This window comes from Legionella sp. D16C41, from assembly GCF_048541585.1.
In the GTDB taxonomy this organism is placed as follows: domain Bacteria; phylum Pseudomonadota; class Gammaproteobacteria; order Legionellales; family Legionellaceae; genus Legionella_C.
In genome coordinates this window covers 2,458,497-2,516,167 of record NZ_CP183303.1, presented here as the reverse complement: position 1 = coordinate 2,516,167, position 57,671 = coordinate 2,458,497, and the positions used below count along the sequence as shown (strand labels likewise).

Below are 57,671 nucleotides of genomic sequence, written 5' to 3'. Positions count from 1 at the left end.
ACTACAGAGTGCATGATTGCTGACTTACCTAAGAAAGGTGATGCTGGCGCTATGGACGCTGGTGCAATGGGTGGCATGGGCGGCATGGGTGGAATGGGCGGCATGATGTAAGCCTTTTCCCTAGCTATAAAAAACCCGCTGCGGCGGGTTTTTTATTAAGGTTCATTTCTAAGCGCCATTTCCCGCACTCAAATTTAACTTTTCACCAAGATTTTAATTCGTAGCTAAGAGTCCGTTTCTAATTCTATTGCAGGTTTGTAATAAAATTAACTTCCTCTTCATAACTGCAAGAGGTCTAATGTTAAAGCGGCTTTTTTTCTAAGATAGAATGGAAAGGATGTAGTGGATTTACACATAATAAAATATAAATCAATGGTGCTTTATTAGGCGCAATTGGTAGCGTTAAATCAATCCCCTAATAAGTTCAACTAAACAATCGGCCATATTTCTTTAATTCTTTTGTTTTACTTAAGGATAATTGCCAATCATTTAAAGCACGTAACTGAATTTTTTCATTAATATAGTAATTAATTTTATTTTACTCTTTTTACATTGAGGTAGAAGTCCTTTAGCAATAATTATTTCGGCGAGTAATTCCTATGCGACGTTAGATCTAGTCGTTTTTTAGTTTTTGTTAGAGCAGGAAATAAACTAAATTGAGTAAGTGCTGACCTATTAGGTTGTTTTTCCTGTATTGATGATGAGATATTAGTTAGGTCTTTTGACGAATCTATAGTTAATTGATTAAATGTTTGTAAAAGATGAGTATAATAATTGGTTAATTTAGACCATTTAACTCGTCCAGAAACTTGTTTTAAATTGGAAAGAACACTGTTTATTTCTTGAAGTTTATTTAGATAAGAAGCTTTATTACTAAAATTTTTTAGCTGATCTAATTCTTTTGCTAATTTTTGATATTTTAATTCTAATGATTTTTCTGTTAAAACTTGTCGTTGCCGCAATTGTTGCAAATACGGACGGCCAATTTGTAGGACTACTTGAATAAGGCTTTCTAATTCAGTTGGTAATTTAGCCTTGCTAAATTGGCCTGGGCCTTTAACTTCATTCCAACTAGGTTGACACGCTAACCTATCCTTAGCATTTAAAAAGAGATGTAAGCGAAAAGATTTGCCAGCAGCATTAGCCCATATTGTTGTAAAATGGCTAGGTCCTAAAGTCGGATTCCTTTCATCTATTTCTTCATAAATACTGAGATGAGTCTCTTTAAGCTGCCATTTTTCAATTATTTTTATATTCTGAGAGGGAAGATGAATATAGTAATAGTTTTTATTATCACGAGTTATTTTTTTAACAGGTTTTATTTTATTTAATTTAAAGTGAGGTGAGATTCTTATTTTATAGTCAAGTGTGTTATATAAATTATTTATATGCATTATTATTTCAAAATAAAGTCATAGTGAGCGATTATTATAAATAAAGATTGAATTTTGGCAATATAGAAGCTTAATATTTGAAAATATAGCGATAGTTAATTAAGTTTTTTGACTTTTATATTTAGTTTAAAGCAGTTCCTAGCGCGTAGAGGAGCCGTTTCTGATTGAAAAAAATTTAATTTTAATTTTTTTAATGAAAAGTTATATAAAAAATTTTATTAAAATTAGTAAATTTTTTTATATTTTTGTATCTAATGCTTATAATTAAATATAGGTTGGACTAATTTATATATAGGTTATGGCAGAAAATTTAATTAAAGAAAGTATTGAGGAAGACCAGGTAAGTTTAGATCGTTTAAAATCAATTGAGGAGTTAATTAAAGTTACACCTTTTAAAGTTGAGAATTATAGTTTTTTACGCGAAGGCGGTGGAGCTAATATCTGCTTTGAAGATGGAACTAGCAAGCGTGTCCCCAAGGGAGTAGCTATCATTTATAATCTATTGAAAAGTAAAGATAAATCGGCACAGGAACAGCTAAGTCTGATAAAGACAGTAGCAGAAAATGTTCATACAGCTGCCCCTGGTAATCAGCAGTTTTATCAAACTATTATTGAGCATAAAGAATCATAGGTCAGCAAAGATAATACTTTAGTCAGTATTACAATGCGGTTACCAAGCTAGTTGATTTTTCTTGCTCCCAATATTTAAGTGGTGATAAATTTGGCTTAGCCATTGCTTGAATAGGTAAGTAAAATGTTTGTTCTAAGAGAAATTGACCACTTAAAGCAGCATGAGAAACTTGATCGGTAAATACTAACCAAGTACTTTGCGCCGCAAAATTAATCTGCTTTTTTTCCACTGTTTGTTGATAATTGTCATCTAACTTCATACGATCGTGAAGTTGTAGTTGATAATGATCATAGGCTGAACGTAAAGTTTTCGTTACTTTAATAAGTCTTAATAACTTTGCCAAAGATCTTCTATAATCAGGAATCTGAGCAGAAAAGCGTTGGATAACCTTATCAAAGGGCTCACCTAAATGCCAAATACGCGGTTCACCAAAGGGATTTATGTTACAAAAAACTCGTAAAATCCGCAGGCCATTTACCGGCGTTGCCGCAAAGGAATCAACGTGTAATCTCGTATCGTCTTTACGCTTTGAGCTTGAACGACCTTGTATTTGAGCGGGTCTATAGCTGGTTCTTCCCCACTGTAGGTGTTGTTGATATTGTGGTAAAAGGGTGTTGACTAAAACCCTTGCAAAACTAGCATACTGTTGCATAAATTCTTTCAATTCTTGTTGTAGCTTAATTGCTTGTATGCCTTCTTTCTTGACGCCTCCTAGATGCTTTGTTCGGTAATCAAAGCTAATATTTTTTCGTCTCCCATCTAAGATGGTTTCGGTTAAAAAATTATTTATTTGTGGGAAATCAAAAAAATAATTAGGGAAATAAAGAACTTGCCCAGATTCAATGGCATTTAAGCTTGTATACTTAATATCATTACTAAGCTGATTTAAATCTGTAATAGGAACATTAAAAAGTTGTTCATCCATTAAATATCTCATTAATTTAGAGGCATAGGCAAACTATTATACTTAAATATTAATAGCTTTGGGATGATCAATTAGTATTGTTTCTTATATAACGATATATAAATTTTTGTAGTGCTTCTAAGGAATTGGATTAATAGATAGCTATTTTAAGATTAACCACATAGAAACATAATTAATAATTATACTTTCCACCTTCTCACATTATATTTAAGCCGCTGCCCTCATTAAATAAATTATTTTATAGTATATATTAAACAATTAAATTAACTATGATACAATATTAAAAAATATTATTCATATTGATTAAAATATGTTATCAATGCTTGATTTTAATATATACGATATACAAGATGATGGTTCTTATACTACTCCTGATCATATCGTTTGTATTGGGGATTTTGCATTCACTAGATGCAATAAGTTAGTAAATATAACTATTTCTCGTAAGGTTCTTTGGATTGGTTGTTTTGCATTCTCTGGATGCAATAATTTAGAAAGTTTAGTTATCCTTGACGGGCTTGGTACGATTAGCGGATATGCATTTAGCAAATGCAGTAAATTAAAAACTATAATACTTCCTATTAGCCTTATTTCAATCGGTGAGTTTGCTTTTTATGATTGCGAAAGCTTAGAGAATTTAACTCTCTCTTCTGGCCTCACTTCAATCGGTCAGGAAGCATTTAACAAATGTCCTAATTTAAAAAAAATAACATTACCTACTAGTATTACCTCGATTGGTAATAGAGCATTTGATCCCGCTATTGAGTTCATTATTGTCGATAGTGATAATAAAGATGAAGTAGAGCGCATCACGCAGTTATTACCTAAGGATTGTCAAAATAAAGTAATAACTAGAGGTTTTGCTAATACCATTATGGAGATTCAAAAAAAGCATTTAGCTCAGTTCGATTACCAAACACCTCAATTTAATCCGTTCTACCAAGGTTTTTTTAATTCAACGCCAGATTCAAGGACAGCGTCATGTTGGACGAAACTACCTACTGACCTACTTAGATATATGAATAGATTCTTGCATGATAAAAGTGACTATTATAAAGAGGCCGAAAAATTAATTGAAAATCAACCGTGGCCTAGAACAAATAAGGAGCTTAAAGACTATGAGGTGTGTCTTAAAAAAATAATAGATGAACAGGTTGATAAAGCAATTAAATTTATTAAAGCCAACTTAAACGATATAGAGAAAAAAGACTCTAATATTAATTTTTCTTCTCTTAGATAGATTAGGGGCTAATAACCACCCTTTAATTTACCTAAGCGCTAAAATTAGCTCAGTTCTAATTAATAAGATTATTATCCTTATAAAAAATATTAATAGTTACGATATAATTAATTGATTTTAAATTATCATTTATTTGCTTTATGCTTAAATAACCTTCTTGCAAAACTGCCATTGCGGGTCAATTACAAATCAAGAGGTGATAAAAATAGTTAATAATTTTTATCCATATTCGCTTATTTAAGCTTTTTAGTTATACCAGGCTTAGTATGGGCAGGTTTGCAAGATATCTACTTATTGCTTTTTATTATTAAGGAGATTTGCGATGAACGAAGTTAAAAATCAACTCTCTATACTGTTGGCCGATACCTATGCGCTGTATTTAAAAACTCAAAATTATCATTGGCATGTTAAAGGAGCACAATTTAAAGCATTACATGAATTATTTGAAACTCAATATCAAGAGCTTGCAGAAGCGGTAGATGAAGTGGCAGAACGCCTTTTGATTTTAGGTCACAAAGCGCCCGCAACTTTTAATGAATTTAATAAGTTAAAACGCATCCAAGATGGGAATTCGAGCCTTTCTGCTAATGACATGGTAAAAGAATTAGCTAATGACCATAGCACCTTAATTAAAGATTTAAATAAATCCATTAAATTAGCTCAAGATGAAGCTGATGAGGGAACTATCACTTTATTAAGTGATCGAATTGCTGCACATGAAAAAGCACGGTGGATGCTAAGTGCATCTAGTGATGTTTAATTTTTGATCACGCCTTGCGTTTAATATAGGTTGGCCCGTGGCTTAACAAAGGCTATGTGAATGTTGGGTCAAGGCCCAATGGCGCTGCCCTAAGATTCTAGCCTACGTCCACGCGATTCAGAGTTTTAGTCTTCGATTGAAACGCCTGGATCCCTCGGACGAGCCGAGGGACGTAGATTGAGGCAAAAAGCCTTAAGAAGGACCAATGGCGCTGCCTTAAGGTTCTAGCCTACGTCCCGTGGCTTGTCCACGGGATCCAGAGTTCTAGCCCTCGACTGAGACGCCTGGATCCCTCGGACGAGCCGAGGGACGTAGATTGGGGCAAAAAGCCTTAAGAAGGACCAATGGCGCTGCCTTAAAATTTTAGCCTACGTCCCGTGGCTTGTCCACGAGACCCAGAGTTCTAGTCTTCGATTGAGATGCTTGGATCCCTCGGACGAGCCGAGGGACGTAGATTAGAGGTCTATTGAGGCAAAAAGCTTTTAGGCAGTGCCATTAGGTCTCGGCCCAACTTATATTTTAATTTTAGTTAAAAGAAGCTTTAATGAAAAGGCTTTATAAGGCCGGGTCCGCTAAATTGCCTTTATTCTCCAACCAAACTTTACGATCACTTGCGCGCTTTTTAGCAAGCATCATATCCATAATAGACATGGTGTTGTCTTCATCTTCAAGCGTTAACTGCACTAAACGACGGGTATTTGGATCCATCGTTGTTTCGCGCAATTGCATTGGGTTCATCTCACCTAATCCTTTAAACCGTTGCACATTAATCTTGCCTGCATTTGTTTTAGTGAGTTTGTTAATAATTTTTTGTTTTTCTTCATCATCAAGAGCATAATGAATTTGCTTACCAGCATCAATTCGATAAAGTGGTGGCATTGCTACAAATACATGGCCTGCTTTTACAAGTGGTTTAAAATGGCGAAGAAAAAGAGCACAAATTAAAGTAGCAATGTGAGCACCATCAGAATCGGCATCAGCGAGGATACAAACTTTTCCATAGCGTAGACCAGACATATCTTCAGAGCCAGGGTCAACACCAATAGCAACTGATATATCATGAATTTCTTGCGATGCTAGAACATGAGAAGAATCAATCTCCCAAGTATTAAGGATTTTACCGCGTAAAGGTAATATAGCTTGAAAATCTTTATTCCGTGCTTGTTTAGCTGAGCCGCCAGCTGAATCACCTTCAACTAAAAATAATTCAGCTTGCTTTAAATCAAGTTGAAGGCAATCAGCAAGTTTCCCTGGCAGAGCAGGGCCTTGGCTTACTCGTTTACGAGCCACCTGTTTGGATTGCTTAAGCCGTTTTTGGGCGCGTTCAATAGCAAATGCTGCAATTGCCTCACCAAAGCTTCGATGATGATTAAGCCATACAGCAAAAGCATCTTTAACGACATTATTGACGAAAGCTGCAGTTTGCCTTGAACTTAAGCGTTCTTTTGTTTGACCTGCAAATTGAGGCTCTTTCATTTTAACAGACAGAATATAGTGGCAAGGTTCCCATAAATCATCTGCTGCTAATTTTACACCACGTGGCAGTAAATTTCTTAAGTCACAAAAGGCATTTAGCGCATCGAATAACCCAGCCCGTAAACCATTAACATGGGTTCCACCTTGAATAGTTGGAATTAAATTAACATAACTTTCATTTAAACTACTTGAAGAATGGCTAGCAGACCAAGCAACAGCCCAATCAACCGTAGCCTCGTCGTTAGCAAATTCGCCAGTAAAGGGTTCCTCAGGAAAATAATCTGGCGGTAAAGATTGTTTTAAATAGTCGACTAACCCTTTTTCAAAACACCAAAAGGTTTTTTCATCTGTTATTTTATTAATAAATGTCATTGCCAGGCCTGGGCAAAGCACAGCTTTAGCACGCAATACATGCATTAATTGTTTAGTTGCAAATTTTGGTGAATCAAAATATTTAGGATTAGGCCAAAAACGAATAGTAGTACCCGTATCACGTTTTTTAACAATACCTGTTTCATGTAATTCTTGTGTTTTATCGCCATTAGCAAAAGACATTTGGTAGAGAACGCCATTACGTTTAATGCATACTTCTACGCGTTCAGATAAAGCATTAACAACTGAAACACCTACACCATGTAATCCACCTGAAAAAGTATAATTTTTATCAGAGAATTTACCGCCTGCGTGTAGGCGCGTCATAATTACTTCTACACCACTTAAACCAAGCTGCGGATGAAGATCAACCGGCATACCACGGCCATTGTCTTCAACCTCAATAGAATTATCTTGGTGAAGTGTTACGGTAATATTATTAGCAAAGCCTGCAATAACTTCATCAACACTATTATCAATGACTTCTTGGGCTAGATGATTAGGCCGGGTAGTATCGGTATACATTCCGGGCCGGCGCTGTACTGGTTCAAGGCCGCTTAATACCTCAATTGCTTGAGCGGTATAATTATCAGACATGACTTAATCACTTCTTCTTAAAGAGAGCTATTTTAGCATAAAAAGCATGCAAAATAGGAATGAAACTGCAATTTACCTACTAATTTAGCTTATAAAAAATTAAGCCTATTTAAACTACACAATTAATAAATTTAAGTATAGATGAAATTAATTTATTTTATATTGAGAACAGATTAGTATTAGCTTTCGTGTTATAGGCAAACTAATTAAAATTAAGGCATTATATGGCTACTAAAGAAGAAGAAGTATTTAAAAAAGAAGAAGAATTATCGCAAACTAAAGCTGCAAAGGACTTTTGCTCTCGTAAAGAAGGTAGTCTGGTAGAAGATGGACGCAACTTTAATACTTGGTATCATATTGACGATGCACAGCGACTTATCTGGAAGTATTTTAATGATTTAAAGGAAAAGCCTGTTCAAGGTACAAGCCAATTAGTTAAGGATTTAACCTTACCTCCTTATGTCTCTTTTGATGCTTATGAACTTAATGTTATTAATTTCTTCACGATTCTTATTAATTATTTTCAGCAACCGGAACATCAGCAAAAACGCTATCTTCCTTTTATGGGTAAACTAGAAATAGGAGGCGCGCATTATATAGCTGGTATGTTAAGGAGAAATGCTGAAGGTGAGCTAGATTTAATTATCTTTAACCCTGTCGGCATATCTAAAGCTAATAGAATTGGTAATGAGTTAGCTAAGCTTGATCAAACCAGCCTTAAAATTGCTAATATTATTTCATCCCCGCATCCAATCCAAAGTACAGCAGAAGACAAAGATAATGGAGCTTTAGTTTCATGTGGTCCTATTTGCGTAGAATTTTTACACATGGCTCTAGCGAATTTAGATTGGTTAGCTAAGCTAGATTTAAATTTTGACTTACCTGCAGAATTTATTAAACCTTTACAACAAAATTATCAAGAAACGATTAAACAGTATCGACTTAAACATGCTCAATTGTTAGAGCAGGTAACTGATAATGACCTAGTATCTTTAGATAATGATTATACAAGCATTAATAATTATATGTGGAATGGCTTATCAGAGTGGTTACAAAAGAATAAACCAGCTGCCTTAGAAAATTCTAGTGAAGATGAAGCAGATGGTATTCATAATGACTTCTTCGATGAACTTGATTATGAGCCAAGTGAAGAAGATTTTAGTAGTAGTGATGAGGAGCAAGCTGATGATTCTGAGGAAGATTTAGTTAGTGAATCGGAAAAAATTGATGAGCCTAAAGAAGAAAAAAAAGAAACAGCAGCAGTTTCTCCACCTATATCACCCAGGGTTTCGCCTACCCCTAGCTCTAAGGTTGAGCATAAGCAGGTTATTATTGATGTGCCTAGAACAGATAATAGAAGGGAAGAAGTTAAAGAAGCTAATTTACCTTTAAATAAAAGAGATGCCTTTGCACCTGATATAGCCTGCGTTCAAAAAGAAATTGATCGTTTGCGAAAAGCATCAAAAAGTTTCTTCTCTATTAAATGTGCAAAAAAAGCTTTACTAATAGAGACGGCGTTACAGGAAGCTGCTAAGAAAGATCAAGATGTTAGATATGATCCAGGTGTGAGAGAAGCGCTAGGCTATCATCGTATTTTTGGTTTTTTTGGCCGAAAAAAAGCGACAGCATTACAACATGTCGAGCAAACATTAACACCTTCACCAAAACCTTAATACTAAAGGCTAATTTAGCTAAAAGCTAAATTAGCCTTTACAAGCGTTCAATCTTTTTTTTGCTTAAATTTGTCCCAATCATGACATTTTCTAGAGTCATTTCACTTTAACATACTTAAATTTCTTATAAATTTTAATTCAAGTTAATTAGTGTATACTAAAAAATAACTGCGAGGATTGTTAGTTTTTTGCAAATCCTTGTTTTTAAATTTTAAATTATTTTAATGTAAATTGTTGTATAAGGAGAGCAAAATGACCATTTTTACTTATTTGAAAAAGGATCATCGTGTAGCTAAGGATTTGATTAATAAAATATTAAATTTAAAATCAGATGCTACTGAAGAACGAGACGACTTATTTAATCAATTAAAAAAAGAAATTATCATTCATAGTAAAGCTGAGGAAAAAGTTTTTTATAAGCCTTTGGAAAAGGAAGCAGCTACTAAAGGTGAGATTCCCCATGCTGAAGAAGAGCATGCTGAAGTAGAAGAAATGTTAGAGCGCTTATCAGATAAGTCTTTAAATGGAGCTGCGTGGTCCCAATTATTTAAAAAAATGGCCCATTCCTTACTGCATCATATTGAGGAAGAAGAGAATGAAATTTTTGCTGATGCTAAGAAGGAATTAACTTCTGAAGAAGCCCAAAAAATGGAATTAGCTATGCAAAGAGAAAAAAAGGCTGTTGAGAAGAAAATAGATATTTCACGTCGTGAAGAAGGTTAATTTTAAATCTAATAACTCTTAGAGTATAAAAAAGAGTTTAAGCATAAAATTAATTATTAATTTCATGCTTAAACTTGACTAATGAGTAGCACTTGCTAATTATTAAATTTGTAATATTATGTTAAAAGACCTTATCTCTAGGTAAAGGATTTATTGAGATATTGTGTAATGTAGTGGATGTCTAGCAATTAACAAAGGAATGAACAATGACAACACTAGTAGGAACGCAAGAGCATTTTCAAGATGCTTTATATGCGCTATGTGAACTTGATTATGATGCTATAGAGGCTTATGAAGCGGCTATTAATCGAGTTGACAGTGCAGAATATCGAAGTAGATTAAACGAATTTAAAAACGACCATCAAAGACATGTTCAAGAAATAACTGCTCTCCTAGAAAGTCATCAAGTTGAAGCTCCTAATGGGCCTAGCGCTAAAAGATTACTTACGCAGGGTAAAGTAGTATTAGCAAATCTATTGGGTGATGAGGCTATTTTAAAAGCGATGATTAGTAATGAAATAGATACTAATACGGCTTATGAGCGTATTAATTCGCATAAAAATATCTGGCCTGATGCCGTTGAAATAGTAAGTCGAGGTTGGGCTGACGAAAGACGACATAAACAATGGTTGGAGTCTGTAACTAACGGAAAATAATAACAATAAAATTCTAGTAAAAAGAAAGTTTAAACTAAAACTCAGTATTCTTAGAACCTTACTATTATGTAGATAAGCAACCAAGTTAACAATTAAGGAGCGAATGTTATGAAACGGATACTTTCAGTAATGCTTACCACTATGGTTTTTACCTCAGTTCAGGCTTCTATGTCTAATTCATCAGGAACTAATACTAACTCAGGTAATGGTTATTCCACAACGACTGGAACTTCAGGCGCAGGTGCAACCGGTACGGGTACTGATATGAACGGTACAGGTACTACCACAGGTACTGATATGAATGGTACAGGTGATAATGGTACAGATATGAATGGCGCAGATAATAGCGGCATGGGCGCAGATGATACAGATACATCCATGAGCGACGATGTTACAACAGGTACTGGAACGACTACGGGTAGTGATATGAATTCTACAGGTACTGGCACAGATATGAATTCTACTACTGGCACAGGAACTACAGGTACTGGTACAGATATGAACTCTACTGGAACAGGAACTACAGGTACTGGCACAGATATGAATTCTACTACTGGCACAGGAACTACAGGTACTGGCACAGATATGAACTCTACTGGTACAGGAACTGGTGGTAATGGCATGGGTACGGGCTCAATGGGCGGCACTACCGGTGGTACTGGAAATGGTGCAGGTGGTGCAGGTGCGGGTGCAGGAGGCGGTACTGGCGGTGCTGGACAGTAAATAATCTGCTATTAGAGGTTATCCTCTATTTGAATAACTGTAGTTTAAGGAGAATAACATGGTTAATAATAATAATGAACGGACTGGAATTTTAACGATAATTGGCATAATCATTATTGCGGCTCTCGTTTTATATTTCCTATTTGGTCGTGGTACTAATAATACAACCAATACAACCGGTACTACTGGAACTACCACAACAACCACTACGGGTACAGGCACTACAGGCGGTACTACTGGAGGTACTACAGGCACTACTGGTGGCGGCGCAGGTGCTGGTACTAGTGGTACAGGTGCAGGTGGTGCTGGCGCTGGTACTGGTGGTACAGGCGCAGGCGGTGCTAGTACAGGTACTGGTGGAGCTGGCGGTGCAGGTGCCGGCGGTACAGGTGGTACTGGTGCTGGCGGTGGTACAGGTGGCGGTGCTTAAGTTATATTTTTAATTACAATTTAAAGGCTACCCAGTAAATTTAGCTGGGTCTCCTTTATCGAATGATTTTTAAAGCTATTTATCAAAAGGTTTCAATCAATAGATAGGTGGAATATCTTGAATTTTAGTGAAAGGTTTTATTTAAGTGCAGCATAATTTTATTTTAGAATGCGCCAAATACAGCCTTTCAATAAAGTTAAAGTGATCTATTATTCTCTCTTAAAGTATTATTTAGTCTAATATTTAATCATTTATTCAAATAAAAATAGCCTTGCTCAACGAATACGAGTAGGACTAATTTTTATTCTATAATCAAATAAGAGTTTATTTGATATTAGAACACAGGGATAATTATGACAAAACCAGTTTGGAAAGGATATATCTCATTTGGCTTAGTAGCAATTCCTGTAAATTTATATCCAGTTGAGAAAAAAAATGAATTACGCTTTCATTTATTAGACTCACGTGATAAAGCGCGTGTTCATTATGAGCGTATTAATTCTGAAACGGGTAAAGAAGTTCCTTGGGATGAAGTCGTTAAGGCCTATGAGTTTCAAAAAGGTAATTATGTTGTATTAGAAGAGGAGGATTTTAAGCGTGCGGCTCCTGCAGCATTTAAATCAATTGATATTGAAGAATTTGTAGATTTAAGTGAAATTAGTTGCCTCTATTTTGATAGACCTTATTATCTGGTTCCAGATAGCTCTAATAAAAAAGCTTATATTTTATTACGTGAAGCGCTTAAAAAAACTGAAAAAGTCGGCGTGGCGAAAGTTGTTATTCGTAATAGAGAATACTTAACTTTAATTTTGCCTTATAAAGACGCGTTAGTCTTATATGTAATTCGTTACGAGCAGGAGATTCGGCGTGAAAATGAATTTGAGTTTCCTGAAGAAAACTTAAAAGCTTATCATATAAATGATCGTGAAATTAAAATAGCTGTGGATTTAATTCATGAAATGAGTGCTAAATGGGCTCCTGAAAAGTATCATGATGAATATCGTGAAGCATTGATGAAATGGATTGAAGAGAAGAAATCTACTAAACCGGCTAAACCCAAGGCTAAGGAGCCTACAGAGAAAAGTGATGATTTAATAGATTTTATGAGTTTACTCAAAAAAAGCTTTAAAAATACTCACCGGCGAGCAGCTAGTAATAGAAATGAGCATAAAGGTAGATAACCTTAAATAAGATAGCAATTGATGCCATTATTTAAGAACAGCGCTGTTATCACTCTCGCGCCTGGCGAGAATCTATTGCTAGCTAGGCATAGTGCGAGTGGTTAAGATAGATTTCCGCCTACGCGGAAATGACAATGTTTTAAGTGAGCACTATTTAGAAAAATAACTCTGTCATTCCCGCGCAGGCGGGAATCTATTTTAGGTAGGTACAGTGCCAGTATTGGGATGGATTTCCGCCTACGCGGAAATGACAGGGTTCTTAAGAGTATAAATATTAAATAAATTTCTATTCTGTCATTCCCGCGCAGGCGGGAATCTATTTCTAGGTAGGTACAGTGCCAGTATTAGGATAGATTTCCGCCTACACAAAAATGACAATGTTTTAAGTGAGCACTATTTAAAAAAATAACCCTGTCATTCCCGCGCAGGCGGGAATCTATTTTAGGTAGGTACAATGCCAGTATTGGGATAAATTTCCGCCTACGCGGAAATGACAATGTTTTAAGTGAGCACTATTTAAAAAAATAACCCTGTCATTCCCGCGCAGGCGGGAATCTATTTCTAGGTAGTACAGTGCCAGTATTTGGATGGATTTCCGCCTACGCGGAAATGACAGAATTTTCAAGTTAGCGCTATTATATTTAATAGATTAACTTCGCCTCTGAGCTATTGTAAATTTAATAAGTAGCCTATGAAGTTAAAAATAAATCTAGGTCCTTTATTTCTTTAAGAGTTAGTTGATAGCTTCTAATTATAAATGAACAAATAGATTAACAACTTCTTATTACTCCACGACAATAGGTGGGAAACGATCAGCATAATTTAGAGGTTTTTTTGCTATATTAATGGCTAAATTTAAGGCCGTTTTAGCAAAAATATTTGCTAATTCATCATTAGCTTGAGTAGCGGTAGGTTGTCCTAGGTCACAATGACTACGAATTTCAGGAGCTAAAGGTAGTTGACCTAACAAAGGAAGGTTAAAATCAGAGGCTAATTTTGGCCCACCGCCAGTACCAAATAAATGGTCTTGATGGCCACATTGGCTGCAAGTATGATAAGACATATTTTCTACAATACCTAATACATCAATATTTGTCTTTGCAAACATTTGAATTGCTTTTTGTGCATCTAGCGTTGCTACTGGTTGTGGTGTCGTAACGACAACAGCGCCCGTTAAAGGGATTTTCTGCACTAAACTGAGCTGTATATCGCCTGTACCGGGTGGTAAATCAATAAATAAATAATCTAATTCATCCCAGAGCGTTAGATCAAGCATTTGAATTAAAGATTTAGCAAGCATAGGTCCACGCCAGATTAAGGCTTGCTCATCACTTGGCATAAGGTAGCCAATTGACATGGCATAAATACCATGGACTTTTACGGGTAAATAATGTTCGCCACTGATTTCGACAGGCTTATGTTGGCCAAGCATTAAAGGAATACTAGGTCCATAAATATCTGCATCTAAAATTCCAACTCGCGCACCTGCACGTGCTAATGCTGTTGCTAAGTTAACAGTAACGGTAGATTTTCCAACTCCGCCCTTACCTGAAGCAATAGCAATTGTATTTTTAACACCTCGTAAGCCTTTGCCAACTAGCTGAGTACGATGTGCTTTAATAAAAAAATCTAAGTGCACATCTACTTGTAAAGAAGGATAAGTATGTTCTAGCTTTGCTTTAAGTTCAGGTAAGTACTTTTGTTGTAAAAAATTACTGGGAAAGCCTGCTTGCAAATAGACAGTAAGATGGTTTCCTTCTTTTTCTTCACTAGATTTAAGCCCCATCTCTTCTGCCGTTAAATCGAGTAATTCATCGTTTAGTAACTGTAAAATTTCATTAGAGTAAGAAGAGATAGTCATAATAGTAATAGGATAATTCTTTTTAGAGTATGATAACCGAATTAAAGTAATTGTAAATTAATTAAACGTTTGCAGCTGAAAGACTGGATCCAGCTAACAAGTTTCGGGATTTGAGCCGGTGATTGTAAATGAAAGAGCTTTTTTCCCTAAATCTACGTCTTGTAACTTGCTCGCCAGGTTTAGTATAAGGGACTAGGCCTGCACACAGTAGGGATGAATCGTAAACTGGATGATTAAATATGGTTGAAAAATGAAAGTGTTTTTCCCCAAAAATCTACTTCCTGCCGCTTGTCCGCAGGATCCACGGCTTACTGAAATATCTTTTATACTTGCACTAGGAGTGAGTCTAGCCATTTCCTCTTCAAAGGAGTGTAATTTTGTTGGCACATTTAGCATGAAAGTAGCTAGGAGTACCAACTAAAATGTTGTCATTTCCGCGCAGGCGGAAATCTATTTTAATCCTTGCAATATATTTAGATTTCTGCCTGCGCAAGGGTAATAATGCTGTGCTTAAATTAGGCTTGTACTTGCAAGGTTATAAATAATTTGCAAAATTTGTCGACAAGTAGTTAAGTTTGTCCTAGATTTATTCTATGTTATTAGTTTTAGTCACTATTTGTATGAGAAATTTGATGAAGATAAGGTTTTAACCTAATTAGAATGTATTTAAAGGATGAAATATGAAATTAGCAAAAATAATTTTAACTTTTTGTTTTTTTTCTTTACCTACCTTTGCAGCGCCTGAAAAAGCAAATTGTCCTGATTTAAAACAGACTACGCTTATTGGACAAGATTTAAAAAATGATTTTGAACAAAAAATATGTCAAAAAACACTGTCACCTTTGCAGGCTAAATGGTTAATAAAAAATAGCTTACCTAAAGTTATGAATAAAGAATTTTTAGGTGTAGAGCCTCCAGCCAATTGGGATTTATTAGCTAATAACCTGATTGATACTTGCTATAAACAAGGTGATTTATGTAAAAAAGAAATACGCAGAGAGTTTAATAACTGCTTAAAAACAACTGTTCCTCTACTCTTAGTACAATTAGGACCTTGGTTTGGTGATAATTGTCAGCTGTTAAATCAAGGTATTATTAAAAATTGGACTACAAGAAAAGAGACAATTGATAAGTTAATTCAAGAATATCTAAATACAACTATCAAAGACTAGATTAATTATTAGATATTAGTTTTACTCAAGTTGGAGTCGCCTAGAATTAAGAATAATAGACACTTTAAAGTAAACTAGGAATACTTACTTCCGCTTTATTCTCTACTTGCCAATTTAGCCATAATTGGTCTTGGAGATAATAAATTCCTAAATGTAGTGGTATTTTAATAAGCTCTTTTAAGGATTGTGCACACTTATTTAATTCCTCTTTATCTAGCCGTTGCTGCTCTTTACTTGCTGTTGTTTTAAAGTTAATTAACCAAAAAGCACCTTTATCATAAAAAGTGCGATCAATTAGTTTTGTTTTGACATGATTATCTTCATATATAAGTAGTTCATATGGATTACGCGAATCGGTATGCGGTTGACAAAGCCATTGGCCTAATTCGCTAGCTAGCATTGTTTTAATCTGTTTTTTTATAGCGTCAATAATTTGTAGTTGTTCAGCATGACTAAAACCTAATATTTTTAATTGATTATGGGCCAGGCCCCACGGAAGCTCATCAATCTTTTTGGCATGATTATTAAAAACCCAATAAAGCAGCGCATGAATAACTGTATCGATATGTTTAACTTGTGAGTCTAGCGCAATTTTCACTTTTGATTTTGTTAATGGCTTTATTTTATTAGGTAATTGTTTGTAACGTTCTACAGGTAGACGTTTTAATATCGGTAAAGTTGATTGTAGAGGTGTCTGGGTTTGCCAATCTACAGTCATAAATGGCTGCTTAATTAAAAATTCACGTAAAGTATTGTTAGTATTTTTTTGCTGATTATCAAACAGATAAAGACGTTTTTTTGCTCGTGTTACTGCTACGTAAAGTAATCGTTGTTGTTCATAATTATCTTTTTCAGCATCAATATCAGCTAGATAATTATATAAAAGACATTCTTCTTGTTGTGCTGCACGAATAGGTGACATAAGCAGTAAATCTTCATTAGTTCGTCTAGGCAGTTTTAACCAACGAATAAGAGGTCGGTCTTGCTGCTGTGATTTATTACCTAAGCCTGGTAAAATAACAGAATCAAATTCTAGACCTTTTGATTTATGAATGGTCATGATTTGTAAACGTGAAGAAGCAGCTCTTTGCGAGTAGAGTCGCTTAAACTCTACTTCAAGTTGTTTAATATCATAAATTTGGCCATCTCTAGTAAACCGAGTTAATAGAGTCCAAAATTGCTCAATATCTAATTGTTGTGTGTCACTTAGTAATAAATCACCATGTAGCTGTTTTATAATTTCAAGTAAGGACTCAATTAATGGTTTTTGCTGACGATTATGTAAGGCTTCATTCATCACTGTATAAAAATAGCGGGCTCGAATTAAACCTTCTTCACTTAATTGTGGTAATTTATCAAGATGAGCAAGCGCATAATAGATAGAGCGATGTTTATTGAAATTAGCCAGATAATATAAATCTTTTAAACCAAGTCCGCACCACGGACTTCTTAAAACTGCTAGCCAAGCGAGGCGATTAGCAGGCATTAGTAATGCTTTAGTCAGCGACCAGATATCAACTAAATGGGCGAGACTCGATAATTTTTCTACTTCCACGCCTTGAAAAGGAATATTTTTTCGCCGCAATAGTGGAATAATTTCTGCTAGGTGCGTGCGTGAGCGTACTAAAATAGCAATAGTATCATGTGGATATTTAACTAATTCCTGCGCAACTAGCTCAACAATAGCTTCTGCTTCTTGCAATTTGTCATGAAACTGTTGGGCCAAAATCCAGCTATCTGGTGTAGGTTTTAATACAGCAGTAGAGGCATGAAAAGAAATAGCTCCAGTTTCCACATCTTCTTGTCTAGGGAAAATACTGTTAAAACGCTCATTAACCCAATCAACAATCATCGGCGTTGAGCGGAAATTAGAACAAAGTTCAAGTGGAATAAGTTTAACATGACCTAACCCTTCCTGTTTTGCTTTAATAAACAGACCTACTTCAGCTTGCCTGAATCGATAAATCGACTGCATGGGATCACCTACTATAAATAAGGTCTTACTATCCTCAGGGCTCCACCCTTGAACTAACTGCTTAAGTAACTGAAACTGCTGTAAAGAAGTATCTTGAAATTCGTCAATAAGAATGTGGCAAATGGTGTGATCTAAGTATAAAGCCAAATCAGTTGGATATAAGTCATCTCCAAGAGCCAGTAGTGCTTGCTGCGAAATAGCTGTAAAATCTACTTGATTTTTAGTACAAAAAGTTAATTGTAAATGCGCAGCTAATAAAGGCAAAAGTGCTAAAAGTGATTGAAGAACTTCCCATTGTTCATCATTGTAATAAGGTGGGGGTAAATTTTTTATGCGAACGAGCGATTTTATAAAATGAGGTATGGCAGAAAGTTTATATAAAATAGATTTACTTCTTGCTTTTAAATCTTCATACACTTCTTTTTCACAACAATCTCGTTTTAAACCAATATGATGATCAAAATTTTTACGTAATTTATTATCTTTAGTTAATAATACTGAGGCTAAGCTGGTTGCTATTGCTCTATTAAATGGCGCTGTAGGTGTCCAATTGCACAAAGGTTCTATATTTAGATTTGATTCTAAATTAAGTGATGCAAATTCTAAGCATACCTTACGTAACTCTTCGTACTCTGTCACAGGGATATTAGTAATAAAGCGTTCTAATACATGTTTTTCAATTATAGAAAGAGCTTGCTCAAATTTTTCCTTAGTTTGTTCATGAGCCACATAAATCGCAGGTAACCATTGCTCACGCGTTTTGAGTAAATCACTTAATAATTGAATTAATTTTTCTTGGCGATTATCAAGGTGATGAAGCAATGTTTTTAATGGTTGATGTAAAACTTCCCTACTCAATACATCGCTTAGCCATTCTTTTATCGCTTGCTGATAAAGATTTTGTGGATCATCACTTACTTTAGCGTAGGGAATTTGTTCTTCGTTTAAAAAAATAGTTTGACTAATGGTTTGGCACAGCGCGTCAATAGTCATAATTTTTAAACAACCTGGCTGCTTAAGAAGTTGCCAGTCGTATTTTTGACTATGTTTAAGTGCTTCATAGGCATAAAGCTGGGTTAATTGTTGGTGAGAAGAGGTCGCTTCAATACCTTCAGCAGCATGTTGTAACGCCTTTATAATTCGCTCACGCATCTCACTTGCTGCTTTGCGTGTGAAAGTTAAAGCTACAATTTGCTCAGGAGAGGTAACAGTACTTAATAACCTTAAATAGCGCTGGGTTAATAGTTCTGTTTTACCTGATCCTGCTGGTGCTTGAACGATAAACGAATACCTAGGATCAGTTGCTTTTTCGCGTTGTTTACTATCCTTAAGCATATTAATCAATGACTATTTCTTGTGCCGGAGGTCTTAAATTGTAATTTGAGCTCATGCAATAGCCGTACGCTCCAGTATTAGCAATTAAAATAATGTCATTTTCATAAGTTTTCGGGAAGAGGCGATCATAACCTAAGGTATCTGAGGATTCACAAATGGGGCCAACCACATGCGCGAAATCAGTTTTTTCTTCATTTAATCGAGTTAAATTAACTATTTCATGATATGCACCATATAGGGCTGGACGTATTAGCGAATTCATACCAGTTTCAATACCAATAAAGCGTACTTTACCTTTTTCTTTACACTGAGTGACTTTAGCAAGAATAACACCACTGTCTGAAACAAAATATCGGCCTGGCTCAAGCCAAAATGATAAGTGATTAAAGCGAGTTTTAACAGCCAGTAAAGCAGCATCAAGCGCATCTAGATCAAGTGGGATTTGTCCTGGTTTTTCAACAACGCCTAAGCCACCACCTAAATTTACAATTTTAACTTCAGGAAATAACGACAACAACATAGTTAACATCTGTGCTGTATTTTGCCAGAGTTCAGTTGTTAATATGCCACTTCCAGAATGTGCATGCAGTCCTACTACAGAAACTTTATGTTTAGCAAGAAGCTTACTTGCTAAATTTAAATCACTTTGCGGTATTCCAAATTTTGATTCATTGCCAGCGGTGCAGACAAATTTATGGTGGCCTGCACCACTACCAGGATCGACTCTTAAAAAGATGGCTTTATTTTTAAATAATTCAGGCCAATTTTCTAAAGGATATAAACTATCAATCGTTAGGAAACAATCAGTAGATAGAGCAAACTCATATTCTTGCCTTGCTGCAAAATTAGGTGTGAAAAAAATACGCTTTGGATCAATATTAGGAAATAATTTTAATATTTTTTCTAATTCATTCATTGAAACACATTCAAACCCTAAGCCTTTATCATAAAAAGTTTTTAATACCTCGCTATTAGAATTTGCTTTAATAGAATAGAAAAGTCCGTCGATGGCTTTTAATTTTAATAAATCATCGGCACGGCGTGTAAGTGTTTCCTGATCATAAACATAACAAGGAGAATGTGTATAAGCTAAATCAAGTAATTTATCGCGTTTACTTTCCCACCATGGAATAGCGCGTTGTCCTGGGTTTCCAAATTCTTCATGCCAACTTTTAGAGTAATAAAAACTTTGTGGATTACTTTCTATGAGTAGATTATGTAGTTTTTGACATAATTTTTCGGCATGAGATTCATCAACTACAAAGGTTAAATTTAAATCATTTGATGCTAACGACATTAAATAAATTTGCTTTGCTTCGAAAACTTCTAAAGTAGGGCCTAATTGCGGAAGTATAGTGCGAATATGATGTCCAACTAAACTAATAGCACTACAGGGTTCAATAATTTTTGCTCTGCCAAATTGATTTAAATCCGTAATAAGTGCATCAAGATGACGTCTTTCATGTAATTTAGCATTACTATCTAATGATAATGTCACATTAAATTCTGATGAAGATAATAAATCTACTGAAAAATTGTGACGTTTGAATGCAGCAAAAACATCAGCTAAAAAACCAACTTGTTGCCACATATTTAATGTGTCAATAGAAATTAAAATAATACTATGTTTAATTTGAATGGATTTTATTGGTGGTGCTAACTCATCGCTATCTTTAGTAATATGGGTACCAGAATGTTCAGGCATACAAGTATATTTTACAACCATTGGTATATTAGCTTTGCGTACTGGAGGTAAACAGTTAGGATGTAAGACCTTAGCGCCCATAGAAGCAATTTCTTGTGCTTCATCATAGTTAAGTTGCTTAAGTAAACGAGCATGAGGAAATTGGTGCGGATTAGCAGTATAAATACCTGGAACGTCTGTCCAGATTTCACAGCTCTTAGCACCAACGATAGCAGCTAGTAAGCCTGCAGAAGTATCGGAACCGCCGCGTCCCAATAAAACAGTATCCCCTTGAGGATTAGCTGCAAAGAAACCCTGAGTAATAATTGCCTGAGTACCTGAGTTAAGTAATCTATGTTGCAATTGTGAATTTGGTTCGCAAGCACAACGAGCGGCTAAAAAATTTAGCTTTTCATTATCGGGGATAGGAGTTGAAACAAGTGCTTCGCGAACATCAAACCATAAACAAGTAATACCATTTTTTTGAAGAAAAGCATGTCCAAGGCGAGTCATCATCAACTCACCTAAACTTAAAATTTGAGCACGTGTTTTAGCAGGTGCTTCTTTAAGTAGCGCAATACCAGTTAACCAATGATTTAATTGCTTAACTTCAATACTAATTAAGTCAGTTGAAACATCAAGTGATTTGGCAAGAGAAAAGTAACTTTCTATAATATCTTTTTCAATCGCCGTATGCTGATCGACGATAGCTGCTTCTGTTGCTTTCTCGAGCTTATTAGAAATTTGTGCCATAGCTGAGCAGACAATAATGGGTTGCACCCCATTTTTAATATGCTGTTTCGTAATTTGCGCAATATTTTCCCAAGTTTGGAGAGAAGAGACACTAGTACCGCCAAATTTAGTTACGATTTGTTGCATAAAATTGTCCGCACAAAGAAAAACCACATTATCATGTACTTCTACGTCTTACAAGCTAGTTAAGTAAGCTATTTATAAGAAAGTTGCTTATTATAAAAAAACCATTTTGAATCATTGGAGCCCACTTTGATTTTATTATGTATAATTAATTGATTTAATTGGTTTTTTTTTAATAGAACCATTTGAAAATGCTTTTAATTAATTTATTATGTTTTGCTCTGCGGATTTAGGTTGCATTTTATAATTTAAGGAGTTAGGTGTGTCGAGCATGCAAAGACCTATTAGAACAATCTTGAGTGCTACAATCGCTACAATATTAATGAGTAATGCCTATGCTGGAAGTTTTTCTCTCTACACAGAGTCAAGTGCTGTGGCAGTTGGAAATTTTGGTGCAGGTATTGCTGCCGAAGCTGCTGATGCAGCAACTGGTTGGTATAATCCAGCTGGGTTATCGTTAATTCATGATCAACAGGTTGTATTCGGAGGATCAGGCGTTTTTCCATCTTCTAAGATTACTGGAACAAGTACATTTTTTACTTCCTCAATTCCTATTCCAGCTTTAAGAACGTACTCGCAATCGTTTAAAGATTTAGACGGAGCGGATGATGGTTTTGTTCCATTTCTTCACTATGCACTGCCTTTAGGGCCAAATGTAACTGCTGGTTTAACAATTAATGCTCCTTTTGGCTTAGCAACAGATTGGGATAGAAAAGGCCCTGTCCGTTATGAAGCAACTTCTAGTGAAGTGATCACTACCAATGTTGCTCCTGAAATTGGTGGTCGAGTGTCTGAGAATCTAGCTTTAGGGCTTGGAATTGATTTAGAGTATGCAAGAGTAAAATTTAATCGTGTACTTGGTTCACCAGCTTTTGGCCAACTACCTGTACCAGGTTTAAACCCATTTACACTTGATTCCTATTCTTATAATAAAGGGGATTCATTTGGAGTCGGTTTTCATGCTGGCTTAATGTTCATGTTTAATGATGGTCATTCCCGACTTGGTTTAAACTATCAATCCCAGGTAAATCATAAGTTTCATGGTTGGAGTCGTTTAACAGGTCCTTTAGCAACTCCAGGCTTCACTAATGTGACGCCAGTAACGGCACTTAGAGCAAACTTAAATGGTAGAAATGCGGTATTCTGGAGTAATAACCTTTCTAGTAATGACGTTAAACTTCCAGATATTATTACTTTAAGTGGTTATCATGATATTAATGAAAATTTAGCGCTATTGGGCTCAGTAGTTTATACAAATTGGCATACATTACGTAGTATTCAGCTATTTAAAGTGGCTGGTTTTGCACCTTCAATAGGCCAAGCAAGGTTATTTTCAGAATCTGTCACAGATTATCGAAGTACTTGGCGTGCATCAATAGGTGCTAATTATCGCGTTAACCCTCAATGGCTTATTCGTGTTGGTGGCGGATATGATCAAACACCTACAGTCGATGAATTTCGGGATATACGTATAGCTGATAATGATCGTTGGGCACTAGCAGCAGGAACTCATTATCAATATAATCCAAACTTAGGTTTCGATCTTGGCTATTATCATTTATTTAGTGCTGGTAAAGCTCCAATCAATAGAACAGATGTTGTAGGTTCTGGAAGTACTTATACTGTTAATGCTAAAGCAACAGGTCGTGCTGATATCGTTGCCCTGCAAGCTGTATGGACAGTTGATAGTGTTCCACCGCCAGTAATGACTAAATAACTCGATTAAATTGTTAGTTGAAAGTGGGCTTTGTAAAGCCCACTTTTTTTAGATTAATCTCTCAACCTCTATCAAGATTTAAGATAACTATCTAGTTATAAAAGCATATCAATTAAATCAACTGCAAAGCATATTTAAGCTTCTTCTTTTAGCAAACGAGCTATGTCTTTAGCAAAATAAGAAATAATTAAATCAGCCCCAGCACGTTTAATGGCCAGTAGACTTTCAGTTATAGCTCTTTTCTCATCAATTAAACCTTGTTGGGCTGCATATTTTAACATGGCATATTCACCACTGACCTGATAGGCACCTAAAGGCACTTCAGGAAAATGATTTTTAACCTTATAAATAATATCTAGATAATTCATAGCGGGCTTAACCATAAGCATGTCAGCGCCTTCTTTAAGATCTAAGGCTGCCTCCCTTATTGCTTCATTACTGTTAGCAGGATCCATCTGATAAGTTTTCCGATCACCAAATTGAGGAGCACCGTCGGCGGCTTTACCAAAAGGTCCATAAAAGCAAGAACAATATTTAACCGCATAGCTTAGAATGGCTGTCTGTTGAAAACCTGATTTATCTAAGGCCTGGCGGATTGCGCCAACCATGCCGTCTGTCATACTGCTAGGAGCAACCCAATCGGCACCAGCTTGTGCATGACTAACAGCTTGTTCAGCCAACAAGGCTAAGGTCGCATCATTATCAATTAATTCTCCTGCTAAGGCGCCACAATGACCATGGCTCGTATATTCACAAAAGCAAACATCAGTAATAACGACTAGATTAGGATTAGTCTCTTTAATATTTTGAATTGCACGTTGAATAATGCCCGTAGATTGTATTGATGCACTACCTGTGGGATCTTTATGCTTAGGAATACCAAATAATAAAACAGCAGGTATATTGAGTTTAGAAATCTCTTCAATTTCTTGTGGGAGCGAAGAAAGTGGTAAACGAAACTGACCTGGCATAGTAGTAATTTCTTGCTTAACATCAGTTGTTTCATCAATAAAAATAGGTGCTATGAATTGTTGTGGATGTAGGCGAGTTTCTTGAACTAAAGCCCGAACAGAGGAGGTAGCGCGTAACCTTTTCAAGCGTAATGGTAATGTATAATTCATACAACTTATTCCTTCTGATGAGTATAGAGTAAGTCAATGCCACTACCTGCTGAGCTAGCATTAACTTGGACACTAAAAAATTTATTAAGTAGGTATTTTAAAGTCAAAACATTGGTATCTGCTTTTGCTAAGCCTACGTTATAACTTAAATAAAGTCTCTTTGATAAAGATTTACCGATAACTAAGGAAGTACTATCGGTGCTTTGATTTGTTTTTTGGTCATATTGAATATTATTTTCTATATTAAAATCTACACCTAAACCTCGTTTAAGCTGCGAAAGTAATTGCGTACCACCACTGCCAGAGTCAAGATTAAGTGCAGATACAGCTGCTAATATTAATTGAGCTCCTGATTTGTCAGCCTGATTAGCAGGTCTACCAGTAAGTAACAAAGATAAAATGTCAGCTTGAGATATAGTAGAGGGAACCGAGAATAATTCTACTTTGGGGCTACTTAAACGACCATTGACTTCAATACCTACGGTTGTTTGCTTACCAAAATCCAGAGTTTGAACATTAGATGATTTAAAATCAAATAAACGATTTGAACCAGCTAACGTGTTTGAATTTGTATTGTTAAATTTCCTTACCGCTCGCACCGAAATAACCGGATTATCAATTAAACCACCAAATAAAAGCTGTCCCTTTTCAATTGTCAAATCTTGCCCATAAGCTTGATATTTACCATCTTTTACATCTAGTTCACCTGTTGCCGTTAAAGGCCCTTTAGGAAACTGACGTAGATTAATACCCCCTGTTAAATGGCCCTGTAAGCCTTTTACAGAAAGCATAACGTTATCGCCCATGTCAATCCGAACATCAGTATCAAGGTTGAAAGGATTAGTTGATTGTTTTTTATCTACAAATACAACATCATCAGTTAAGCTCACCGAACTTGAAAAAGTTTGTGGTTTAATAGTTGCTTTTGGAACAAGAACCTGTCCTCGTAATTTTAATTCCGTAGGTGTAAATTCCAGTGCTATATTAGGTGAAACATTAATTAGATACTCTTTACTTTGAATTAAAGGAACTTGTTCTCCTTGAAGGGTTAACATGCCTTTAATAAGCGGCGCAAATTCCCCATTACCTTTAATAGATAAAGGAACGTTTTGTGAATAAACTTCACCTTGTGCTTGCCACTTTTTGTTACTACTCGATAAAGTTAATTGAATAGGGTTGAGATTAATTCCTAGGCTAGGCATTGCAATACTTGCTTTAGCTAATTGTACCTCACCATCTACACTAGGCTTGCCAATTGTACCTGCAATTTTTAGATTAGCTTCTAATTGACCCTGTAAGTTATTAATTTCAGGACTTAAATTATTTAAAAAAGCTAATGAATTAACTATAAGTTTTAAATTAGCATTAACATCCTGTTCTTTTAAGTTACCTTTAAAATAATTAAAATGAGGTAGATTAAGATCTAAAAATAATTTTTTAGCCTCATCAAGACTTAAATTACCGCTTGCTTGCAATTGTTTTTTATTAAGAGTTGCAATGATATTACCGCCAGCAAATTTAAGTTCGGATAAATCCGGGGATTTAAACTCTCCCTTGCTTATATTAAGTTGAAGATTACCGCTTTGTTCTCCTGCAAGAGTTGCTTGCGCCGTAATTGAGGTGTTAAGACCAGCTAAAGAAGAGTGTAATACTGCTGGTTGCGGTATAGAGGCTTGTAAGCGCCAAGGAAATGGTAAAGCACCATCTATTTGTAAATGATTAGGCCCTAAATCAACTAAAGCATTTAACTTCTGTTTGTTATAGTTAAGCGTCATGGTAATTGGACTTTCATTATAGCGGCCGCTAAACTGGCTATACAAAGAAAGTGTGGGTAGTGACTCGCCTGAGAAAGAACTTTCAGTTTTTATTTGCTTAATAGGTAAAGCCAATTTTTCAGCCTTATCGGTAAGCTCTGCTTTTAAATTTCCTTTCAAGTGGGGGAAGTGATCAGTATCATAAGATAAATTTAAATCAACTTTGCCTTCCTGAGCTGAAAGTCCTGCATTTATTTCGCCACCTGTAGCATGGGTAGTTCCTTGTACTTGTAGCGTAGAAGAAAGTGGTTTATCAATGTCTCCTTTAAGTGATATGGTTAAATTAGGTAATATACCATCTACTCGTAGTTGACCTTGTTTACTTAGCAACTGATAATCTTTATCAATAGGCCAACTTAGATTTTCCCAATTTCCAACTAACTTAAGTTCAGAACCATTAATAATATCGCCTTGAACTGTCAAAGGTGTTGGATTAGTTAATTGCCCCATTAAAGAATAATGAAGGAAATTACCCTTTAATTGAATTTCGCCATTTAAGCCCAATTCTGTTAAATGTTCAGGTTGTATCTGAGCTGAAACGGTAAGTGGGAAAGGCATTTTTGCACCTATAACAGCATTGCTTTGTAGCTTATGTCCTTTAGCTGCTAAGGTAAGATGCGTAAGTTGCCATTGTTGGTTAGTTAAGTTAGCTTGTAGGTAAATATCTTTTATTTCATTTAGAGAGCCATCTTGTTTAATTTTTACTTCTGCAATAGTTGCATTATGAATGACAATTTTCAGTGGTAATTGTGGCACACTAAATTGCGGCATGCTAAATTCATTGGCTGCTGTAGCCTTTTCTGATTGAGTAGAGGAGTTTGTAATCAGCGTAACATCAGCGACTTGCAATTTATTAATAGTTAATTGACGATGAAGTAGATCAGTTAAAGTAAAGTTTAAATCGATACCGTGAATGTTGAGTACTAAATCTTGATTTTTATAAGTAACTTCATTAAATATGATATGGTTAAAAAGACGGCCATGAACGGAATTAATAGTTAATTGCCCTGGTGTAAAATATTCTATAAGTTTTATGGAAGTCCATAAACCAGGTGTAGTTCCTAATAAAAAGATAACAATACTTACTAACGTAGTAAGTGTAATTAGTAAACTATAAAAGAAAATTTTAAGTGCTTTATAGATGACACGCATTATAAATCAGGTCCTATATTAATGACTAACTTAGGCGTTTTACCCTTAGCTCGTTTAAAATCCGACTCGATTGCTTGCGCTACACCAATTTTAATTGGTCCAACTGGCGATACCCACATCAAGCCAACACCAATATCTTGTTTTAAATCTCGAGAATTAAACTTATTATAAACGTTACCTACATCATAAAAGCCAACGGCATACCAGTTTTCTACTGTTTCTTTTTGCAGTTCAAGTCCACCATAGGTTAAAGTTTTACCAGGGCCTAGAGCATTATAATTATAGCCTTTTAAATTATCGGAGCCGCCTAGTAGAAAAGCCAATGATAGAGGTAACTTATCAACATTGTTAATAGCAGTAATTCCCTGAATAGTATGGAAAAAGAGGCGAGTTTTTATGGGCTCTAAAGTATAGGCTACTCTCGCATCAAGAACTGCTTGAGCAAAATTGATTTCTGAAAGTAAAGCTTTACTTGCACCTAAACCAGTTAATGAGACTTTATAGCCGTTTGGTGAGAATAACTGATTAGATCTATTAAGCCAGGTAAACGAGGCTTTAGGAAAAAATGTAGAAATCTCGTCACGTCGTAATGGATCATTATAATTAAAGCGTTCATAAAGACCATTTAAAGAGAGTAAACGCTGATAACTAGGTAAATTATGGCGCTGCGCCAAAGTAAGCAATAAAGAATTACCATAGCCAGCATTATAATTTAAATTGGAAAAACTACCTACGGCTTCATATTGATCGGTAATAGGGTTTGTACCGGGAATAATATATTGAGCTTGTACTCTATTTTCATTAAATGATCCTAACGCAACAGCATTAAATTTATGTCCCGCGCGATTAAGAGGTACAATATAAACACCAGCTTTACCCCGAATACCGGTATCTGTTCCGAAACCTAAGCCTAGAGAGTAGTTAATTCTTGAAGCGCGTTGTAAGTGAACATCAATAGGGATAACTTGTGACTCTTCTTTTTGTAAAGGTTGTACAGAGACCGCTCTAAAATAGCCGCTCCCACTTAAATAATTATTAAATTCTAAAAGCTTGTCAGCCGAATAAGGTTGGCCAGGTTTAAAAGGAATAAAACGATACAATAAATCAGGTGAAATATAGGTTGGATCAAAACGTACCTGACCAAAATAATACTGTGGCCCGGTATTAAAAATAAGATTAATACTAGCGGTATAATGTTGTCTATCAATTAAAACTTCTGATTTTTCAAAAGAAGCATGTAAATAACCTTCAGATTCAGCAGCAGCCATTAAATTTTGTTTTGCTTTCTCGTAATTTGCGCTATTAAAAGGTTTACCCTTCTGAATAGGTAATTCTTTTAACGCTTGCCTAATTCGGTAATTATCACGACCTTCGCCAATCACGCTTACCGCTAAGTTAGTAATTGCTAATCTAGGCCCAGGATTAATATTAAAGATCATTTTGTTAGAGCGATAAGAAATACGAATGATTGGTTTAAAAAAACCATAAGGAGCCATAGCTTTTTCAACTTGAGATTTTAGCTCTTGTTCTGATTCTTCACCTAATGATTTATTTTGTGCAAGTTCAGTTAATCTGGTTTTAATATTATCAAGTAGTTTTCCTTGTACACCATTAACTTGAATGCTTTTAATTTCTTCAGCGGCAATAAATAGTGGTAAGCATAAAATAATGAGTAGCACACGGGCTTTTTTATTCATACCTAATTCTCAACTATACATTTGTGGTTAACCGCTTGATAGACTTCTGAAGAAACACTAGTGCAATTATCAATAATTGAATTTTGGAAGAAACTTAACCTTAAATATATTTGCATAAGCTTTTAGCATTAGAGCTCTGTTATCTTCTAAATAAAGAAGTCTAATGAGTGCTATGCCCTTAGCGCTCATTTTTAGTTAAACACTTGGTTATAAAATAGTTAACACAGTACGCAGTCTGCTTCCGACTTTAATTTACAAATTAAATCAAATGCCATACGAGGCGTTAAATTATCAATATCAAGTGCAGCTAGCACTTGCATAATAGTAGTTTCCTGCTTACCTATTTTCTTATTATGATTTGTAGCTTTCGGGCTTAATTCTTTAACTGAAGGTACATTTTGTAGGTATTGATTAGCAAGTTCAAGAACTTCGGTTGGAATACCAGCAAGTTGTGCAACTTCTAAACCATAACTACGGTTTGCATGGCCTTCTTCTAAGCGATATAAAAAAACTATCTTATCTTGTGTTAGTTCGGCTTGCAAATGAACATTTCTAATACAACTAAATTGCTCTGGTAATTGCGTTAATTCAAAATAATGCGTAGAAAATAAAGTATAAGCTTTTACAGTACTTGCAAGATAAGCACAGGTAGCGTAGGCAAGGGCCATTCCATCATAAGTGCTAGTACCTCGACCGATTTCATCGATCAATACTAAGCTTTTTGCCGTTGCTTGGCGCAAAATATGTGCAGTTTCAGTCATCTCAACCATAAAAGTTGAGCGACCAGAGGCTAAATCATCACTTGCTCCAATACGTGTAAAAATTTTATCTATAGGTCCTATACGTGCAGCTTTTGCAGGCACATAACTACCTAAATGTGCTAATAGTATGATTAAGGCATTTTGCCGCATAAAAGTTGACTTACCACCCATATTAGGGCCTGTGATAAGTAATATATTTTGCTCTGGATTAAGTGCAAGCGAATTAGCAATAAATTCTTCTTTTAGTAATGGCTCAATAACAGGATGGCGACCTTGCTCAATAGCAATAATATCTTCAGTTACAATAGTGGGTTGGCACCAATTAAGACTATGAGCACGTTCGGCAAAATTGGCTAATACATCAATTATTGCGCAAGCGTCAGCCATGTCTTTTAAAGTAGGAATATAGTCAATAAGAGCGGTCAGTAAATTTTCATAAAGCCATTTTTCACGGGCAAGAGCTTTAGCTTGCGCAGATAAAACTTTTTCTTCAAACGATTTTAATTCAGGCGTGATATAGCGTTCGACATTTTTAAGCGTTTGCTTGCGTTGATAGTTATCTGGTGCTTTATCAGCTTGTCCCCGGGCTAATTCAATATAGTATCCTTGAACACGATTAAAGCCTACTTTTAAAGAAGATAAGCCAGTACGTTGTTTTTCTTGACACTCTAATGCTAAAACTTTTTCGTTAGCATTGGTGCTTAAAGCTCGTAATTCATCTAATTCTTCATCAAATCCCGAAGCGATAACACCACCATCACGAATAAGAGCAGGTGGATTCTCAACAAGGGCTTTAGTTAAAAGCTCAACTAATTCTGGTTGTGGGACTAAATAGTTACTTTGTTTTTTAATTAAAATAGTTTGGTTAGTTTTTATTGTTTCTAACAAAGATGGTAATAAAGATAAGGTTTGTTTTAAACTAACTAAGTCACGTGGTCTTGCTGAGCGCAGCGCAATACGTGATAAAATTCGCTCAACATCACATAATTCACTTAACAAGGTTTGTAAGGCAATATCCTGCCGATTTTTAAGTAATTCATTAACTGCAGCTAAGCGTTGCTCAATAAGTATATGTTGTCGCAGAGGTCTACCTAACCAGCGTTTTAGTAAACGGCTTCCCATCGGGTTAACGGTATGATCAAGCACTGAAAGAAGTGAATTAGTACGTTCACCTTGATAAGTTTCGAAAATTTCTAAATGTTTCTGGGTAGAGGCGTCTAATTGTAGAAAATCATCATCTTTTTCAAGTGTTAAGTGCTTTAAATGAGGCAAACTTTGTCGCTGTGTTGATTGTAAATAAAATAATAAACAACCTGCAGCTGGAAAAGCATGCGTATAGTCTGGCTCCCCAAGTCCTTTAAGATTGGCTACGGCAAATTGCTCACACAATAATTGACGAGCACGCTGTAAATCAAATTCCCATGCTGGCCGAGCTTTTATAACTGATTGGTTTAATTGCAAACTAGAGCAGGAGAACGTTTCTGCAATAAGAATTTCAGCAGGTTTTAAGCGATTAATAGTAGCTTTTAATTGGCTTTCATCTTTAGCTTCAGATAAGTAGAAGCGTCCCCCACTTAAATCGACCCAGGCTAAGCCAAATTGTTTGCGGTGAAAATGAATAGCTAGCAATAAATTGTCATGACGTGCATCAAGCAGTGCTTCATCGGTCACGGTGCCTGGTGTAATAATACGAGTTATTTGGCGTTCAACTGGTCCTTTGCTAGTGCTAGGATCACCTGTTTGTTCGCAAATAGCGACGGATTCACCTTTTTTAATAAGCCTTGCTAAATAATTTTCTACAGCATGGTAGGGCACACCCGCCATTGGAATAGGTTTACCCGCTGATTGGCCACGATGAGTTAAGGTTAAATCTAATAAACGAGCTCCTTTTTTTGCATCTTCAAAAAATAATTCATAAAAATCACCCATACGATAAAACAAGAGCATATCAGGGTAATCGGCTTTGATGCGTAAGTATTGTTGCATCATAGGTGTATGATTAGCAGACATAACAACTCAGTGGTATAAAATTGCTCATTTTAACAAACTCTGCAAAAGAGAGTAAGTATGACTATAATAATAAGGATGTTTTTAACTTAAGTCCTTCACTTAAGACAAATTTTTGTTAGACTATTAAATGGCATTAATTATAATTTTAACTATGGAGAGAATATTATGAAACGTTTAGCCCTAGTCGGAGCTTCTGTTTGTATGGCTTTATTATTAACTGCTTGTGGTGATAACAACAAAAATAAAGGAACAAATGGTACTACTACAACTCATAGTACAACCCAATCACAAAGCGATTTAAATAATGCTAATAAAGATGTTAATGCTGAGCTTTCAAGCGATGCTAATGCAAATAAGACAACTAATCAAACCACTACTACTACAACTAATCCCTAAGCGTTAAAAGATTAATTTTGTAATTATGGGAAGGTTAAACTTATTAGAGCTGCCCAATAGTAAAAGGGCAGCTTTAATAGGCTATGTAGATATAAAAACTATCTCGGCTAATGGGTTAAATTAAGCGTATAGACTTCTTGCTTTTAAAAAGTTAATTTTCTTTTCTTAGAAGATTTTTATTTACTAGGGCTAACCTCTTTACTAAATTTATCCTTTTAGCTTATTTTTTAAAACAACTTCATTACTAACTATGCAAGACTTAAAAACATTATTACCAAATGTCACTAAGTTGTTACAAACACAGCATAAAACTATTACTACAGCCGAATCGTGTACAGGTGGATTACTAGCAAGCTTATTAACAGAACTTCCAGGAAGCTCAAGCTGGTTTGAGCGTGGTTTTGTCACCTATAGTAATTTATCTAAGCATGAAATGCTTGGTGTTGATTTAACCCTTATCGAGAAATATGGTGCTGTAAGTAGCCCGGTAGCCCAAGCCATGGTGCAAGGGGCATTAGTACAAAGTAATGCCGATGTTGCATTGGCCGTAACTGGAATTGCTGGTCCTACAGGTGGTAGTTTAGAAAAGCCTGTGGGAACGGTTTATCTTGCTTTCGCTTTAAAGGATAAACCTCCTAAAATTGAACATTATCTTTTCGCTAATAAAAAGCGGCAAGAGATACGCATACTTACCTGCCGCCAGGCCTTTTTAGGAATACTCAATTTATTAACTTCAGTGTGATTTATTTCTGTACGGTTTATTTATAAATTTATACTTTCCTTATAAAATCAATAACTTCAGGACATATGTTATTTTAAGTCCAAAACGCCTATTTAATTGTCTTAATAATTTATCAAATGGTTAATAATTGTTTGATGCAGACAGCTATATATGGGATAATTTAGTCTTTGTAGACTAACGTGGATAACATCATGGAAACTAATAAACAGAAAGCTCTAGGTGCTGCCCTCGCACAAATTGAACGACAATTTGGTAAAGGCTCAGTCATGCGTTTAGGTGATGATAATTTATCAAGTCGGGATATTGAAGCTATTTCAACAGGTTCACTCGGACTGGATATTGCTTTAGGCATTGGTGGTTTACCTAAAGGACGAATTGTTGAAATTTATGGTCCGGAATCATCAGGTAAAACTACTTTAACTTTACAAGTTATTGCTGAATGCCAGAAAGCTGGAGGAACTGCTGCTTTTATTGATGCAGAGCATGCACTTGATCCAAGCTATGCAGCAAAATTAGGTGTTAACGTTGATGACTTATTAATTTCTCAACCTGATACCGGTGAGCAAGCTTTAGAAATTACGGATATGCTAGTTCGTTCAGCAGCTGTAGACGTTATCATTATTGACTCAGTTGCGGCTTTAACACCTAAAGCAGAAATTGAAGGCGAAATGGGAGATGCGCATGTAGGTTTACAAGCTCGTTTAATGTCTCAAGCTTTAAGGAAATTAACTGCAAATATTAAACGTTCTAATACCTTAGTAATTTTCATTAACCAAATTCGAATGAAAATTGGGGTAATGTTTGGCAACCCTGAAACAACCACAGGCGGTAATGCTTTAAAATTCTATGCTTCTGTACGCTTAGATATTCGTCGTGTTGGCTCTATTAAAAAAGGCGAGGAAATACTAGGTAACGAAACACGAGTAAAAGTAGTGAAGAATAAAGTAGCGCCACCCTTTAAAACCGTTGATTTCGATATTCTTTATAATGAAGGTATTTCAAGAGAAAGTGAGGTCATTAATTTAGGTACGCAATTAGGGCTTATCGAAAAATCTGGTGCTTGGTATAGTTATAAACAAGAAAAGATTGGTCAGGGTAAAGAAAACGTACGCGTTTATCTTAAAGAGAAAGCAGAGATTGCTGCAGAATTGGAAAAGCAAATTAGGGCAGAATTGCTAAATAAAAAATTAGCAGGTCAACCTGAAGTTGCTACTGCTGAAGAGCTAGAGCCCATAGATGACTAAGGCATATGATTGCGCCGTGCGTTTACTTGCAAGGCGCGAACATGGAATGATTGAGTTAACTAAAAAACTAATTAGCAAGGGCTACACTGCACAGGAAAGTAAAGAGGCAATTTTAAAATGTCAAATGCTTGATTTACAAAGTGATAAGCGATTTGCAGAATCAATTTGTTATACCAGGGTTCAGCAAGGATATGGGCCAGTCAGAATCATGCAAGAATTACAAGCTAAATCTATTAATAAAGAGCTAATAACACAAGCATTGGCTCTTTATGAAGAGCAATGGGAACAGCAAGCTTTGCTGGTATGGCAAAAAAAATTTAAAGATTTAGACTTCCACTTAACTAGTGAATTACAAAAGCAAATACGCTTTCTATTGTACCGGGGATTTCCAAGTGAAATTGCTGCAAAAGTTGTACATAAACGTAATAAATAATAACTTATTATTCTTTTCTTAAATAATCTTCTCGCTACCTAATCTATATTTTCATATAATTTATAATTGGGTGTTTAATACAACCTCTATAGAGAATGTTTTTAACCAACAAATAGTTTACTACCGAACGTTTGAAGATTGAGTGACGTAATTAAATTTTGAAAACAATACCTATTTCTAGTTGAATTAAATACTAACTAAATAGCAACTAACCATGAATCTGTAATTATGAAAAGTTCTGAAATTCGACAAGCCTTTTTAGATTTTTTTCAAACAAAAAATCACCATATAGTAGAGTCAAGCTCCCTTATTCCTGGTAATGATCCTACCTTGTTATTTACTAATGCCGGAATGGTGCAATTTAAAGAAGTTTTTTTAGGCCTTGAAACGAAGCCATACAAATGTGCTGTTAGTGCTCAGCGCTGTCTGCGAGCTGGTGGTAAACACAATGATTTAGAAAATGTTGGTTATACAGCTAGACATCACACTTTTTTTGAAATGCTTGGTAATTTTAGTTTTGGTGATTATTTTAAACGGGAAGCAATCCAATATGCTTGGGAATTTTTAACTAAAGTTTTAAAGCTACCGGTGGAAAAATTATGGGTTACCGTTTATTTAAATGATGATGAAGCGGCTAATATATGGCTAAATGAAATAGGCATTTCACCTAATCAATTTTCACGTTGTGGTGAAAAAGATAATTTCTGGTCTATGGGCGATACAGGTCCCTGTGGCCCTTGTACAGAAATTTTTTATGATCATGGGCCTGAAATTCCTGGTGGGCCGCCGGGTAGTTTAGACGCTGATGGAGATCGCTATATTGAAATTTGGAACTTAGTGTTCATGCAATTTAATCGCGATAAAGCAGGCGATTTACATCCGCTACCAAAGCCTTCAGTCGATACTGGTATGGGGCTTGAGCGCATTGCAGCAGTTGTACAAGGTGTACATAATAATTATGACATTGACAGTTTTCAACATATCATCCGAGCAATTATAGCTCTATCACCTAATATTAATCCTAATCATTCTTCGTTAAAAGTTATTGCTGATCATATTCGTGCTTGTGCTTTCTTAATTGCTGATGGCGTATTACCAAGCAATGAAGGTCGCGGTTATGTGTTACGACGTATTATTCGTCGCGCTGTGCGCCATGGAAATAAATTACATCTGGCTTCCCCTTTCTTTTATAAGTTAATAGATCCGTTAATTGATGTTATGGGTGAAGCTTATCCAGAATTGGCAGCTAGTAAAGAGCAAATCGAACGAGTAATAGTGCAAGAAGAAAATCAATTTGCAAAGACACTAGAGCAGGGATTACGATTATTACAAGAGCAAATTAAAAAGTTAAGCAGCAAGGAAATTCCAGGTGAAGTTGTATTTAAACTTTATGATACTTATGGTTTTCCTCTTGATTTAACGCAAGATATTGCACGTGAGCAAGATTTAGTAGTAGATATGGATGGTTTTAATACTTTCATGCAGCAACAACGTCAATTATCGCAATCAGCTAGCCAATTTACCGCTGATTATTCACTAGCAACGATTCAACATGAAGCATCAACTTTCCATGGTTATGATAACGAACAAATGGATAGCCAAATTGTAGCTATTTTGCATGAAGATCAAAAAACTAATCAGTTAACAACAGGGCAGAAAGGGGCAATTATTCTTAATAATACGCCTTTTTACGCTGAAAGCGGTGGTCAGGTTGGGGATAAAGGATGCTTAATTAGCTCAACGGGACGTTTCCAAGTTACTGATACACAGCGAATAGGTCAGGCAATTGTCCATTATGGTGAGGTCTTACAGGGACAGTTAACAGTTGAGGAAACTATAAGAGCTGAAGTCGATGTAGAGTACCGTAATGCTATTCGTTTAAATCATACTGCTACTCACCTTTTACATGCAGCACTTAAAGAAGTTATTGGCGACCATGTACAACAAAAAGGCTCTCTAGTAGATGCAAATCGAGCTCGTTTTGATTTTTCTCATTATGAGCCCTTAACTCAAAATCAGCTATTGCAATTAGAAACGTTAGTTAACGATAAAATACGAGAAAATATTGATGTTACAACGGATCATATGTCGCTAGAAGATGCTAGAGCAAGTGGAGCTGTCGCTTTATTTGGTGAAAAGTACAGTGATAAAGTCAGAGTGTTGTCAGTGGGAGATTTTTCAAAAGAGCTATGTGGTGGAACCCATGTTAAGCGTACAGGTGATATTGGTTTTTTCAAAATTATAGCAGAATATGGAATTGCTAGTGGCGTCAGACGAATTGAATTGATGACAGGCGCTTATGCACTAGATTGGGTTAATCAGCAGCTTTATCAACTTAACGAAATAGCACAACGTTTTAAAGTAAATTCCGATAAGGTAATAGATAAAATTGACCAATTTTTTACTGACTATAAGCAGCAAGAAAAAGAGATAATTAAGTTACAAGCTAAACTTGCAGCCAACCAAGGCAGTCAATTAGTTAAAGAAGTAGAAAAAATTGGTGAGATTAATTTATTAATTAAGCAACTTGATATGGATAATCAAGGTTTACGTACAACGCTTGATCAACTGAAAGGTAGCATTAATAATGCGGTGATTATTTTATATGCTATCGAGGGACAACGGATTAACGTTGTAGCTGGGCTAAGTAAAAACTTAATTAATCGGGTACCTGCAGCGACAACATTTGTAAAACTCTTATGTGGAAAAGGTGGTGGCCGCGATGATATGGCCCAAGGCGGCGGTCAAGTACCAGATGATCTTGCAGCTAAAATTAAAGAAATTAGAGCAACTATTAATACACAAATAAGTTAACTAATAAATTAGAGGGATGCTAAATGAGCTTTCTTAGCGAATTTAAACAATTTGCCATGCGTGGCAATGTAGTTGATTTAGCTGTGGCAGTCGTCATTGGTAGTGCGTTTAGTAAAATAGTGGCATCCCTAGTTGATGGTATTATTATGCCTTCTATCGGTTTATTATTAGGTGGTATTAATATTACAGATAAAGTACTTAAAGTAGGAAGCGCTGTTATTAAATGGGGCGCCTTCCTACAAGCTATTTTCGACTTTACCCTAATTGCACTTGCTATTTTTATTGTTATTAAATTTATTAATCTTTTACAAAAAACAAAAGATGAAGAGCCACCAAATTTGACTAATCAAGAAAAAATTTTATTAGAAATTAAAGCCTTATTAGTTGAAAGTCTTAATAAGAAGAATACCTAAGCTATGTTTAATAAATTATTTAAATGATGCCTATATTAGGAGTCAAAGTGAGCTATATAGCAGAGCTTTCCCTCATAAATAGTTGAATTGTCAGGTAGTATATATTTTTGCATGTATTGTCGTGTCGTGTGTCTCTGTCTTTTGAATCTTACCGCTTTAGCCTCAGCAAGTTAAGTCCAGTTAGAAACGAATCTACTTTTAAAGATTTTCCTTTTTTCTTACAGTCTGTATATTATCGTAGTTAACACACGTCGAATTTTTAGAGTTATTAATTTTAAAAGATTAAGCTTATAGAAGTTTGTTTTCTAAGGCGATAACCTTATAACGTTAAATTCAAGTAATTTGCTTGCTATTGGTGCCTGGACAATTTGCAAAGCAAAGGGATTTACAAGGAGAAAAATGATGGGAGACTTAGAGCGTTATCAGCAAGAGTTCGATACAGCCATAAGGCCTATTACAGCGCGTCTTATGAATTATGAAAAGTTAGTCTATGAGATAAGAAAAATATTGAAAGATTATTTTTTTGATATAAAACGTGTGCAAAAATTAAGTGAATTAGCTCAAGAAAATCAAGTGGTTTTTGACTTCAATCAAATTAAATATAGTATGGAAGCTTGTTTATTAGATGAGCAGTGTATAGAAGTTTTAAATTCGGCTGGGTATACAAGTTTAGTGGCGGCTTTCGATTCGCATATTGTTAATAGTGGTTTACCTATAGAAATTGAGAAAGAAAATAATCAATATATATTCAAACCTAAGAAAGCTTATACGCCTCTAGCACAAACTTTTATGCAGCAATTTGCATATGCTTTAGGTATATATCGCTTAAGTTTAGGTATTTATGAAAACTATTGTAATATCTTAAATCATCCAGAAATTCAGCAAGTACAAATTTTAAAAAATTATATTGATTCTGCACTAAAAGCAAAAGAAATGCTTACTAAAGAAGAAACAGATTTAATTATTCTACAGCGCGAGGTAAGGGCAGTTAAGCACGAGATTTTAAGTCAACTTAAAGCCAGTAAGATCAATAATGGCACTTATACTTTTAGAGTAGATCTTAACAGAAACATTTCAGAATTAGCTGAATTATTAAAATTTGGCGCAAGTTATTTACAAACCTGTTATAAAGTATTCCCTAATGATCCTATATTATGGATGCTTCATGATCGAAGTTGGCATGGTCTTTTAAAAAGTATTTCTAGTCTTTTATATGCTAATTATTATACTTATTCTACCTTTTCTAGTTCCTTAGAGATAAAGCAAGAGTTTATTGGGCTTATAAAGAAAGAACTTGAAAATTTGGATATTACTGCATCGGATAAATTAAGCTTGTTAAAAACTGAACTATTAAGAAAAGCCGCAAAGCTTGTTTATGAATTAAAAATTGACATACTAGCTAAGCTTGCTGTGCAAGGTGTTGAGCTTGCTGAAGCGCCTAAAGTGGGTCTGTTTTCTAATGCTTCTAACTTTAGTATTTATCATTTGATGGCGGAGCTCTATCGTCAGCCAAGGCAAGTGACTGCTGATGAAAGTACCCAAAAGCATGTAGCAAGCCTGGGTTTTTAATCCAGATAAGCTCCGTAGGAAATATTTATGGTACGGCATAATAAGTAAGGAACAATAAAGAAGATTATTATGCTGGCCTTTCATTAAAATTTAAGTATTATTAAAAGTTAACGTTGTAGTAGGTGTTAAACTTTCTCTAGTATTATCTACTTCCTGAGTAACTGCAAAAAGACGATTAGCGGCGTAATTTAGCTCAGATGAAGAGGTCGTGGTTTGCGTTGTTGGGCTAGTTGAAGTTATTGGGCTAGTATATTGTGATACGGCTGTCAGCTGCCCTTGCGATGGTTTATCTGCCGACTCTACATTCTTTCTTTTTTGATCATTTGCCCAAACAAAGTTAATATTTTTATCATGTTCTTTATGAGACTCATGAGTAGAGAGTAGGGTTTCTGGAAAATAACTAATTAATGGTATATCACCTTTTCTATATATATCTGTGCGGGTAGCACGTAGATTGAGGGTAATGTCTTTTAAAGGTTCCCCTAATAAATTTTTTACCTGTGAGCCAGTTAAGGATGTATGGCATTCACCACTGTAAGAGTAATCCGGATCGAGAGTAATACCTTTCGATTTAAGTAAAGGTATTACAGGAAATTTGTCCTGCATACGCGTAATCCACCTGAAGTTATCATTATGCATGGTTATAGCGCCAGCACTCAAGGGCCAAGTAATGATAATTTGTAGTGGCTGTTGATTAGAAGGAGTGCCATAATGACCATTAAAAACTAGGTAACCATGTGTTGAGCCATCATTGCTTACATTATCTTTAATTGCTCTCTTCTGACTTAAAAATGATTGTCGTTCTGACTGTGGTGTACATGCACCTACGACATTTCCTTGATCATTTAATACAAAAACACTGTATTGACAGAGCTTAAGATCTTGTTCATAAAAAGGAATCAGGGGCTGCTCATTATCATTATTTGATTCTTCTTTTGCTGCTTCTATGCTGGCTGTATTAAAATTAATATTCTTGTTTTTAAAAGCTGCTTTCTCCGTCTGTATTACAGGTGGTGCTTCGTTTACTTGCGTGCAGAGGGTTTCGCTGAGCTGTGTGTCCAGTGTATTGCTTGGCTTTGGATCAGGTGTTTTGCCTGGCTGTGTACTAGTATTATCTGACGTAAGTGAAGCGGGCGTATTAGTACTAGAGTCTACTGATTCGAACAACTTTTTCATTATAAAATTAACTAATAATCGCTTTTAATTCATCTTAACAGTTTAAAATTAAGGAAAAATTAACTCCAATAGTTGGTGAATAAAAAAAAATTAGTTAGTATATTTTTTGGTTAAAAATTATAGTTTTAAAGATTGAATTTATAAGATATACATAGCTTTTAATTTATAGTTGTTTATATAATTCAACAGATTAATTAAATTGAAGTGATTGAAATGGCTTTTTTAGAAAATAAGTATCCTATTGGGAAGCTTAATGCGTCGGGATTAATTGAAGTTGCTAAAGATACATTTATTTATTATGAGCAACGAGGTAACCCTAAGGGCCCGGCTGTCGTTTATAATCATGGTGGGCCAGGTGGCGCCTCTAGACCACAATGTAGTCAATGGTTTGATCCTGATTATTATAATATCATCCTTTATGATCAACGAGGAACAGGGCAGTCCCAACCGTCGGTAGGTAAGCAAACAGCCGAACCAAAACAATTTGGCGAGTTAACTATTGCTGATATGGCCCAAGACTTAGATACCTTAAGAAGGGCTTTGAATATTAAACAATGGTTAGTTTTTGGCGGCTCGTGGGGTTCGACTCTTTCTTTATATTATGCTACCCAGTATCCGCAGTATGTTACCGGCCTTATTATTTATGGTATTTTTTTAAATACGATGGCGGAAATGGATGTTTATTATAACGAAACGCTTTTTAAAGAACGTTTTCCAGGGCTTGGTGAAGAAGCTTTTTCTCTTTTACTTTCTTATGCTAACATTAAAGGTCAAAAAATTGATCCCAATTCTTCCCAAAGTTTTGTAGAAGCTTATTATCAATTATGTGTTAATGAGAATGACTCTAAGGCACAATATTTATGGACTATGTTTGAGGGTTTTAATGATAATCCTACAGAAGAATCATTAAAGAATTTAAAAAATATTCCAGAAGAAATTGAACCTATTACGCGAACACTGGCAGTTTTTGAAAGTACCCTTTTTAGACTCGCTTACAGTGATTTAAATCTTTTAAGCGCAGAGCTATTAATAAATCTGCAGAATATTGATATTCGTATTGTACAAGGGATGGATGATACTGAAGCGCCGCCTATTTTTGCGCAGAAGTTAGTAGATGCTTTATTAAAAATAAAGCCTGATTTATGGTATCGGTTTGTTGATGGCAAGCATGATCCCAACTCCTCTGACAAGTTAGTGCAAACATTGCTTGAATGTACAAATGATTTTAAGAGCAAAACTAATTTAGCTAACGCTCGGCAATTTCTAAACTCAGTTACTCATTTACTTCCCCAAAGCTTATTTAGTTTGCGTAATAAGGATAAAAAGGAAGTTATTGAACAAGAAAAAGCAAAGTTTTCTATACAGTAGAGAACTTAAACTTAAAATACACAAGTAAATTAGGCAGGATAATAAAAAACAAGAATGTTGCAATCATTAATTCATTTAAAACAATTTATTAATCGGCCTATTCCCTTTCTACATCAACAATGGTTAATGCAAGGTGACTTAGCTTCTATACAGCTTGGCTATAAAAAGCTTTTTGTTATTACTGAGCCTAACTTAACTAAAGCAATTCTTACTGATGACAATTATCAAAAATGTCGTTTAATCTTTGATAAAATTATCCCAGTTACTGGAAGAAAGGGTATTGTACAGTTGGAAGGAGAGGCTTGGGAAGCAGTTCGCAAGTTGACTCAGCCTAATTTTCATCGGGTTGCTTTAGAGAATTACTTACAAATTTTTGAAAAAAATATTACAAATTTACACCTGTCTAAACACCAAGGCAGCGAAGTTGATTGTTTTGGGATAATGGCTAATTATGCTTTAGGTAGCATAATAAATATTGTTTTAGGAATTGATTATGATACCTCTGCACACAATATAGCCAGGTCTTTTATTTTGTTAAATCAACAATGCGGTAAGAAATTACGCACACTTTTCGATTGGCCAACTTGGATACCCACACCAACTAATCGATTTATAAATAAAACGAGAGGAGAGTTAATTTCTGCTATAAAAAATCTAAGCTATACAGCTAATCCTAATCATTGCCCCTTCTATACGTCTTTAACTAAATTAAATTCAAAGAGCTTATTGCTTGATCAATTAACTACCTTTTTATTTGCTGGTTTTGAAACAACAGCAGCTTCTTTAGCTTTTACGTTTTATCTTTTAAGTAAACATCAAGAGGTACAAGCTAAAGTTTATCAAGAAGTAAAACAAGTTTTAACTGGGAATCCTTTAATTACATTAGGATCATTAAAATCCTTAAAATATACCCAAGCTGTTTATCAAGAAAGTTTAAGGCTTTATCCACCGGCTTGGATCTTAGCTCGTGAAGTTAAAAAATCTACTCGTTTAAATGGGCACAACTTGAAACCGGGTAATATCATCTTAATTAATATTAGAGATTTACATCGACATCCAGATTATTGGTCACGCCCTAATATGTTTTACCCAGAGCGCTTTATCACGCACTCAATTGATCATAAGTATGTTTATATTCCTTTTGGTATGGGAAAACGAATTTGTAGCGGCTATCAATTAACAATGATTGAAGCAGTGTATTTAATAGCAAAACTTATTTTTGATTTCCAATTTGAATTAACTGAATGTGATTCTTTAAAAACACAAGCTATGATAACGCAACATCCTAAATCGACAATTAAACTGGTAATTAACAAACGATGAAAGCAACTTGGAAAATTGTAGAGTCTGTAATTAATCAATACTATAGTTTAGGATTTAAACGAAACAAGGTTTTATTTACGGAGTTTTTACCTAAAGGATATACTAAGGTCACTTTAGATACCGTTTTGCCAGCCTATTGGCAGGATTTAATTAATATTAAAATTTTGCTAGGTATTTTTATTACTCTTTATGATGATTTTGTCGATAATCCAAATTATGTCAATCCAAAGTTAATAAACGAACTAGTAAAACTTCCTTTAACTAGTCCCACTATAGATAAGAGCAATTTAACTGAATTTGAACTAACAGTACTTGCTTTTGCTGAAAATATATTTACCCAGATTATCGCTTTTTTGCGCTCTTTACCTAATTTTATTCTTCTTAAGCCATTATTCTATTTTGATGTTGAGCAATTTTTTAATGGACTTAAATACGCTCAATTAATAAGGCATGTTCCTTTAATGGCGAATGAAGTGGAATATCTATGTTATCTGCCACATAACATGGGCATTATTATTGCCGGGATGATGGACTTAATGGCTGTAGCTTATTTAGATATGAAAGAACTTGGCTTAATGCGAGAATTTTTCTAGTTTGCGCAGCGGTTTAGTAATATTTGTAACACCTTAACCACGCTTGAAAGAGAGCTAGCAGAAAACGATTACAGTAATGAAGTAATACTTATTGCTTCCAAGCAAAGCAATAACTCCTCCCTTATCGAAAGTTACGCCTATGCTAAAGAGAAATTAACTAATGAGCGCGCAAACATTCTTAAGCAGCTTGTTTTTTTTAAAGCAAACACTTTTTCTACTTTAGAATATATTAAAGGCTTAGAATATTTACAATCACTTCATCACGCTATGCAAGGACTAATCTAATGAGGCGCGTAGCTATTTTAGGCGGTGGTTTTGCTGGTCTTTGTGTAGCACAAAGATTGGCTAATAGTAAAGCACAAATTTTTATTATTGATCAATATTGGTTAGACAATAATAAAAGACGCGGTATTCCTCAAGCTAATCATTTGCATGTGCTACTACTAGAAGGGCAGAGGCTATTAGAAAGCTTATTTCCAGGTATTTTAAAAGAATTACTTACTGCAGGCGCAACTCTTGTTGATTGGGCAAATGATACGTATTGGCAAGGACCTTATGGTTTATATCCTCGTTATTCATCACCAATTAAAACTTTGCTGTTTAGCCGCCGCTTGCTTGATGAAATTATTTATTATCGAATAATCCATTCAAACAGAAAAGTTGTATTTATTAAAGGTAAAGTGACCCGTCTTATTTGTGCTAAAAAAAAAATTGTAGCTGTTAAATATCTGGCAAAGCAAAAAATTTATCAATTAGATGCAGATTTATTTATTGAATGCCGAGGACGTGGGTCAAACTTAGCAACCTTACTAAGCGAGAGTTTATTCCAAGTCAAAAAGAAAAAGGTGGAAAATACGATGCAGTACTTATCTATTAAACTACCTAAATCATATATTAATTTACCTAATTGTAAGCAGTTTTATCTGCAAGCTGATAAAAAGAAGCAACCGTTAGGGATTGTTATTTCACCTATTGAAAATGATCATTATATTTTGACTTTTATTGCAACGGTTAAAGATACCTTTAACCATATCAAAACGATAGACAACTTATTAGCTTTAATAAAAAGCATGTCATTATCCAATGTAATTAGCCAAAAGGTAGATGTAACGAAATTTTATATTTTTAGAAAATTAAGTAATGAAAAAAAATATTTTAGCCAGTTGAAATTAGCTAATCTTTTAGTCATTGGCGATGCCGTCTGTTACTTAAATCCAGTTTATGGGCAAGGTATGACAATAGCATTAAAGCAAATTTTTACTATCGATAAGAGCTTAAATAAACCTTATTTAAGACAGCAAAAGCAAATTGAGCACAAAAGTAGATTGGCTTGGTGGTTAGCCATTAGCGAAGATCTGCGTTGGCAGAGAAATAAAATGCCTATTATTTATTGTATTAATAAATTGCTCACGTTAGGGTTAAGCATGGCAACTAGAAGTATGACTATACATTCTTTATTTTTAAGAATCTTGCACATGAATTTATGGCCACGAAACTTTAAAATCCACTCTAGTTTAAACAGGGAAGAGGAATGTTAATCTTACATCAGTATCCAAGTATTTGGGGTTTATCAAGTTTATCCCCTTTTTGTATTAAAGTTGAAACTTATCTACAAATGGCTTCTCTACCATATAAAATTGTTATTCAAAATAATCCGGGACGTGGCCCAAAAGGTAAATTTCCAGTATTAGAAGATAAAGGCCAACTTATTGCAGATTCTTCTTTTATTGTTGATTATCTTAACAAGCATTACAGTCTTTCAATGGCAACTTCTGAACCAACTGCGCTGGCAATGCAGCGTATGATTGAAGAGCATCTATATTTTATAATTCTTTATTCAAGATGGGTTGATAAAGCTGGAGTTAAAAAAATTAATACAGATTTTGCCCAATTTTTTCCTAAACCTTTAGCTTCCTTAGCATTATCCTGGATAAGAAAACAATTAACTAAACAGGCTTTTATGCAAGGCATTGCTAGACATAGTAAAGAAGAAGTTTACGCGTTAGGTATTAAAGATATTGAAGCAATAGCTGCTTGGTTAGGAAATAAGGATTATTGTTTAGGTCATGCATTTAAAGCAATCAATGCTACAGTATACGCATTTATGCAAACCATCCTATTAACGCCATTAGAAAATCCTTTAAAAAGAGCGTTAGAAACGCAAGATAATTTAGTTCATTATTGTCAACGTATTCAACATTATTTAATGATGAATAGAGTTTAGGTATGGAGAAAGTACTTTCTCATAAAAAAAAATTGATAGCTGAATTGGGTAATATTTCTGATACAAAAATTCTTGATTATGGATGTGGTAGGGGAGATTTTATAGAATTATTACTTTTAGAATCCAATCGACCCAAAAAAATTTTTGCCGTCGATTCAAACAAAGAGACTATTAAAAAAATTCAAACTGACTTTTCTAAGTATGTTGCTGATGGCATTTTAGTTACCGAAGTTTGTACAAGCCCTGCAGAGCTGCAGGGAAATAGTTTTGATAAAATAATTTGTCATAATGTTTTAGAATGCGTAAGCGATAAATTAGAATTTATTAATAATTGTTTTACGCTTTTAAAACCTCATGGCATTCTTCTTCTTTCTCATCATGATTTTGATTCAGCAATTTATAATAGCCAATATAAAGAATTAACACGTGACCTGATCCATTATTTCGCCGATACACAACAATCATGGCAAGAAAACTGTGATGGGCAGATGGGCCGGAAAATTCCTGGGCTTATGGCAGCAAGCTTTTTTAATAAGCAATTCAATTGTAAAACATGGCGCATTGTAGAGCGTAGTTTTCAGGCAGATTGTTATGGATTTTTGATGGCTAATATGTTAATTGATATTGGCAAAGGTGTTTTTGACCCGCAGCTCTTACACGCCTGGATTAATGATTTAGAGTTAAAAAGTCAAGCTCGCGATTATTATTTTGCTATTGACTTGGTTTTGGCGATTTGTGAGAGAAAAATTTAAATATATTTGATGAATCGCCAGAAATTTTGTTTGATTTAATTTAAAGGCTGTAGCTATGCTGACTGCTATTATCATTTGATTTAAGCGTTCCTTAATAGTGTTAGCTTAAAGATTCTGTCATTTCCTCGCAGGCGGAAATCTATCTTAATACTCGCACAGGACTACTTAAAACTAGCTTCTAGGCTACGCGAAAATGATAGAGCTGTACTTAAGTTGACGCTGTGAACTTTTACCGTTTAATAACGACCGCTTGGCCATTGAGGTTTCTGATAATTATTAGATCTGTTCTGCCTTGTAATTCATCAACATATTCACGTATTCCGTTAGTTGAGAAAAAACCATAATCATCAAATACAACAATAGCGCCCTGAGTCAATCTAGGAAAAAGCCACTCAAAGGCATCACGTGCACTTTGGTAAACGTCAACATCAATATGGGCAAATTTAAATAAATACTTTTCAAGTTCAGCGCCTGTTTCTTCTGGAAAAATTCCCGGAAGAATAGTCACATTTTGTAATTGCATGCGTTTCACTAACTCTGCAACTACCTGCTCATTGCTTGCCAATTCCCCGCCACGATAAAAAAGATCACGCGAACTTGCTTTAACGACGCCACTAAAAGTATCACATAGAAATACCTTTGTTTCTTTATTATTTTGCGCCAAACTAGAAGCAATTAAGCATCCTGATCCACCCTGCCAAGAGCCGACTTCGATAGCATGTCCCGGAAGATTAGTCACTTGATTGGCAAGCTGCCAAATTTCGTATAATCGCATATTATCTAATAAGGTGTAGGATTTCACAGCTTGCATGACTTTAAGAAATTGCTTATCAATATGCCAGGGGCTGTAAGTAGCATTGGAAATTAAAGTTGAATGTTCAGGATAATACCGAAGCTTAGGTACCAAAAGCTTAAGAAAAAAGTGAAGCACTTTTGCAATGAGCTGTCTTAAATTACTGCTAGCTCTTGCTTTCCAAGGAGTACTATTTTGCAATATCTTTGCCATAATAAGTTAACTTATCTATTATTGTTTTAAACTAAGCGCTTCCATCTCCATAGTATTCATTAAAGTCAGCTATTTATCAAACTTAAGTGAATTTGAATCTATAAAGCAGTAATACCTTGGCTAAAAGACAATTATTTAAGATTTGTTTTAAGAGAAATCTAAAATGAATTATTATTGATAACAATTATTTTTGTTATGTTAAATACCCTATGTTAAATCAAATGCAGAGAGCTCTTATAAAGAATATCGTTGAGATTGAATTTGAATCAAATTTAGGCGAAGGAAAAGAACAAGTAGTATTTAATACTGCCCTAAAAAAATTACTTGATGACCAGGAATTAAGTTCAGATGAACTTAGAAGCCTTGGAAATATAATTTATCGACAACATTGTAACCCTGCAGTCTGCTTAAGAGGAATTAGATTAACAGCAATTGAAAAAAAAGAGGCTTCACTTTTATTTCGCGTACATTTATTAATGTGTCTCTTAGAGCAATTTAATAAAGAAGATAATGTTATACATCAGCTATTTGATTTAGATTGGTTTAAACAACAACGAGATAAGCTTGTTAATGAGGCAAAAACACAATTACCCTTTAGTTTTGATTTAGAAAAAGCAATTGAGCAAACGTCAATTATTTATATCTTTGCAATTCTAGTTTCCGGAGTCATTGCCTATTCTCCTCTACTATATTATAGCAATGATGAAAACTTTCTTAATGAAGTAGGGTTACCTAGTGATGCACTAATCAATTGCTTGAATATTGCTTTTGTATTATTTGCAGCTAGCGGGATTAATCTAGCCCATGTGCCTAGTTATTATCGCCAATCAAATACTTTTTTTAAGGAGCAGAAATCAATTGAAACAAATTTTAATTTTGTCATTAAAAAATTAACTAGCTTAATTGAAAATGATAATGAGAGTAGTGCCAATGTAAGATATACATGAATGATATAGCTCGCATAGATCTCAGTTTAAAGCAAGCAAATTTTTGTTAGATGATAATCTCACATTTTTAATAAAAAATGGGATGGTACTGTTGTTTATTTTTCAGCTGGATACAGCAAAAAGATGGAAAATATAAATGAACAGCGAGGTCATTTTATCCCTAAAACTGAAGTTTAACTAGCCTAGCTAGAATATTAAGACGATTGTTTATCGCCAGAGCTTTTTTTATTAATTAACTTTTTAAAGGTTTCTGTGCAGACTGGCTTTTCGCCTCGTGTAGCAAAATAGTTAAGTGGTGTAAGAATAGCAATATCAATGTTTAAAGCGGGGCATAAAGTTACCCATTGGGCAAAACACTGTTGATCCATTTCATGAAGACCATAGCCTCTACTTGAATTTCCCAGCTTACAATAGGCAATAGAAGAAACAGCATCTTTCAATAAACCTTTTTTTAATTGACTCTCTAGAAACATAAAGCGCGTACCACAATATATAACCGCCTTTTCTAAACCTTTCTCATATTGAAAGAAAAATTCAGGACTATTAATTTCACTTTGATGAAGTCGCCTATCTATTTGGGAAATTCTACCCTGAGCAAAATCTTGGTAGAACCAAATTAACCTACGGATTGCAATAGCAGTGTTTAATTTTACCTTCCTTGGAGTTGCGGCACCTTCTTTACCCTCTAGTAAAGCAGTATCATAGAATTCATTTTGGGCTAAGCGAAATGCATTAAATAATCTGTCTGCCGAAGTTTGAGCCAAACCAAAGTTAGTTTGGTAGGTAAAATGAATATACTTTTGTTTCGTAAGGGTTAAGATTTTTCGCCAGTGCTCTAAATTAGTTTCAGAATTATAAGTGGAAAGTGAGTGACCTTTCATATCAGTAATACTCGTTGAATCACCACTACTTTCTTTAACAATCATTGCCAATACATGTGCCCATTGTTGCGCAATGTGTTCATCAAAATAAATATTTTGTGCATTGGCTATGTATTGCTGAATAATAAAATGCTGAAAAATTAATAACCTAAGGTTAGAATCTATGGCTGAGCATTGTTTATCTTGTTCTTCTCTTACTACATCATTCGCCTGCTTAATTGATGTGGCAAGTTGTTCATCATTTGGCAAACCTAGCAAATCAGGAAGCCAGCCCCCATCTATTGGATCCTTAGAGAGAGACAAATGTACATGATCTGCCAGTGATGGCGGAGCATATTCTTCAAGTTTTGGAGCAGTAGAGGTTGTTACTTTAGATAAAAAAATAAGAATTACTGCTAGGATATAACGTCTTATCATAACGTTTATTATAATGCAGTTTTAAACATTATGTTTATTTTTTATACTTTTGTAAGTAATGGAACATAAATTTTTATTTTATTTTTAATAACTTAACTTAATAAACTTAAAATTTTTAGAACTAACTATTTTGTCTGTAATTCTACTCTTTAAAATTTGATAAATATTGCTCTGCTTTTATATTGCTGCAGGGCTAGATTGATTTATGAAGTGCTTAGCTTGTAGACAAAATGGTTTTGAGCAAATAGCAAACTATTAGCAAATCCATTTGCATTAATTATGGATTATACCGCTAGGTCTTTAACCTACCTTATTAGCGGATTTAAATCACAACTTACTGGAAAGTAGCAGTGGGCATAGAAGTTTGGTTGTCTTTTTTACTAGAGTCTTCTGGTAACGCGAATACACCAAGCTGACTTGCTGCTTTTGCGCTACCAGGTGATAAAGAGCTTATTATTTTATTTTCTGCAAAAGATTTTTTATCATCAAGCAACGTATTGCCTTTACTATCGGTAATAGTTAAATGCAGGGTTTCATTATTTTTATATTGACCTGGCTTTAATGCAACAAATTGTCCCGACATATCGTAAGAACGAAGATACTCTTCTGAACTAGGAGCCAGATTAGAGCTATATAGAACTTCAAGACGGCAGGTAAATAAATCGCGCGCTGCTGCCCATTCCTGCAATTTACCTTTCTGAGATAATGCTTCTGTAAAGTCGATTGTATCTGTATAGAGGATAGCAGAGGCAAATTTTTCAGCGACTTTATGCAAAATATCTGGCTGCGTTGTACCATAGCTTAAAATGAAAAATTTATTGCGCACAGGAATTAAAGAGGAGCTTTTTTCTATAGCTGACAGTGTTTTTTCCAGCGCTTTTACTTCATCATTCTCAGTTCCTACCGTATTTTCACCATCAGTAAATAATAAGACATTATTATGTTGTGTTGATTGAGACAAGGCAATTAACTGATCGGCGACTGTTCCAAACAATCTAGTTGTGCCAGTAGCAATTAAATTATTAATATCTTCAGAGAGTTGGGAAAAATCTGCCTTCTTATAACTACCCATTCCTATTTTTTTTGTCTCGTTGTTAAACTCAGTAATGTTAATGGCTGCATCGGGTTGAAATTGAAATAAAGCATCGGCAAATTCAATCACACTCTTTTTTAACTTAGCCAAACGTTCTCTATTCATACTCGAGCTTGTATCTAAAACAAAATGATAAGTAGGTGGGGTGAGTGCATTAGGAACAAAAAAGTAAGGTGTCACTTTAAGTTTATCTTCACTTATTTTTTTCTGTGCATAAAAGACTTTTTTATTTTCAAAAGAGTCTGAGTGAGCAAAGAGTAACGGTGTTTTCCCATCAATTAAAATAAGTTCTTGTTTATAGTCTTTTAGAAATTCCTTTATGTTGAATTTTAACTTTTCACCTTCAATACTCATATACTTATAATTTAAAGAATTAAATAGTGGCGCATAAGCAGCAGATGGAAGTGGGATATTTAAGGCTTCCTGTTCTTCGTCAAGTGTGTATTCAAGGCCAGATATTTGTAAAACACTTAAAACAGCTAAGCAGGATTTTTTGTGTGTTTCGACCATGGCATCGTCAGAGCAGGTTGCCTGAGAAATCTCATTAGCGATTAGCTCAGCAATACTTGCTCGCTTGATAGCAGGTTTTATAGAATTTTTGTGTAAGAGAGCTTGCAAATTCGCCGCAAGCTTTTCACTTTCTTGGATGTTTTTTGAAGCAAAAATGATACGCTCATCTTTGCAAACAACTTCATTATTAGTTAAATCAAGACTCATAGCTTGCAATAACTCTACCATATTTTTAGTGCGTAATGCATTATTTACAAGATGTCCCATAAACCTACCTTATTGTTAAAAAAAATACATAATGATTGGCATAATACACATAATAAAAAAAAGGTAAATAAGTTTTAAAACACCTCGTAAGGAATATTAAGCAAGAAATTGAGCCTAATTTTTTTATAAATTTAACCCCTCTTTTGGAATTTAGAGATACCTTTTTCAACTTGTACTTAGAAAGTAGGGTATTTATAGTAAAGAGCAATGATTTAAACAGAGTAAAACTTAAATCAGTTAATAATTATGGAAATTAAACCTAAGTGGTACTTTTTTAGACCTCATGATAGGATTTTATCTCCATAGTAAAAGGTAGATAAACCCTTTGCTTATGCGATGCTTTATCAAAGATAAGTGAATTACTTTGTTTTATTGCAGTAGGTTCAGGTCACCTGAATATTATTTACAAATTTTTATCACCTGTTAATATAATGGACCTAATGATTTAATTTGAACCTTATGATTAACTTAACAGATGAAATTAAAAAATATCCTTTAGTTGAATCCTTTCTAGCTAATAATCGCGTAAGTAAGATGGAATTATTAACTTTATTGTATAGGATAAATTATATAACCTTTTTCAGCTTACAAGTTACGGAAAAATATTCCTTAAATACATGTAACCTAGTACAGTTTCTAAGCCTTATCAATCATAAAGACGGATTAAACTATTTAAGCGCAACGATATCTAAGCAATATTTTCAAAGCATGTTGGAAGCAGCGAACTGTTTTGCGTTTCGAGTAGCCGCTAGCCAAGGGTATTTAGAAGTAATCCAATGCTTAGCTACCCAAGCACCTAAACTTTTGCCTGAGATGATAAAAGCATTAAGCTATGAGGCTTTTCGCGCAGCAGCTAGTCAGGGTCATCTAGATATAGTCCAATATTTAGCTTCACAGGCTCCTGAACTATTATCGGAGATGATAAAAGCAGAAAACTACTTTGCCTTCCGGGAAGCAATCGCCAACAATCATTATCATGTAGCTAATTATTTGCTATGTGCAGATAAAACACATGCCACTGATCTCTACGCATTATTATCAGCAGAGCAAAAGAAAGCGCTAACTGCTGAACGTTTTACTACCAGTGTTGCCGATCATTGGTTAAACCAAAACTTGCCCAAAGACCTCACTAACATAATATTAAGTCAGGCAGGTCATGGCCATACCTTTTTTAAACCGGTGACAACAGTATACCCTGATAAACAAAAATTAGAGTTTGCTTATCAATTAACGCATGATGTTATGAGATAGTGAACAAAACTTGATTGTGCGCTGATTCATCAAAACCTACTTAATTATAATTCTTTTGTATACTTAAATTATTAAAAATTACAAAGCAATTTAGCTTCGCTATATGGAAATACAAAAGCGTTTAAATTAATGAGTAATTAAATTGACAAATAAGCTAAAAAACTTAATTCTTGAAAACAATTTAAACAAGTTTTTTCTCGAATCCATAGGAAGTATAATATCTTTGGTATTTAGCTTAGTTGTTTTAACATCTATTTTATACATGGCAGGCTTTCTTAAAGCTACAGGCATTTCGCTTGATATATTGCCTACTTCCTTTTTAGATATAATAGGGGCCTTGATGAAATTCTCTCCGGATATAATTGGAGAGTTTATGCCCGTAATAATAGGCTATTTCTTTTTTGAGGTAATTTATTTTTGGAATACTGGAACTAATAGTACGCAAGAAAAAAAACAGTATTCAAATTTTAGTAAAGAACTTGGGTTTTTTATCCTATCTTCTTTATTAGTAATCATTGGATTTGTAATATATTACTTTACTTCTAATCGTTCATTATTATTAATTTTTCTCTACTATGCATTAATTGGCCTTATTATATTTTTATGGGCATTGCTTGCGAATAATAAAAAATTTATAGATAAATATGGCAGTATTATGTTACATATCCTTTTTTTATTTATCTTTTCCTTAATTTATTTTGTAAAAGGATTTACAGACGGCCTTGATGCCAATTTTTATGAGAAAAGGCCTATATCTATATATATGAATAAAGTATGGCAACCGGCGTATTTTATCTATTTATTAGATAGAGGTATTATTTTAAGGATAAATAATAAAGTTGAGTTTATTGATAATAAGTTAATAGAAAAAATTAGATATAATTAATACGCTATAAAGTAAATAAAAAATAAATATCATTGCAGTGAATACTTAATTCCACATTAGATTTTTGGAAATCGTTAATGCCGAGAACGATCAATTAAAAAAAGCGCTAAGAAAGTGCAGTTTACAATAGAGTAAATGAGTATTTTCAAAGTGCTTTTTTCTTTTGAGTTTGGCTAACAAAGGCAGTTTTTAAGAAAGTCGATAGCTTATCAACGTTACGATGGCTTTTAAGTCGGCTAAACATTGTTAATAAAAATAAGGCGATAAATGAGTTTATTAAATCGCTAGTAACAAGGAAAAAAAATAATGCTTTTAAGTAAAGATGGGAAGGTTCTTATCAGGTTTTTTAATAGTGATATTAAGCCAAACGGTACTTTTGATATTCCAGCAAATATTGATACCATTGGTAATGGTATGTATGTCGGTTGCACTCATTTAGAAACACTGATCATTCCTCATGGTGTGACCAAAATTGGTCTTTGGGGCTTTAGTGGTTGCCGCAACTTACGAACGCTAACTCTTCCGACTAGTATTACCAAGATTAGTGATAATGCTTTTACAAATTGTAAAAGCTTAGAAGTTATCATTATTAATAGTAGAGAGCAGGATCAAATAGCACGAATTACCGCTTTACTACCTAAAGATTTACGAAATAAAGCGCTTGGCATTGAGCTAGCCCAAGAGGTTTTTCATCTGCGTAAAGTGCAACTAAATGATATTATTAATGCTCCATCTAGAAATCCACTCTTTCGATTTTTTCACTGTAATCTCAGTCAAATTGCTAAGGTTAGTGTAGAAAATGATGCCGATCCAAGTTTAGAAAAAGATTGTCCTAAACTTAAGGATAAGGTTTTTAAACGTATGAACCGCTTTCTACTTAATAAAAATCCCAATTATCAAAACGCAAAGAACACTATTCTCCACGAACCATTACCTCATAATGAAAACGAACTTGCAACTTATGAAGTAAATTTAAAAAAGATAATTGCAAGCTCTAACACCAGCGTTCAAAAAAGGTCAAAATCTATTGAATATCCTGAAAAAGAGAACAGTAATCACTATACATTTAGTTAAGAATATAAAAAGGCTTAATTTACAAAAATTAGCTAGCCTTAATGTAATGCTTTATTAAGGCTAACTTTATATTTTAAGTCTCTAATTGTCCTAGATTCGCGTGGATAACTGAACCATTAATCATAGGATTTATGGCAGAAAAATAGATTAGTTCGGCAATTTCATTGGGTTCAATAAACCGCTCAAAACTGACCTTTTGTTTTGCTAAGTTAATTAGATTTAAGTCATGGCCTAAATGTTGTTGTAACATAGCAGTGTTTGTAAACCCAGGGCAGATACATGCTGTATGAATTTTTTTCTTAGCTAAGTCTTGACAAGTAGCACGCATTAAACCAACGGTTGCATGCTTAATAGTGGTATAGCTTGCAGCATTAGGTACGGCTTTTTCTGAGAGCGTTGAACCAATATAAATAATGCTTGATCCCTCTTGCATAAAGGGAATCAAAATTTGGTTAATGATTGACGGTGATACAATAGAAACATTAAGTGCTTTTAGCAACTGCGAAGGTTTTTGATTCATGACTGTATCATTAAGATGATAGGCTGCATTATGAACTAAGCAAATAGTAGTTTTTTGCTGCAAAATTGGTTTTAATTTTTCTCTTAACTGATGCTCAAAATTAGACTCTGCTAAATCTAGATTAATATTAATGCTATTTTCTAATGAAGCTGAATTTCGCGAAATATTAATAACCTGCCAATTTTTATGCGCAAAATGAAGCCCCGTTGCATAACCAATACCTTTACTTCCACCTGTAATAATTAAGACCTGATTCATTGCTTTAAATTTCTATATTTAAAAACGACTTACTATTTTAACTTTAATTAATAGTTAATGCTTGTTAATTAAGCGTATTAGCTGAAAATAAAAGTTATTTGCTGTCATTTGTCTTTCTGTTTTCAATTTATTAAGGTTATGGATTTTTGATAGTTTTTATATAGTAGTATGGTGGAAGCTAAGCTAGCTTCCACCACGTATCAATTATTTTTTCAGTGCAGAAAAAATATTGTGCTTTAAGGCAGTGTAATTTCATTATTTTGCTTGTCTAACGAGTTTGCCGATTCTTTATTAGATTCATGAGGAATGGCAGAGTTTTTATTGTCATTAAAAAAGCTTAAAAAGCCTGGCTCTGAATTGAGCTTCGGTGTCTGTACTGTTTTAGTTAATTGTGATTCATAAAGAGCGCGAAAAGTTTTATCTGCCTGCGCTATTGAAACTACTTTGAACGCTAATTTAATAGGTAGTAATTTTTTAACTTGTGCTAGTGCTTTATCATTGTCATCTGTAAAAATAGCTTTTAACTTTGGACAATCTTCAAAAGCCCAATGACCGATGGCAATAATAGTTTGGGGAATATAGATAGCTTCTAAGTCTTTACAGGTATCAAATGCAGATTTACCAAGATGGGTAAGTTCTTTAGGGAGAATTATGCTTTTAAGCTTAGTGCAATTATAAAAAGCGCCCTCATTAATAGCCTTGACTGGTCCAAGTATAATGAGATTTTCTAAGCTAATACAGCTATGAAAGGTACAATTATTAATAGAGGTAATTCCCTCATGGAGAACGAGATTTTGTAAGTTTGTACAATTCCAAAATGCCCACGCATCAATAGATGTAACTCGTCGAGGGATAATAAGTGTGCGCAAATCAGTACATTCTTCAAATGCAGCATAGCCAATAGCTATAACGCTTTCAGGAAAGGTAAAACTGCCATCTGAATTAATATCTTCGTTAGAAACTGCTAGCAGTATTTTCCCATCTTCTGATAATTTCATAATTTTTTCTTCTCAGAGTTAATTTAAGAGCCACGCGTGTGATAGCTTCCTTTTCTATTAAGCTTGGCAAGAGTAAATTCAGTTTAATTATCATAATCAAAGTTACAAAAATTTAAACTTTATTTTTAAATAAAATACAGAGTGGCGGATTTTAAGGTTTTTAATGGGCATGTCAAGAGCATTTGTTGTAGATTTTTTCATGCTTAAATTGGCCTATTTTATGAGCTAATGATCTTGTTAGATAGCAAAAAAGTTGATTATTTGATCTAATTGATAGAATTTATTCTGTTTTTAATAAGCAAAATAATAGTGTTTGAATGATAAAAATTTAATCAAGTAGTTAATTTTAAAGAAAAAAAATTAAAAATAATTAATATTTAATGTTGCCTATTTTGTATGATTTTTAGTTTTGCTTAAAATAAGCTTAATTATATAATTATTATGCATATTGATTTAAATATGATAAAATAAGCTGTTCGAAAATAGTTATCTAAAGGTGTGTCATGCCCTCATTACAAGTTGTCATTCAGAATTTATTTAGGTCTAAGCTGCGCAAAGAG

Annotated in this window: 46 protein-coding genes (2 of these 46 cut by a window edge); 30 read left to right on the top strand and 16 right to left on the bottom strand. The window is 34.5% G+C overall.

Annotated features, from left to right (window positions below):
- Positions 1-111 carry the final stretch of a chaperonin GroEL gene (groL, locus tag ACNVED_RS10880; RefSeq protein WP_419419045.1) on the top strand. The gene continues 1,542 nt to the left of window position 1, outside the view, so the window shows 111 of its 1,653 coding nt (coding positions 1,543-1,653); the start codon falls outside the window, past its left edge; the stop codon is at positions 109-111.
- Positions 112-578: 467 nt separating this feature from the next.
- Here groL and ACNVED_RS10875 read toward each other — a convergent pair whose 3' ends face one another.
- Positions 579-1,394 (bottom strand): hypothetical protein, encoded by an 816-nt coding sequence (locus tag ACNVED_RS10875; protein WP_419419044.1) that lies wholly within the window; start codon positions 1,392-1,394, stop codon positions 579-581.
- Between the two features lie 298 nt (positions 1,395-1,692).
- Between ACNVED_RS10875 and ACNVED_RS10870 the strand changes: the two genes are divergently transcribed.
- Positions 1,693-2,025: a hypothetical protein gene (locus tag ACNVED_RS10870; RefSeq protein ID WP_419419043.1), complete on the top strand. Its 333-nt coding sequence runs from the start codon at positions 1,693-1,695 to the stop codon at positions 2,023-2,025.
- Positions 2,026-2,053: 28 nt separating this feature from the next.
- Here the strand turns inward: ACNVED_RS10870 and ACNVED_RS10865 are convergent, their stop codons facing one another.
- The gene (locus ACNVED_RS10865) at positions 2,054-2,950 is read right to left on the bottom strand and encodes a Kdo hydroxylase family protein (protein WP_419419042.1); all 897 of its coding nucleotides are present in this window, start codon (positions 2,948-2,950) and stop codon (positions 2,054-2,056) included.
- A 310-nt stretch (positions 2,951-3,260) separates the two neighbouring features.
- Between ACNVED_RS10865 and ACNVED_RS10860 the strand changes: the two genes are divergently transcribed.
- Both ACNVED_RS10860 and ACNVED_RS10855 read left to right on the top strand, forming a co-directional pair.
- Positions 3,261-4,190, top strand: coding sequence for a leucine-rich repeat domain-containing protein (locus tag ACNVED_RS10860; protein WP_419419041.1), 930 nt, complete (start codon positions 3,261-3,263; stop codon positions 4,188-4,190).
- 322 nt (positions 4,191-4,512) lie between these two features.
- Complete coding sequence (locus ACNVED_RS10855; protein WP_419419040.1) at positions 4,513-4,950, top strand: Dps family protein; 438 nt, start codon at positions 4,513-4,515, stop codon at positions 4,948-4,950.
- 555 nt (positions 4,951-5,505) lie between these two features.
- Here ACNVED_RS10855 and parE read toward each other — a convergent pair.
- The gene (gene parE, locus ACNVED_RS10850) at positions 5,506-7,395 is read right to left on the bottom strand and encodes a DNA topoisomerase IV subunit B (RefSeq protein WP_419419039.1); all 1,890 of its coding nucleotides are present in this window, start codon (positions 7,393-7,395) and stop codon (positions 5,506-5,508) included.
- A 224-nt stretch (positions 7,396-7,619) separates the two neighbouring features.
- Here parE and ACNVED_RS10845 point away from each other — a divergent pair, with 224 nt between their 5' ends.
- The 6 genes from ACNVED_RS10845 (at position 7,620) to ACNVED_RS10820 (ending at position 12,781) form a co-directional block, all read left to right on the top strand.
- Entirely contained in the window at positions 7,620-9,068 is a 1,449-nt protein-coding gene (locus ACNVED_RS10845; RefSeq protein ID WP_419419038.1) for a hypothetical protein, read from the top strand.
- A 252-nt stretch (positions 9,069-9,320) separates the two neighbouring features.
- Positions 9,321-9,791: a hemerythrin domain-containing protein gene (locus ACNVED_RS10840; protein WP_419419037.1), complete on the top strand. Its 471-nt coding sequence runs from the start codon at positions 9,321-9,323 to the stop codon at positions 9,789-9,791.
- A 206-nt stretch (positions 9,792-9,997) separates the two neighbouring features.
- Positions 9,998-10,447 (top strand): DUF892 family protein, encoded by a 450-nt coding sequence (locus ACNVED_RS10835; protein ID WP_419419036.1) that lies wholly within the window; start codon positions 9,998-10,000, stop codon positions 10,445-10,447.
- 108 nt (positions 10,448-10,555) lie between these two features.
- Positions 10,556-11,170 (top strand): hypothetical protein, encoded by a 615-nt coding sequence (locus tag ACNVED_RS10830; RefSeq protein ID WP_419419035.1) that lies wholly within the window; start codon positions 10,556-10,558, stop codon positions 11,168-11,170.
- Between the two features lie 58 nt (positions 11,171-11,228).
- Positions 11,229-11,600 carry a hypothetical protein gene (locus ACNVED_RS10825; protein WP_419419034.1) on the top strand — a complete coding sequence of 124 codons (372 nt, stop codon included), beginning with the start codon at positions 11,229-11,231 and terminating at the stop codon, positions 11,598-11,600.
- A 353-nt stretch (positions 11,601-11,953) separates the two neighbouring features.
- Positions 11,954-12,781 carry a Ku protein gene (locus ACNVED_RS10820; RefSeq protein WP_419419033.1) on the top strand — a complete coding sequence of 276 codons (828 nt, stop codon included), beginning with the start codon at positions 11,954-11,956 and terminating at the stop codon, positions 12,779-12,781.
- Between the two features lie 784 nt (positions 12,782-13,565).
- Here the strand turns inward: ACNVED_RS10820 and apbC are convergent.
- The gene (gene apbC, locus ACNVED_RS10815) at positions 13,566-14,642 is read right to left on the bottom strand and encodes an iron-sulfur cluster carrier protein ApbC (protein ID WP_419419032.1); all 1,077 of its coding nucleotides are present in this window, start codon (positions 14,640-14,642) and stop codon (positions 13,566-13,568) included.
- 680 nt (positions 14,643-15,322) lie between these two features.
- Between apbC and ACNVED_RS10810 the strand changes: the two genes are divergently transcribed.
- Positions 15,323-15,814: a hypothetical protein gene (locus tag ACNVED_RS10810; protein WP_419419031.1), complete on the top strand. Its 492-nt coding sequence runs from the start codon at positions 15,323-15,325 to the stop codon at positions 15,812-15,814.
- Positions 15,815-15,878: 64 nt separating this feature from the next.
- On the opposite strand, the gene ACNVED_RS10805 is transcribed toward ACNVED_RS10810, so the two are convergent.
- Entirely contained in the window at positions 15,879-19,124 is a 3,246-nt protein-coding gene (locus ACNVED_RS10805) for a UvrD-helicase domain-containing protein (protein WP_419419030.1), read from the bottom strand.
- Between the two features lies 1 nt (position 19,125).
- Entirely contained in the window at positions 19,126-21,687 is a 2,562-nt protein-coding gene (locus ACNVED_RS10800; protein WP_419419029.1) for a bifunctional aspartate kinase/diaminopimelate decarboxylase, read from the bottom strand.
- Positions 21,688-21,955: 268 nt separating this feature from the next.
- Between ACNVED_RS10800 and ACNVED_RS10795 the strand changes: the two genes are divergently transcribed.
- The gene (locus tag ACNVED_RS10795; RefSeq protein WP_419421176.1) at positions 21,956-23,401 is read left to right on the top strand and encodes an OmpP1/FadL family transporter; all 1,446 of its coding nucleotides are present in this window, start codon (positions 21,956-21,958) and stop codon (positions 23,399-23,401) included.
- Between the two features lie 134 nt (positions 23,402-23,535).
- Here ACNVED_RS10795 and hemB read toward each other — a convergent pair whose 3' ends face one another.
- From hemB to mutS, 4 genes are all read right to left on the bottom strand, one after another.
- Positions 23,536-24,522, bottom strand: a complete 987-nt coding sequence (gene hemB, locus ACNVED_RS10790; RefSeq protein WP_419419028.1) for a porphobilinogen synthase — start codon at positions 24,520-24,522, stop codon at positions 23,536-23,538.
- 5 nt (positions 24,523-24,527) lie between these two features.
- Positions 24,528-27,488: a translocation/assembly module TamB domain-containing protein gene (locus ACNVED_RS10785; protein WP_419419027.1), complete on the bottom strand. Its 2,961-nt coding sequence runs from the start codon at positions 27,486-27,488 to the stop codon at positions 24,528-24,530.
- Positions 27,488-29,185 (bottom strand): autotransporter assembly complex protein TamA, encoded by a 1,698-nt coding sequence (locus ACNVED_RS10780; RefSeq protein ID WP_419419026.1) that lies wholly within the window; start codon positions 29,183-29,185, stop codon positions 27,488-27,490. Before ACNVED_RS10780 ends, ACNVED_RS10785 begins: the two co-directional genes overlap by 1 nt.
- Before the next feature lie 218 nt (positions 29,186-29,403).
- Positions 29,404-31,956: a DNA mismatch repair protein MutS gene (gene mutS / locus ACNVED_RS10775; RefSeq protein WP_419419025.1), complete on the bottom strand. Its 2,553-nt coding sequence runs from the start codon at positions 31,954-31,956 to the stop codon at positions 29,404-29,406.
- 165 nt (positions 31,957-32,121) lie between these two features.
- Between mutS and ACNVED_RS10770 the strand changes: the two genes are divergently transcribed.
- The 7 genes from ACNVED_RS10770 to ACNVED_RS10740 all read left to right on the top strand — a co-directional run bounded on the left by ACNVED_RS10770 (position 32,122) and on the right by ACNVED_RS10740 (position 39,567).
- Positions 32,122-32,352, top strand: coding sequence for a hypothetical protein (locus ACNVED_RS10770; protein WP_419419024.1), 231 nt, complete (start codon positions 32,122-32,124; stop codon positions 32,350-32,352).
- 250 nt (positions 32,353-32,602) lie between these two features.
- Entirely contained in the window at positions 32,603-33,094 is a 492-nt protein-coding gene (locus tag ACNVED_RS10765) for a CinA family protein (RefSeq protein WP_419419023.1), read from the top strand.
- Between the two features lie 191 nt (positions 33,095-33,285).
- Entirely contained in the window at positions 33,286-34,338 is a 1,053-nt protein-coding gene (gene recA, locus ACNVED_RS10760; protein WP_419419022.1) for a recombinase RecA, read from the top strand.
- Positions 34,331-34,771 (top strand): recombination regulator RecX, encoded by a 441-nt coding sequence (recX, locus tag ACNVED_RS10755; protein WP_419419021.1) that lies wholly within the window; start codon positions 34,331-34,333, stop codon positions 34,769-34,771. The genes recA and recX overlap by 8 nt, the downstream gene beginning before the upstream one ends.
- 228 nt (positions 34,772-34,999) lie before the next feature.
- Positions 35,000-37,585, top strand: a complete 2,586-nt coding sequence (gene alaS, locus ACNVED_RS10750; protein WP_419419020.1) for an alanine--tRNA ligase — start codon at positions 35,000-35,002, stop codon at positions 37,583-37,585.
- A gap of 23 nt (positions 37,586-37,608) precedes the next feature.
- A complete protein-coding gene (gene mscL / locus ACNVED_RS10745) occupies positions 37,609-37,998 on the top strand; it encodes a large conductance mechanosensitive channel protein MscL (RefSeq protein ID WP_419419019.1) in 390 nt (129 codons plus the stop codon).
- 399 nt (positions 37,999-38,397) lie between these two features.
- Entirely contained in the window at positions 38,398-39,567 is a 1,170-nt protein-coding gene (locus ACNVED_RS10740) for a hypothetical protein (protein WP_419419018.1), read from the top strand.
- Between the two features lie 90 nt (positions 39,568-39,657).
- On the opposite strand, the gene ACNVED_RS10735 is transcribed toward ACNVED_RS10740, so the two are convergent.
- Positions 39,658-40,743: a hypothetical protein gene (locus ACNVED_RS10735; protein ID WP_419419017.1), complete on the bottom strand. Its 1,086-nt coding sequence runs from the start codon at positions 40,741-40,743 to the stop codon at positions 39,658-39,660.
- A 213-nt stretch (positions 40,744-40,956) separates the two neighbouring features.
- Here ACNVED_RS10735 and ACNVED_RS10730 point away from each other — a divergent pair, with 213 nt between their 5' ends.
- The 6 genes from ACNVED_RS10730 to ACNVED_RS10705 all read left to right on the top strand — a co-directional run bounded on the left by ACNVED_RS10730 (position 40,957) and on the right by ACNVED_RS10705 (position 47,003).
- Positions 40,957-42,111 (top strand): alpha/beta fold hydrolase, encoded by a 1,155-nt coding sequence (locus ACNVED_RS10730; protein WP_419419016.1) that lies wholly within the window; start codon positions 40,957-40,959, stop codon positions 42,109-42,111.
- Between the two features lie 54 nt (positions 42,112-42,165).
- A complete protein-coding gene (locus ACNVED_RS10725) occupies positions 42,166-43,434 on the top strand; it encodes a cytochrome P450 (RefSeq protein ID WP_419419015.1) in 1,269 nt (422 codons plus the stop codon).
- Positions 43,431-44,027, top strand: coding sequence for a hypothetical protein (locus ACNVED_RS10720; protein ID WP_419419014.1), 597 nt, complete (start codon positions 43,431-43,433; stop codon positions 44,025-44,027). The genes ACNVED_RS10725 and ACNVED_RS10720 overlap by 4 nt, the downstream gene beginning before the upstream one ends.
- A 284-nt stretch (positions 44,028-44,311) precedes the next feature.
- Positions 44,312-45,565 (top strand): FAD-dependent monooxygenase, encoded by a 1,254-nt coding sequence (locus tag ACNVED_RS10715; RefSeq protein ID WP_419419013.1) that lies wholly within the window; start codon positions 44,312-44,314, stop codon positions 45,563-45,565.
- Positions 45,559-46,251 carry a glutathione S-transferase family protein gene (locus ACNVED_RS10710; protein ID WP_419419012.1) on the top strand — a complete coding sequence of 231 codons (693 nt, stop codon included), beginning with the start codon at positions 45,559-45,561 and terminating at the stop codon, positions 46,249-46,251. Before ACNVED_RS10715 ends, ACNVED_RS10710 begins: the two co-directional genes overlap by 7 nt.
- Positions 46,252-46,253: 2 nt before the next feature.
- A complete protein-coding gene (locus ACNVED_RS10705) occupies positions 46,254-47,003 on the top strand; it encodes a methyltransferase domain-containing protein (protein ID WP_419419011.1) in 750 nt (249 codons plus the stop codon).
- Between the two features lie 229 nt (positions 47,004-47,232).
- On the opposite strand, the gene ACNVED_RS10700 is transcribed toward ACNVED_RS10705, so the two are convergent.
- On the bottom strand, positions 47,233-48,009 hold the full coding sequence (locus ACNVED_RS10700) for a TylF/MycF/NovP-related O-methyltransferase (RefSeq protein ID WP_419419010.1): 777 nt from the start codon (positions 48,007-48,009) through the stop codon (positions 47,233-47,235).
- Positions 48,010-48,230: 221 nt separating this feature from the next.
- Here ACNVED_RS10700 and ACNVED_RS10695 point away from each other — a divergent pair, with 221 nt between their 5' ends.
- Positions 48,231-48,956, top strand: a complete 726-nt coding sequence (locus ACNVED_RS10695; protein ID WP_419419009.1) for a hypothetical protein — start codon at positions 48,231-48,233, stop codon at positions 48,954-48,956.
- Between the two features lie 194 nt (positions 48,957-49,150).
- Here the strand turns inward: ACNVED_RS10695 and ACNVED_RS10690 are convergent, their stop codons facing one another.
- Both ACNVED_RS10690 and ACNVED_RS10685 read right to left on the bottom strand, forming a co-directional pair.
- Complete coding sequence (locus ACNVED_RS10690) at positions 49,151-50,254, bottom strand: hypothetical protein (protein WP_419419008.1); 1,104 nt, start codon at positions 50,252-50,254, stop codon at positions 49,151-49,153.
- A 334-nt stretch (positions 50,255-50,588) separates the two neighbouring features.
- The gene (locus ACNVED_RS10685) at positions 50,589-52,124 is read right to left on the bottom strand and encodes a VWA domain-containing protein (protein ID WP_419419007.1); all 1,536 of its coding nucleotides are present in this window, start codon (positions 52,122-52,124) and stop codon (positions 50,589-50,591) included.
- A 459-nt stretch (positions 52,125-52,583) separates the two neighbouring features.
- Between ACNVED_RS10685 and ACNVED_RS10680 the strand changes: the two genes are divergently transcribed.
- The 3 genes from ACNVED_RS10680 (at position 52,584) to ACNVED_RS10670 (ending at position 55,335) form a co-directional block, all read left to right on the top strand.
- A complete protein-coding gene (locus tag ACNVED_RS10680; protein ID WP_419419006.1) occupies positions 52,584-53,375 on the top strand; it encodes an ankyrin repeat domain-containing protein in 792 nt (263 codons plus the stop codon).
- A gap of 142 nt (positions 53,376-53,517) precedes the next feature.
- On the top strand, positions 53,518-54,261 hold the full coding sequence (locus ACNVED_RS10675) for a hypothetical protein (protein WP_419419005.1): 744 nt from the start codon (positions 53,518-53,520) through the stop codon (positions 54,259-54,261).
- A 306-nt stretch (positions 54,262-54,567) separates the two neighbouring features.
- Positions 54,568-55,335, top strand: coding sequence for a leucine-rich repeat domain-containing protein (locus tag ACNVED_RS10670; RefSeq protein ID WP_419419004.1), 768 nt, complete (start codon positions 54,568-54,570; stop codon positions 55,333-55,335).
- Positions 55,336-55,408: 73 nt separating this feature from the next.
- Here ACNVED_RS10670 and ACNVED_RS10665 read toward each other — a convergent pair whose 3' ends face one another.
- Together ACNVED_RS10665 and ACNVED_RS10660 are read right to left on the bottom strand one after the other, a co-directional pair.
- Complete coding sequence (locus ACNVED_RS10665; protein WP_419419003.1) at positions 55,409-56,113, bottom strand: SDR family oxidoreductase; 705 nt, start codon at positions 56,111-56,113, stop codon at positions 55,409-55,411.
- A gap of 236 nt (positions 56,114-56,349) precedes the next feature.
- The gene (locus ACNVED_RS10660; protein WP_419419002.1) at positions 56,350-57,111 is read right to left on the bottom strand and encodes a leucine-rich repeat domain-containing protein; all 762 of its coding nucleotides are present in this window, start codon (positions 57,109-57,111) and stop codon (positions 56,350-56,352) included.
- 503 nt (positions 57,112-57,614) lie between these two features.
- On the opposite strand from ACNVED_RS10660, the gene ACNVED_RS10655 reads away from it, so the two are divergent.
- Positions 57,615-57,671: the 5' portion of an OTU domain-containing protein gene (locus ACNVED_RS10655; protein WP_419419001.1), read on the top strand. Its footprint extends 675 nt past the window's final position; 57 of the gene's 732 nt are visible here — the first part of the coding sequence; the start codon lies at positions 57,615-57,617; its stop codon lies beyond the right edge, outside the window.

Excerpts from the sequence above, each read along its gene's own strand:
- ACNVED_RS10690 (WP_419419008.1), bottom strand. The coding sequence starts at position 50,254 with ATGATAAGACGTTATATCCTAGCAGTAATTCTTATTTTTTTATCTAAA.
- ACNVED_RS10785 (WP_419419027.1), bottom strand. The coding sequence starts at position 27,488 with ATGCGTGTCATCTATAAAGCACTTAAAATTTTCTTTTATAGTTTACTA.
- ACNVED_RS10715 (WP_419419013.1), top strand. The coding sequence starts at position 44,312 with ATGAGGCGCGTAGCTATTTTAGGCGGTGGTTTTGCTGGTCTTTGTGTA.
- apbC (WP_419419032.1), bottom strand. The coding sequence starts at position 14,642 with ATGACTATCTCTTCTTACTCTAATGAAATTTTACAGTTACTAAACGAT.
- ACNVED_RS10730 (WP_419419016.1), top strand. The coding sequence starts at position 40,957 with ATGGCTTTTTTAGAAAATAAGTATCCTATTGGGAAGCTTAATGCGTCG.
- recX (WP_419419021.1), top strand. The coding sequence starts at position 34,331 with ATGACTAAGGCATATGATTGCGCCGTGCGTTTACTTGCAAGGCGCGAA.
- ACNVED_RS10845 (WP_419419038.1), top strand. The coding sequence starts at position 7,620 with ATGGCTACTAAAGAAGAAGAAGTATTTAAAAAAGAAGAAGAATTATCG.
- ACNVED_RS10800 (WP_419419029.1), bottom strand. The coding sequence starts at position 21,687 with ATGCAACAAATCGTAACTAAATTTGGCGGTACTAGTGTCTCTTCTCTC.
- ACNVED_RS10795 (WP_419421176.1), top strand. The coding sequence starts at position 21,956 with ATGCAAAGACCTATTAGAACAATCTTGAGTGCTACAATCGCTACAATA.
- ACNVED_RS10860 (WP_419419041.1), top strand. The coding sequence starts at position 3,261 with ATGTTATCAATGCTTGATTTTAATATATACGATATACAAGATGATGGT.
- ACNVED_RS10710 (WP_419419012.1), top strand. The coding sequence starts at position 45,559 with ATGTTAATCTTACATCAGTATCCAAGTATTTGGGGTTTATCAAGTTTA.
- mscL (WP_419419019.1), top strand. The coding sequence starts at position 37,609 with ATGAGCTTTCTTAGCGAATTTAAACAATTTGCCATGCGTGGCAATGTA.
- ACNVED_RS10725 (WP_419419015.1), top strand. The coding sequence starts at position 42,166 with ATGTTGCAATCATTAATTCATTTAAAACAATTTATTAATCGGCCTATT.
- ACNVED_RS10875 (WP_419419044.1), bottom strand. The coding sequence starts at position 1,394 with ATGCATATAAATAATTTATATAACACACTTGACTATAAAATAAGAATC.
- ACNVED_RS10780 (WP_419419026.1), bottom strand. The coding sequence starts at position 29,185 with ATGAATAAAAAAGCCCGTGTGCTACTCATTATTTTATGCTTACCACTA.
- ACNVED_RS10735 (WP_419419017.1), bottom strand. The coding sequence starts at position 40,743 with ATGAAAAAGTTGTTCGAATCAGTAGACTCTAGTACTAATACGCCCGCT.
- ACNVED_RS10855 (WP_419419040.1), top strand. The coding sequence starts at position 4,513 with ATGAACGAAGTTAAAAATCAACTCTCTATACTGTTGGCCGATACCTAT.
- ACNVED_RS10680 (WP_419419006.1), top strand. The coding sequence starts at position 52,584 with ATGATTAACTTAACAGATGAAATTAAAAAATATCCTTTAGTTGAATCC.
- parE (WP_419419039.1), bottom strand. The coding sequence starts at position 7,395 with ATGTCTGATAATTATACCGCTCAAGCAATTGAGGTATTAAGCGGCCTT.
- ACNVED_RS10870 (WP_419419043.1), top strand. The coding sequence starts at position 1,693 with ATGGCAGAAAATTTAATTAAAGAAAGTATTGAGGAAGACCAGGTAAGT.
- ACNVED_RS10830 (WP_419419035.1), top strand. The coding sequence starts at position 10,556 with ATGAAACGGATACTTTCAGTAATGCTTACCACTATGGTTTTTACCTCA.
- ACNVED_RS10805 (WP_419419030.1), bottom strand. The coding sequence starts at position 19,124 with ATGCTTAAGGATAGTAAACAACGCGAAAAAGCAACTGATCCTAGGTAT.
- ACNVED_RS10825 (WP_419419034.1), top strand. The coding sequence starts at position 11,229 with ATGGTTAATAATAATAATGAACGGACTGGAATTTTAACGATAATTGGC.
- ACNVED_RS10700 (WP_419419010.1), bottom strand. The coding sequence starts at position 48,009 with ATGGCAAAGATATTGCAAAATAGTACTCCTTGGAAAGCAAGAGCTAGC.
- ACNVED_RS10740 (WP_419419018.1), top strand. The coding sequence starts at position 38,398 with ATGATGGGAGACTTAGAGCGTTATCAGCAAGAGTTCGATACAGCCATA.
- mutS (WP_419419025.1), bottom strand. The coding sequence starts at position 31,956 with ATGTCTGCTAATCATACACCTATGATGCAACAATACTTACGCATCAAA.
- ACNVED_RS10810 (WP_419419031.1), top strand. The coding sequence starts at position 15,323 with ATGAAATTAGCAAAAATAATTTTAACTTTTTGTTTTTTTTCTTTACCT.
- ACNVED_RS10770 (WP_419419024.1), top strand. The coding sequence starts at position 32,122 with ATGAAACGTTTAGCCCTAGTCGGAGCTTCTGTTTGTATGGCTTTATTA.
- ACNVED_RS10665 (WP_419419003.1), bottom strand. The coding sequence starts at position 56,113 with ATGAATCAGGTCTTAATTATTACAGGTGGAAGTAAAGGTATTGGTTAT.
- ACNVED_RS10765 (WP_419419023.1), top strand. The coding sequence starts at position 32,603 with ATGCAAGACTTAAAAACATTATTACCAAATGTCACTAAGTTGTTACAA.
- recA (WP_419419022.1), top strand. The coding sequence starts at position 33,286 with ATGGAAACTAATAAACAGAAAGCTCTAGGTGCTGCCCTCGCACAAATT.
- alaS (WP_419419020.1), top strand. The coding sequence starts at position 35,000 with ATGAAAAGTTCTGAAATTCGACAAGCCTTTTTAGATTTTTTTCAAACA.
- ACNVED_RS10840 (WP_419419037.1), top strand. The coding sequence starts at position 9,321 with ATGACCATTTTTACTTATTTGAAAAAGGATCATCGTGTAGCTAAGGAT.
- hemB (WP_419419028.1), bottom strand. The coding sequence starts at position 24,522 with ATGAATTATACATTACCATTACGCTTGAAAAGGTTACGCGCTACCTCC.
- ACNVED_RS10695 (WP_419419009.1), top strand. The coding sequence starts at position 48,231 with ATGCAGAGAGCTCTTATAAAGAATATCGTTGAGATTGAATTTGAATCA.
- ACNVED_RS10835 (WP_419419036.1), top strand. The coding sequence starts at position 9,998 with ATGACAACACTAGTAGGAACGCAAGAGCATTTTCAAGATGCTTTATAT.
- ACNVED_RS10660 (WP_419419002.1), bottom strand. The coding sequence starts at position 57,111 with ATGAAATTATCAGAAGATGGGAAAATACTGCTAGCAGTTTCTAACGAA.
- ACNVED_RS10670 (WP_419419004.1), top strand. The coding sequence starts at position 54,568 with ATGCTTTTAAGTAAAGATGGGAAGGTTCTTATCAGGTTTTTTAATAGT.
- ACNVED_RS10820 (WP_419419033.1), top strand. The coding sequence starts at position 11,954 with ATGACAAAACCAGTTTGGAAAGGATATATCTCATTTGGCTTAGTAGCA.
- ACNVED_RS10685 (WP_419419007.1), bottom strand. The coding sequence starts at position 52,124 with ATGGGACATCTTGTAAATAATGCATTACGCACTAAAAATATGGTAGAG.
- ACNVED_RS10705 (WP_419419011.1), top strand. The coding sequence starts at position 46,254 with ATGGAGAAAGTACTTTCTCATAAAAAAAAATTGATAGCTGAATTGGGT.
- ACNVED_RS10720 (WP_419419014.1), top strand. The coding sequence starts at position 43,431 with ATGAAAGCAACTTGGAAAATTGTAGAGTCTGTAATTAATCAATACTAT.
- ACNVED_RS10865 (WP_419419042.1), bottom strand. The coding sequence starts at position 2,950 with ATGGATGAACAACTTTTTAATGTTCCTATTACAGATTTAAATCAGCTT.